Annotated in this window: 41 protein-coding genes and 1 pseudogene; 32 read left to right on the forward strand and 10 right to left on the reverse strand. The window is 61.1% G+C overall.

Going from position 1 to position 44,709, the window contains the following annotated elements:
• The 11 genes from NV64_RS18410 to NV64_RS23480 all read left to right on the forward strand — a co-directional run.
• A partial coding sequence (locus NV64_RS18410; RefSeq protein ID WP_233209035.1) for a hypothetical protein occupies window positions 1-688 on the forward strand: 688 nt, incomplete at its 5' end.
• Complete coding sequence (locus tag NV64_RS24415) at window positions 685-828, forward strand: hypothetical protein (RefSeq protein WP_199177692.1); 144 nt, start codon at window positions 685-687, stop codon at window positions 826-828. The genes NV64_RS18410 and NV64_RS24415, both read left to right, overlap by 4 nt.
• Before the next feature lie 72 nt (window positions 829-900).
• Complete coding sequence (locus NV64_RS18415) at window positions 901-1,332, forward strand: OsmC family protein (RefSeq protein WP_101506504.1); 432 nt, start codon at window positions 901-903, stop codon at window positions 1,330-1,332.
• A gap of 162 nt (window positions 1,333-1,494) precedes the next feature.
• Complete coding sequence (locus tag NV64_RS18420; protein WP_101506517.1) at window positions 1,495-2,025, forward strand: RcnB family protein; 531 nt, start codon at window positions 1,495-1,497, stop codon at window positions 2,023-2,025.
• A 242-nt stretch (window positions 2,026-2,267) separates the two neighbouring features.
• Entirely contained in the window at window positions 2,268-2,699 is a 432-nt protein-coding gene (locus tag NV64_RS18425) for a hypothetical protein (RefSeq protein ID WP_233209036.1), read from the forward strand.
• 210 nt (window positions 2,700-2,909) lie between these two features.
• Entirely contained in the window at window positions 2,910-3,812 is a 903-nt protein-coding gene (locus NV64_RS18430) for a homocysteine S-methyltransferase family protein (protein WP_056240157.1), read from the forward strand.
• 69 nt (window positions 3,813-3,881) lie between these two features.
• Complete coding sequence (locus tag NV64_RS18435; RefSeq protein WP_101506506.1) at window positions 3,882-5,438, forward strand: ABC transporter substrate-binding protein; 1,557 nt, start codon at window positions 3,882-3,884, stop codon at window positions 5,436-5,438.
• A gap of 6 nt (window positions 5,439-5,444) precedes the next feature.
• Complete coding sequence (locus NV64_RS18440; RefSeq protein WP_369814399.1) at window positions 5,445-6,434, forward strand: ABC transporter permease; 990 nt, start codon at window positions 5,445-5,447, stop codon at window positions 6,432-6,434.
• Window positions 6,435-6,498: 64 nt separating this feature from the next.
• Window positions 6,499-7,308 (forward strand): ABC transporter permease, encoded by an 810-nt coding sequence (locus NV64_RS18445; RefSeq protein WP_056240146.1) that lies wholly within the window; start codon window positions 6,499-6,501, stop codon window positions 7,306-7,308.
• Between the two features lie 3 nt (window positions 7,309-7,311).
• Window positions 7,312-8,895 carry an ABC transporter ATP-binding protein gene (locus NV64_RS18450; protein WP_056240143.1) on the forward strand — a complete coding sequence of 528 codons (1,584 nt, stop codon included), beginning with the start codon at window positions 7,312-7,314 and terminating at the stop codon, window positions 8,893-8,895.
• A 37-nt stretch (window positions 8,896-8,932) separates the two neighbouring features.
• Window positions 8,933-9,091, forward strand: coding sequence for a hypothetical protein (locus NV64_RS23480; protein WP_156365623.1), 159 nt, complete (start codon window positions 8,933-8,935; stop codon window positions 9,089-9,091).
• An 8-nt stretch (window positions 9,092-9,099) separates the two neighbouring features.
• Here NV64_RS23480 and NV64_RS24520 read toward each other — a convergent pair whose 3' ends face one another.
• The 3 genes from NV64_RS24520 to NV64_RS18465 are packed head-to-tail and all read right to left on the reverse strand — an operon-like array spanning window position 9,100 to window position 10,871.
• A complete protein-coding gene (locus NV64_RS24520; protein ID WP_082502389.1) occupies window positions 9,100-9,261 on the reverse strand; it encodes an RcnB family protein in 162 nt (53 codons plus the stop codon).
• 49 nt (window positions 9,262-9,310) lie between these two features.
• Window positions 9,311-10,453 carry an iron-containing alcohol dehydrogenase gene (locus NV64_RS18460; protein WP_056240141.1) on the reverse strand — a complete coding sequence of 381 codons (1,143 nt, stop codon included), beginning with the start codon at window positions 10,451-10,453 and terminating at the stop codon, window positions 9,311-9,313.
• 19 nt (window positions 10,454-10,472) lie between these two features.
• Entirely contained in the window at window positions 10,473-10,871 is a 399-nt protein-coding gene (locus tag NV64_RS18465; protein WP_233209037.1) for a hypothetical protein, read from the reverse strand.
• A 474-nt stretch (window positions 10,872-11,345) separates the two neighbouring features.
• On the opposite strand from NV64_RS18465, the gene pqqU reads away from it, so the two are divergent.
• Complete coding sequence (gene pqqU, locus NV64_RS18470) at window positions 11,346-13,496, forward strand: TonB-dependent receptor PqqU (protein WP_369814398.1); 2,151 nt, start codon at window positions 11,346-11,348, stop codon at window positions 13,494-13,496.
• 300 nt (window positions 13,497-13,796) lie between these two features.
• Window positions 13,797-16,181, forward strand: a pseudogene (locus NV64_RS18475) (glucose/quinate/shikimate family membrane-bound PQQ-dependent dehydrogenase).
• A 603-nt stretch (window positions 16,182-16,784) separates the two neighbouring features.
• On the opposite strand, the gene NV64_RS18480 reads toward NV64_RS18475, so the two are convergent.
• Window positions 16,785-17,273 (reverse strand): pyridoxamine 5-phosphate oxidase, encoded by a 489-nt coding sequence (locus NV64_RS18480; protein WP_101506507.1) that lies wholly within the window; start codon window positions 17,271-17,273, stop codon window positions 16,785-16,787.
• Between the two features lie 438 nt (window positions 17,274-17,711).
• Here NV64_RS18480 and arnB point away from each other — a divergent pair, with 438 nt between their 5' ends.
• From arnB to fetB, 9 genes are read left to right on the forward strand one after another with little or no spacing between them, the layout of a single operon-like run.
• Window positions 17,712-18,851, forward strand: a complete 1,140-nt coding sequence (gene arnB / locus NV64_RS18485; protein WP_056240132.1) for a UDP-4-amino-4-deoxy-L-arabinose aminotransferase — start codon at window positions 17,712-17,714, stop codon at window positions 18,849-18,851.
• Between the two features lie 2 nt (window positions 18,852-18,853).
• Entirely contained in the window at window positions 18,854-19,834 is a 981-nt protein-coding gene (arnC, locus tag NV64_RS18490) for an undecaprenyl-phosphate 4-deoxy-4-formamido-L-arabinose transferase (RefSeq protein WP_056240129.1), read from the forward strand.
• Window positions 19,831-21,813 carry a bifunctional UDP-4-amino-4-deoxy-L-arabinose formyltransferase/UDP-glucuronic acid oxidase ArnA gene (gene arnA / locus NV64_RS18495; RefSeq protein ID WP_101506508.1) on the forward strand — a complete coding sequence of 661 codons (1,983 nt, stop codon included), beginning with the start codon at window positions 19,831-19,833 and terminating at the stop codon, window positions 21,811-21,813. The genes arnC and arnA overlap by 4 nt, the downstream gene beginning before the upstream one ends.
• Window positions 21,810-22,721 (forward strand): 4-deoxy-4-formamido-L-arabinose-phosphoundecaprenol deformylase, encoded by a 912-nt coding sequence (gene arnD, locus NV64_RS18500; RefSeq protein WP_101506509.1) that lies wholly within the window; start codon window positions 21,810-21,812, stop codon window positions 22,719-22,721. The genes arnA and arnD overlap by 4 nt, the downstream gene beginning before the upstream one ends.
• The gene (gene arnT / locus NV64_RS18505) at window positions 22,722-24,380 is read left to right on the forward strand and encodes a lipid IV(A) 4-amino-4-deoxy-L-arabinosyltransferase (RefSeq protein ID WP_056240120.1); all 1,659 of its coding nucleotides are present in this window, start codon (window positions 22,722-22,724) and stop codon (window positions 24,378-24,380) included.
• Window positions 24,377-24,709: a 4-amino-4-deoxy-L-arabinose-phosphoundecaprenol flippase subunit ArnE gene (gene arnE, locus NV64_RS18510; RefSeq protein WP_056240116.1), complete on the forward strand. Its 333-nt coding sequence runs from the start codon at window positions 24,377-24,379 to the stop codon at window positions 24,707-24,709. Before arnT ends, arnE begins: the two co-directional genes overlap by 4 nt.
• Window positions 24,709-25,092 carry a 4-amino-4-deoxy-L-arabinose-phosphoundecaprenol flippase subunit ArnF gene (gene arnF / locus NV64_RS18515; RefSeq protein WP_101506510.1) on the forward strand — a complete coding sequence of 128 codons (384 nt, stop codon included), beginning with the start codon at window positions 24,709-24,711 and terminating at the stop codon, window positions 25,090-25,092. Before arnE ends, arnF begins: the two co-directional genes overlap by 1 nt.
• Before the next feature lie 46 nt (window positions 25,093-25,138).
• Window positions 25,139-25,798, forward strand: coding sequence for an ATP-binding cassette domain-containing protein (locus tag NV64_RS18520; protein ID WP_056240111.1), 660 nt, complete (start codon window positions 25,139-25,141; stop codon window positions 25,796-25,798).
• A gap of 50 nt (window positions 25,799-25,848) precedes the next feature.
• Window positions 25,849-26,607, forward strand: coding sequence for an iron export ABC transporter permease subunit FetB (gene fetB, locus NV64_RS18525; protein WP_056240109.1), 759 nt, complete (start codon window positions 25,849-25,851; stop codon window positions 26,605-26,607).
• A 27-nt stretch (window positions 26,608-26,634) separates the two neighbouring features.
• Here the strand turns inward: fetB and NV64_RS18530 are convergent, their stop codons facing one another.
• From NV64_RS18530 to NV64_RS18545, 4 genes are all read right to left on the reverse strand, one after another.
• Window positions 26,635-27,936, reverse strand: a complete 1,302-nt coding sequence (locus NV64_RS18530; RefSeq protein WP_056240539.1) for a carbohydrate porin — start codon at window positions 27,934-27,936, stop codon at window positions 26,635-26,637.
• 349 nt (window positions 27,937-28,285) lie between these two features.
• Complete coding sequence (locus tag NV64_RS18535; protein WP_056240104.1) at window positions 28,286-28,540, reverse strand: hypothetical protein; 255 nt, start codon at window positions 28,538-28,540, stop codon at window positions 28,286-28,288.
• A 232-nt stretch (window positions 28,541-28,772) separates the two neighbouring features.
• Window positions 28,773-29,780: a cytochrome d ubiquinol oxidase subunit II gene (gene cydB, locus NV64_RS18540; protein ID WP_101506511.1), complete on the reverse strand. Its 1,008-nt coding sequence runs from the start codon at window positions 29,778-29,780 to the stop codon at window positions 28,773-28,775.
• A gap of 1 nt (window position 29,781) precedes the next feature.
• Window positions 29,782-31,206, reverse strand: a complete 1,425-nt coding sequence (locus NV64_RS18545; protein ID WP_056240095.1) for a cytochrome ubiquinol oxidase subunit I — start codon at window positions 31,204-31,206, stop codon at window positions 29,782-29,784.
• A 774-nt stretch (window positions 31,207-31,980) separates the two neighbouring features.
• Here NV64_RS18545 and NV64_RS18550 point away from each other — a divergent pair.
• Window positions 31,981-32,607, forward strand: coding sequence for a LysE family translocator (locus NV64_RS18550; protein WP_056240093.1), 627 nt, complete (start codon window positions 31,981-31,983; stop codon window positions 32,605-32,607).
• A 278-nt stretch (window positions 32,608-32,885) separates the two neighbouring features.
• Complete coding sequence (locus NV64_RS18555; protein WP_056240089.1) at window positions 32,886-33,977, forward strand: hypothetical protein; 1,092 nt, start codon at window positions 32,886-32,888, stop codon at window positions 33,975-33,977.
• 214 nt (window positions 33,978-34,191) lie between these two features.
• Here the strand turns inward: NV64_RS18555 and ygbI are convergent, their stop codons facing one another.
• Entirely contained in the window at window positions 34,192-34,953 is a 762-nt protein-coding gene (gene ygbI, locus NV64_RS18560) for a DNA-binding transcriptional repressor YgbI (RefSeq protein ID WP_056240086.1), read from the reverse strand.
• Window positions 34,954-35,218: 265 nt separating this feature from the next.
• Between ygbI and ltnD the strand changes: the two genes are divergently transcribed.
• The 8 genes from ltnD (at window position 35,219) to NV64_RS18600 (ending at window position 44,064) form a co-directional block, all read left to right on the forward strand.
• Window positions 35,219-36,133 carry an L-threonate dehydrogenase gene (gene ltnD, locus NV64_RS18565; protein ID WP_101506512.1) on the forward strand — a complete coding sequence of 305 codons (915 nt, stop codon included), beginning with the start codon at window positions 35,219-35,221 and terminating at the stop codon, window positions 36,131-36,133.
• Entirely contained in the window at window positions 36,133-37,395 is a 1,263-nt protein-coding gene (gene otnK / locus NV64_RS18570) for a 3-oxo-tetronate kinase (RefSeq protein ID WP_101506513.1), read from the forward strand. Before ltnD ends, otnK begins: the two co-directional genes overlap by 1 nt.
• Entirely contained in the window at window positions 37,392-38,015 is a 624-nt protein-coding gene (locus tag NV64_RS18575) for an aldolase (RefSeq protein ID WP_056240074.1), read from the forward strand. Before otnK ends, NV64_RS18575 begins: the two co-directional genes overlap by 4 nt.
• A 7-nt stretch (window positions 38,016-38,022) precedes the next feature.
• Window positions 38,023-38,805 (forward strand): HPr family phosphocarrier protein, encoded by a 783-nt coding sequence (locus NV64_RS18580; protein WP_056240072.1) that lies wholly within the window; start codon window positions 38,023-38,025, stop codon window positions 38,803-38,805.
• A gap of 149 nt (window positions 38,806-38,954) precedes the next feature.
• Window positions 38,955-40,310, forward strand: a complete 1,356-nt coding sequence (locus tag NV64_RS18585) for a GntP family transporter (protein ID WP_101506514.1) — start codon at window positions 38,955-38,957, stop codon at window positions 40,308-40,310.
• Window positions 40,311-40,675: 365 nt separating this feature from the next.
• Window positions 40,676-42,055, forward strand: a complete 1,380-nt coding sequence (locus NV64_RS18590; protein WP_101506515.1) for an aspartate aminotransferase family protein — start codon at window positions 40,676-40,678, stop codon at window positions 42,053-42,055.
• Between the two features lie 60 nt (window positions 42,056-42,115).
• Complete coding sequence (locus tag NV64_RS18595) at window positions 42,116-43,183, forward strand: GNAT family N-acetyltransferase (protein ID WP_233209038.1); 1,068 nt, start codon at window positions 42,116-42,118, stop codon at window positions 43,181-43,183.
• A complete protein-coding gene (locus NV64_RS18600; protein ID WP_101506516.1) occupies window positions 43,180-44,064 on the forward strand; it encodes a hypothetical protein in 885 nt (294 codons plus the stop codon). Before NV64_RS18595 ends, NV64_RS18600 begins: the two co-directional genes overlap by 4 nt.
• Here NV64_RS18600 and NV64_RS23485 read toward each other — a convergent pair.
• Window positions 44,027-44,709, reverse strand: a 683-nt coding sequence (locus tag NV64_RS23485) for a DegT/DnrJ/EryC1/StrS family aminotransferase (RefSeq protein ID WP_199177695.1), incomplete at its 5' end; no start/stop codon positions are given. The two genes, NV64_RS18600 and NV64_RS23485, sit on opposite strands and share 38 nt — an antisense overlap.

Genomic DNA, 44,709 nt, shown 5'->3' on the forward strand with positions numbered 1-44,709 from the left:
CATTCACCGTCTGAGCCAGTTGATGAGTTGGCTGGATGAGAGCAGCGCGTTGGCGACAGCGCTGTTCAGCGGTCTGGCGCAGCTGGATGAGTGGCTGGTGGCACCGGTGCTGTTGCCGCATTCGCCGCTGGGATTAGATCTGTTGCTGCACGTGCCGGGGATCCTTGACGACTATTTTAGCGGGATTGTGGCGAGCATGGTGCCGCTATTGCAGGCGGAGCCGGGCGATTGCCAGCCGTTGCTGGTGGGGTGCCAGCGTACGTTAGCGTTTGGCCGCTGCGTATTGCCAGTTTCAGGAACTGGGGTGGCGGTTGATTTAAGGCGGTCTCTTGCCGCGCAGTTGCTGCCGGGCAGCCGTTACGCCGGCGGGCTGTTTAGCGGGCTGTTAAGCGAGGCCGCAGCGCCACGGCTGTTAGCGGAACTGCGGGACTGGCTGAAACCGGGTGCGCCGTTATTGCTGCTGGAGAACAGCGCAGAGCGACCGCTGCACTGGGTGACGCCTGCCGCGCTCTGCGCACACGCCGCCGGAGAGGATAACTGCCCGTTCAGCGCCGCCGCCGATGAAGCCCGCTGCCGCCAGCAGCTGGAGCAGTCTGGCTATCAACTGCTGGCCGTCTGGCCGCAGCCCGCTACGCCGATGGCGTTCTGCGGCCAGCGGCTGTTGCTGGCCCGGGTCCCGCGCGGATGAGGTCTTGCCCCTGGCGCTATTACGTCATGTTGCAGGAGCAGGAGCAGGTGCAGGTGCAGGTGCAGGTGCAGGTGCAGGTGCAGAAGCAGGGTGGGGCACCCGCTTATGCAGGGGCGGAATGTAGCCGGAATCGTCTGTAAAACGGGCGGTCGCCGGTGAGAATATGCAGAGTGTCTATACTGGTAGCTGATGTTAACTAACGGAGGATAACCATGACCATTCATAAGAAAGGCCAGGCACACTGGGAAGGCGATATCAAACGCGGTAAAGGCACCATCAGTACCGAGAGCGGTGCGCTGAGCGCGCAGCCCTATGGCTTTAACACCCGCTTTGAAGGGAAAGCCGGCACCAACCCGGAAGAGCTGGTTGGGGCGGCCCATGCGGCCTGCTTCTCGATGGCGCTGTCGCTGATGCTGGGTGAGGCCGGCCATACGCCTGAAAGCATTGATACCACCGCTGACGTGTCGCTGGATAAAGTGGATGGCGGTTTCGGCATCACCAGAGTGGCGCTGGAGAGCAAAGTGACGCTGCCGGGTATCGATAAAGCCGAGTTTGACAAGATTATTCAGCAGGCCAAAGCCGGCTGCCCGATCTCGAAGCTGCTCAATACTGAGATCACGCTGGACTATCAGCTGAATAACTAATCTCCACACTGTGCAGGGTGCGTCAGGACTGTGTTAAGCCAGAGCAAAGTTAGTGCTAATCCGGTCGTTTTCGGAGTTGAAGCGATACGGAAGTGTTGACGAATGTCCGATAGTGAGGTGAACGGCAGCGGTCAGGCCGTCGGCCAAACTGAGGACATCAAGATGAAAAAAACAACACTGGCACTGGTTATCAGCATTTTCACAGCAGGCACCCTGTTCTCCTCTCTGTCGCAGGCGGAGGGTCCGGGCAATGGCCCGGATCGCCAGTGGCAGCAGCAGGGCGGTCATGATAATCGCGGTAACGGTGGCGGCCATGATGCCCGCAGCGATCGTGGTGGTCAGGATCGTCATGACGCGCGTAACGATCGCGGCGGCCCGGATCGCCATGATGCCCGTAACAATCGCGGTGGTCCGGATCGTCATGATGCCCGTAATGACCGTGGCCCTTCGCCGCAATTCCACCGCGTGGAACGCGATCACTTTGCCTGGAGCGGCCACGACTTTCGTCGCGGCCACCCGATGCCGCCGCGTTTCCGTGGCGATGATTATCGCGTTAACGACTGGCGCGACCGCGGTCTGTACGAACCGCCACGCGGCGCACACTGGGCCTATGTCGACGGCAACTATGTGCTGATCGCGGCGGCAACCGGGATCATTACCGCTATCCTGCTGAATGGCGCGCTCAGCCAGTAAGATGTTACCTCTCCGGCAGCGCCCGCTGCCGGATTTATTGCTTTGCCTCTCCCCAGCATTCAGACCCGTTCTCCCCTTTGTTAAAGCAACGCGTAATCGATATTTTTCAATAAATTAGCGTTGCATTGCATTACATTGTTGTTTTCCGTAGCGGCTCGCAGAAAACCGGCTCCTGTATGCTTGTTAATCATCTTGTGGTGGATTTATCATCATGCTGTCAGAACATAATTAAGGATGAGAAAATGGAAAACAGAGTCGAGAAACTGGAAGACAAGTTCACCACGTTGCAGGGAGACGTAAATATTCTTAAGCAGGATGTCACCGTGCTTAAGCAGGATGTGACCGTGCTTAAGCAGGATGTCACTGTGCTCAAGCAGGATGTCACTGTGCTTAAGCAGGACGTCACCGTGTTGAAGCAGGATGTATCCGTCTTAAAAGAAGACGTTAAAATACTTAAAGAGGATGTTAACGGCATCAAGATAGATGTTGCGGTGATCAAGTCAAACTATGTGACGAAAGAAGAGTTCCATCAGCTGGATAAAAAGTTTGATACTAAATTCGAGATGTTACGCAGCGAGCTGCATCAGTCTCTGGCGTCACAAACAAAATGGTTTGCTGCATCGCAAATGGCGCTGCTGGTGGTTGGCCTGGGTGCCGCCAAAATAATCTTCTGAACGCACTCCTTAACGATGGTCAGCGGATGCCGGCGTGGCCAGTGGTTCTCCGCGGGGCGGCGGAATCGCTACAATCCTGAGCGTTACGCTTCCCCCTTCGCTCATTTCCTGTAGAAGCTTATCGTGATTTAAGCATATAGACGTCTGGACATGTAGCCATCACTTTCTGTAGCATGCTGCCATTAGAAAAATCTTACCGGGAGCAGGCTGATGGCGCATAAAATTGCAATTCTGGATGGTGGTATGGGGCGAGAGCTGGCGCGGGTTGGTGCACCATTCCGTCAGCCGGAGTGGTCGGCGCTGGCGCTGTATGAAGCGCCGGAGCGGGTGCGCGAGGTTCATGACAGCTTTATCGCCGCCGGTGCCGGTACGCTCACCACCAACAGCTATGCCGTGGTGCCGTTCCATATTGGCGACGCACGCTTTGCCGCCGACGGTCAGCGGCTGGCCGCGCTGGCCGGCCGTCTGGCGCGCGAGGCGGCCGACGCCGCCCCTGAGCCGGTGCGCGTTGCCGGCAGCCTGCCGCCGGCCTTAGGCTCCTATCGCCCCGACCTGTTTGACCTGCCGCAGGCACTGGCTATCCACCGCGTGCTGATCGATGCTCAGGCCCCGTTTGTGGACGTCTGGCTGGGCGAAACCGTCAGTTCGATCGCCGAAGCGGAGGCGATTCACCAGGCGCTGGCCGGTCAGCCGCAGCCGCTGTGGCTCTCCTTTACCCTCAATGATGAAGCGGAACAGTATGATGCCGTCAGCACCCTGCGCTCCGGCGAAAGCGTGACGGCGGCGGTAACCCGCGCCGTGGAGCTGGGGGCAGAGAACGTGCTGTTTAACTGCAGCCATCCGGAAGTGATGCTGTCGGCGGTACGGCAGGCCGCCGCCGTGCTGAAGCAGCTGAATGCGTCGGTGGGCATTGGTGTTTATGCCAACGCCTTTGAGCACGGCAGCAACGGCGGCGGGGCCAATGAAGGTCTGAGCGGCCTGCGTAAAGACAGCGATCCGGCAGGCTATCTGCACTGGGCGCAGGAGTGGGTGGCGGCCGGTGCCACGCTGGTTGGCGGCTGCTGCGGCATTGGCCCGCAGCACATTCAGCGGCTGGCGGAAGCGCTTAAGTAATACGGACACCGGGTCAGTGCCGCTACGGCGGCAATAAAAAAAACAGCAGAAACTACAGGACACCACCACATGAACCGTCGCAACTTTATTAAAACGACCGGGGCACTTTCCGTTGCAGCAGCCTGCACCGGCTGGCCGCTGCAGTCAGCATGGGCCGCGGACGCCGCGCCCGCTGCCGCGGATGCCACACCGAAAAAAGGCGGGCACCTGATTATCGGCATGGATAACGCCTCCAGCACCGATCGGCTCGATCCGGCATTCTGGTTTGAGTCCTGGATGTATTTCTTTGGTTCGCAGCTGTTTAACTGCCTGGCCGACGTGGATGAAAACGGCAGGATCGTGCCGTCGCTGGCCGAGAGCTGGGAAACCGCCGACGGCAGCAAAACCTGGCTGCTGAATATTCGTCAGGGCGTGCAGTTCCACGACGGCCGTGCCCTGACCGCCAGAGACGTGGTCTACTCGCTGAACCACCACCGCGATGAGAAGTCCACTTCGTCGGTGAAAGGTTACCTCGACCCGGTGGTGTCGCTGGAAGCGACCACGCCGCACCAGGTGACCATTAAGCTGAAAGAGCCGAACGTTGAATTTATCGCCCTGCTCAGCGACGTTCACTTTGCCATTACCCCGGAGAATGAAAACTTCGATAAGGGCATCGGCACCGGCGCCTTTATCCTTGAGAGCTTTAAGCCGGGCGTGCGCGGGCTGGTGAAGCGTAACCCGAACCACTGGAACCCCAACCGTGGCCACGTTGATTCGGTGGAAACCCTGGCGATGAACGACTCGACGGCGCGCGTGGCGGCGCTGGCCAGTGGTTCGGCGCACATGATTAACCGCGTGAACCCGCGTATCGTCGATCGCCTGAAGGCGCTGCCGACCATTCAGCTGCTGCGTTCGAAAGACAGCCAGATCTTCACCTTCCCGGGGCTGGCGAACGTCGCGCCGTTTAACACCCTCGACGGCCGCCTGGCGCTGAAATACGCCATCGATCGTGAGCAGATGATCAAAACCGTGCTGGGCGGTTACGGCACCGTCGCTAACGATAACCCGGTTTTCCCGTCCAGCCCGTACTTTGCCAAAGATATTCCGCAGCGCCCTTACGATCCGGAAAAGGCCAGATATCACTGGCAGAAATCCGGCTTCAGCGGCCCGCTGGTGCTGTCGGTGGCGGAGAGCGGTTTCCCGGGCGCGGTGGATGCCGGCCAGCTGTACCAGAACTCGGCGCAGCGCGCCGGCATTCCGCTGCAGGTGGAGCGCGTGGCGGATGACGCCTTCTGGGACAACGTCTGGATGAAGAAACCCTTTGTCTCCTCTAACTGGTCGCTGCGCCCGACCGCCGATGCGCTGCTGTCGCTGGTGTTTACCAGCAACGCGCCGTGGAACGAGTCGCAGTGGAAAGAGCCGGCCTTTGACCAGCTGGTGACCGCCGCCCGTGGCGAGCAGGATGAACAGAAGCGCCGCCAGATTTATCACGATATTCAGGTGATGCTGGTCGAGAAGGGCAGTGAGGTGATCCCGCTCTACGCCGATGCGCTGGATGCGGCCAGCAGCAAAATTAAAGGGTTTGTTGCCATTCCGGGCTTCACCATGAGCGGCAACCGCGCTGCGGAAAAAGTCTGGTTTGCGTAATTGTCGATGAGTGATTCTCCTTCTATCCGCGGGAAAGGCCATTTCCCGCTGCTTAAGATGATCGTCCAGCGTCTGCTGGCCGGGGTGGTGATGCTGCTGGTGGTGTCGGCGCTGATTTTTGTCGGCATCCAGCTGCTGCCGGGCAACGCCGCGACGGCGATCCTCGGCCAGACGGCCACCCCGCAGGCGGTGGCGGCGCTGAATCAGCAGCTCGGCCTCGATCAGCCGGCCCTCAGCCGCTATCTCAGCTGGCTGGGCGGCGTGCTGCAGGGCGACTTCGGCCACAGCTTTACCAGCCGCGAGGCGATCGCGCCGGTGCTGCTGGAGCGGCTGGGTAATACCCTGTCACTGGCGTTCTTCACCGCTATCGTTGCCGTGCCGCTGGCGCTGGCGATCGGCTTTGCTTCCGCCCGCTACCAGGGGCGCTGGCCCGATCGGCTGCTGAACCTGTTTACCCGCGCGGCGGTGTCGCTGCCGGAGTTCTTCTCCGGCTACCTGCTGATTCTGATTTTCTCGATCACCCTGTTCTGGCTGCCGAGCAACAGCAGCATCGCCGACGGCATGCCGCTGGGCGACAGGCTGCTGGCGATTGCGCTGCCGTGCCTGACGCTGATCTTCGCTATTCTTGGTCATATGAGCAATATGACCCGCGCCGCGCTGGTCAGCGCGCAGAATGCGGCCTGGGTGGATACCGCGCTGATGAAGGGGCTGTCGCCGTCGGCGATCCTGTTCCGCCACGTGCTGCCCAACGTCTGGGGGCCGGTGATTAACGTGATCGTGCTCAACCTGGCCTGGCTGATGGTAGGGGTGGTGATCGTCGAGAACGTGTTTGTTTACCCGGGCCTCGGCCAGTACATGGTGGACAGCATCAGCAAACGCGATATCCCGGTGATCCAGGACTGCGCGCTGCTGCTGGCCGGGATCTATATTCTGCTCAATCTGCTGGCCGATGTGGTCACCCTGCTGGCTAACCCGCGCCTGCGCCACGCCCGTTAATCCCTTTTAGAGGCCAGCCTGGCGTACCGCGAAGGCACGCCGGGCTGACAAGGAACTGATGTTGATGTTAAGGCTGAAACTTGCCGTGCTCCCCGGTGCTATCGGGCTGAGCCTGTTTATTCTGGTGGCGCTGCTGGCCCCGCTGCTGTCGCCCTATGCGCCCGATCAGGTGGTGGGCAGTGCCTGGGCGGGGGTCTCACCGCAGAACTGGCTGGGCACCGATAACCTCGGCCGCGACCTGCTGTCGCGGCTGATCTGGGGCACCCGCACATCGATCGGCGTTAGCGTGGTGGCGACCCTGCTGGCGTTTGCCATCGGTATTTTCCTCGGTTTCCTCGCCGGCTTCTGCCGTGGCTGGGTCGATCAGCTGATTTCACGGGTGAACGACGTGCTGATGGCGATCCCTACGCTGATCCTCGCGCTGGTGGTGCTGGCGATGCTGCCGAAAACCATTCCGGTGATCGTACTGGTGCTCGGCCTGCTGGAGTCGACGCGGGTGCTGCGCGTGGCGCGTTCGCTGGCGCTGGATATTGCGGCGCAGGAGTTTATCGAAGTCGCCCGACTGCGCGGGGAGCGCCTCGGCTGGATCCTGTGGCGCGAGATCCTGCCCAACGCCCTGACCACGCTGGTGGCGGAGTTTGCGTTGCGCTTTATCTTTATTCTGCTGTTCCTGTCGGCGCTGTCGTTCCTTGGGCTGGGCATTCAGCCGCCAACCGCCGACTGGGGCGGGCTGGCGCGGGATAACAAAGACGGCATTCTGTTTGGCGTGTGGGCCGCGCTGATCCCGGGGGCGGCGATTGCGCTGCTGGCACTGGCGCTGAACAGCGTCGCCGACTGGCTGATGAGCCAGCACAGCCGCAGCTGGCAGGAGTAATTAATGCAGTCACAACCGTTGTTAAGCGTGCAGCAGCTGCGCGTCACCGCCGGCAGCGCGGTGCTGGTGGACGATATTTCTTTCACCCTGAATAAAGGCGAAGTGCTGGGGCTGATCGGCGAGTCCGGTGCCGGTAAATCCACCATCGGTCAGGCGATCCTCGGCCACTGCCGCCACGGGATGAAAATCAGCGGCGGGCAAATTATCTTCGCCGGACAGCCGCTGAACGGGCTCTCCGAACGGCAGATGCGCAGCGTGCGCGGCGTACAAATCGCCTACGTGGCGCAGTCGGCCAGCGCTTCGTTCAACCCGGCGAAAACCATCGGTGAACAGGTGATTGAGGTGGCGGTGCGCCACCGGGTGCTGGACCGCCGGGCGGCGATCCAGCGCGCGATGGCGCTGTTTGTACAGCTGCAGCTGCCGCAGCCGCAGCAGTTTTTCCACCGTTATCCGCATCAGGTCTCCGGCGGCCAGCTGCAGCGGGCGATGATTGCGATGGCGATCTGCGCCGGGCCGCAGCTGATTATCTTCGACGAACCGACCACCGCGCTGGACGTGACTACCCAGCTGGAAGTGCTGAAGGCGATTCAGCAGGTGATTGCGCAGAGCGGCGTGGCCGCACTCTATATCAGCCACGATCTGGCGGTGGTGGCGCAGCTCAGCCAGCGAATTATGGTGCTGCGGCACGGCCGTCAGGTAGAGACAGGTGCTACCCCGGCGCTACTGGATCAACCGCAGCAGGCTTATACCCGTGAGCTTCTGCACAGCCACGCGCAGCCGCATACGCCGCGCGGTTCCACTCTGCCGCTGCTGGCCGCGCGTGAGGTCAGCGTTGATTATCAGGGGGAGCGGGTGCTGCACAATGTGTCGCTGACCGTCGGCCGCGGCCGTACCCTGGCGCTGATCGGCGAGTCAGGTGCCGGCAAGTCAACCCTCGGCCGGGCGATCTGTGGGCTGGTCTCCCCGGCAGAGGGCGAGGTGCGCTTTAACGGCCAGCTGTTGCCGCCGGCGCTGCGCCGGCGCAGCCGCCAGCAGCTGCAGTGGGTGCAGATGATCCACCAGCACCCGGACACCGCTCTCAACCCGCGCCTGACCATCCGGCTGCAGCTGGAGCGGGCGATGGTCTGCCTGACCGCGCTGACCGCCCAGCAGCGTAAAGCGCGGGTGGAGACGCTGCTGGAGCAGGTCGGGCTGCCGGTACAGCTGGCGGACCGCTATCCGCACGCGCTCTCCGGCGGTCAGAAGCAGCGCGTCTGTATTGCCCGCGCGCTGGCGGTGGAGCCGCTGCTGATCGTCTGTGATGAACCGACGTCGGCGCTCGATCCGCTGGTCGGGCGTGAGGTGCTGGCGCTGCTGAAGAGGTTACAGGAACAGACCGGCGTCTCGCTGCTGTTTATCACCCACGATCTGCACGTGGTGAACGCCGTTGCCGATGAGGTCATGGTGCTGCGCCACGGCAGAACGGTGCGCCAGGGAGCGTTAGATCTGGTGTTTAACGCGCCGCTGGACGACTATACCGCCCAGCTGCTGCGCGCGGTGCCGCAGATGCGTGCCGGTTGGTTAGAGGAAGTCAGTGCGGTAGTCTGAGCAAATTCAAACAACGGAACAGATCCGGAGGGAAACAATGAGCGTGTTCTTTATTCTGGCAGTGGTGTTTGGCGCGGCAGCCTTGCCGATGCTGGTGCTGAGCGTCACCCAGCGGCGGCGCAGCCCGTGGCTGGCGGCGGGGATGGTCAATCTGCTGCTGGCGCTGGTGTTTGCCGCCAGCGCCCTGTTTGCCTGAGGCAGCCGTTACTGATGGGCTACCACCGAGGCAATCACCCCGGTCGCTACGGCAATTAGCACGTAGTTACCGTTGACGTTATGCCAGCGGTGCCCGGCCGGCGGTGCCTTCAGACCGTGTTTTTTCCAGTCATTTACCTGATAGCCCGCCCCGCGATACTGCCCCGGCAGGGCGTGGCCCTTGCGGAAATCCGGCTTTACGGAAAACTGTCACAGTGCATCAATCGTGTACGCTGAACGCCTGCTCCAGCAGCCAGCGCTGCTGCGCCTCGCTGTAGCTGACCCACGAATTTTTGCTGTTGGCGCGGGCGAGGATCCAGGCGACATCCTGCTGGCTGAGCGACGGCGGATCCTGCCAGAACGGCGTGATGGCGTGTTCGCGCAGCCAGTCCGCCAGCTGTAGTGCCGCAGGCTGCCCGCCGTGCGGGAACAGGGTCTGTTGCAACTGCTGCATCAGCGCCCGCTGCTGCGGGTTTTCGCTTTCACTGAGCAGAGTCAGGAACGGCAGCAGCAGGCGACCGCATACTTCACCGTGATGATAGTCACGGATCGCCCCCAGCTCCCCGGCGATGCCGTGGATCACCCCCAGCCCGGCCATACTCAGGCACTGCCCGCCGAGCCAGGAGGCCAGCAGCATCTGTTCCCGCGCCTCATCCCCTGACGCATCATCACGGTTCAGCCCCGGCCAGCCGTTGATAAACGCCTGCAGCCCGCTCAGCGCCGTCTGGCGGCTCAGCGCGCTGCCTTTCGCTGACAGATACGCTTCAAACAGATGGGTAAAGGCATCGATGGCGCAGCAGGCCAGCACCCGATCCGGTGTGCCGCGCAGCAGGTCGGCGTCGAGGATCGCCACCTCAGGAACAAACGCCGGATGGCGCAGTGAGGCCTTCACCCTGATGTGCTGTTTGTCGGTGATCACCGCATTCTGCGTTACCTCACTGCCGGTGCCGGCGGTGGTCGGCACCGCGATCAGCGGCAGGGTGGCGGCGGTCACTGCGCTATCGCCAACCTTCTCCAGGTAGCGCAGGGTGTTGAGCGGGTGCTGGCTCAGCGCCGCCACCGCCTTGGCGGCGTCGATCACGCTACCGCCGCCAATCGCCACCACGCGGCCAATCCGGCCGCGCCAGCGTGCCACCCAGCCGTCGATCTCATCGGGTGAAGCTTCATGGCTGACTATCTCAATACCGCACAGCAGCGGTTCAAGCTGTGGCTGCAGAGCCTGCCAGGCCGGGCCGTTGAGGAAGGAGTTGCCGCAGAACAGCAGCGTCGGCAGCGCGGGCTGCTGCAGCAGTGGGATCAGCTGCGGCAGGGTGCCGCGGCCAAACAGGGTCTTTCGGTTGGCAATTAACTGGGTAGGATTCATCGGTCACTTATCTTAACGGTTACAGGCTGCCCGGGCCTGGGCAGGTGAAGGTGATGGCCCGATCCTGCGGCGAATTAATGATGCTGAAGCGGGTGTCGGAGACGCGCTGTGCCAGCCAGCCGTCACGGGTGACGGCCGAGGGAATATAGAGCTGACGGTCGCCCGACCACAGTGGGCCGCTGTCGAGGGTGCGGTCAGGAAGCGTCACGGAAAAGGCGCTGACCCGGTCAATAATTTTTCCCTCAACCGTGCCCAGCGGCTGGCCGCTCAGGGTGGTCACCTCGCCATTGCAGGTTGTCCCCTGGTATTTTCCGGCGCAACCGGCCAGCAGCAGCAGGGCAGCACACAGCAGCGGCCTGATGGCCAGCGGGGAGGTAGGGATGATAGGGGAGAGTCGTGGACATCCGGAAACGGGCATGGTGCATCCTGTCACTGTCACAACGGTTTAACAATCCGTTGAGTATAGCCTGACGGTGATGGCGCGTGTTAGTGGCGCGTGGATTTTGCGGGGTGCCGCCAGAAAGCCTTAAAAACCCCTTAAAAACGCAGGTTAATTATCTGAAACCGGTTACTGAATCAATTCAGCAAAATTGTTAACAACTCTGATAAGCGGTGCTACAATCCGCGCACATTGTGATTTGTATCACATATTTTCGGTAGGGATTCGTGATCCTGGTCAGCGACAAATGTTAAATATTATGAATTATAAAACATAACGCGGTGGCTGACTGCGTAATCCTGTTACATACCGATATACTTTGACAGGTCTGCCTGGCAGCGCATGTAGCGCACTTTGTCAGGGAAAGGCGGGCGCCTGAAATTTCCGTTCTGCATCATTATTGCCGGGCGAAAACGGGCCTGAAACGTTGCTCACTAATGATGAATCACTCCCGTGAATAATAAAAAAACCTCTGCTTATCTTCTGACGCCGCTGTTTGCCCTCTCTGCGGTTGCTGCCAGCTGCGCACAGGCGGCTACCGCCGCCTCTCAGTCAGACTCCTCCACCCTGATGGTCGTCAGACACGTCAGCGGGCTTTCGGAGCTGGATACGCCCGCCGCCGTCAGCGTGGTGGACGGCGACGATCTGCGTAACAGTACGGCGCAGGTCAATCTGTCGGAAACGCTCGGCAGCGTGCCGGGCCTGCAGCTGCAGAACCGCCAGAACTATGCCCAGGATCTGCAGCTGTCGGTGCGCGGCTTCGGCAGCCGTTCGACCTTTGGCGTGCGCGGCGTGCGCATGTACGTGGACGGTATTCCTGCCACCATGCCGGATGGCCAGGGGCAGACCTCCAATATCGATATTAACTCGGTAGGCAGGGTGGACGTGCTGCGCGGCCCTTACTCGGCGCTGTACGGCAACGCCTCCGGCGGCGTGGTGAATATTGAGACCGAGACCGGCACCCAGCCGCCCACCCTGGAAGCGGGCACCTACTTTGGCAGCTTCGGCAGCTGGCGTAACAGCGTTAAGGCCAGCGGCGCGACCGGTGACGGCACTCAGGCCGGCGACGTGAATTACACGATTTCCGGCTCGCGTTTTACCACCCACGGCTACCGTGACCACAGCGGCACGCAGAAAAGCCTCGGTAACGGTAAGCTGGGCGTGCGTATTGATGACGTCAGCACCCTGACGCTGATGCTGAACAGCGTGTCGGTGGATGCGAATGACCCGGGCGGTCTGACGGCGGCGGAGTATCAGGCTAACCCGCGCCAGTCGCCGCGTGGCGACCAGTACAACACCCGCAAGAGCCTCGATCAGACCCAGTTCGGCCTGCGCTACCAGCGTGAAATGAGTGAGAACGACCAGCTGACGCTGACCACCTGGCACGGCGAACGCCACACGACTCAGTACCAGTCAATTCCGGTCGGCACCCAGGCTAACCCGGCCTATCCGGGCGGGGTGATCGTGCTGGAGCGTAAGTATCAGGGGATCGACACCCGCTGGAAGCATGACGGCAAGCTGGGCTCCATGCCGGTGACGCTGATCGGCGGGCTGGACTACGAAACCATGACCGAACGTCGTCAGGGATTCCTTAACTACAACACGGTGAACGGTGTTAATCAGCTCGGCGAGAAGGGCGACCAGCGCCGTAACGAAAAGAACACCATGTGGAACCTCGATCCTTACCTGCAGAGCAGCTGGCAGCTGAGCGATAAGTGGTCACTGGACGCCGGTCTGCGTTACAGCACCGTCAGCTTTGACTCCACCGACTACTACATCACCACCGGTAACGGCGACGACAGCGGCAGCGCGCGCTACCATAAGCTGCTGCCGATGGGCTCAGTCAACTATGCGGCGACCGATGCATGGAACCTCTACTTCTCCGCCGGTCGTGGTTTTGAAACGCCAACCATTAACGAACTCTCCTACCGCTCGACCGACGGTACGCAAACCGGCATGAACCTCGGCCTGAAGCCGGCCACCAGCGACACCTTTGAGCTGGGCAGCAAAACGCGTATTGGTTATGGCCTGCTGACGGCGGCGATTTTCCAGACCAGTACCGATAACGAGCTGGTGGTTGAAAGCAGCAGCAACGGCCGTGCGGTGTATAAAAACGCCGGTGAAACCCGCCGTCGCGGCCTGGAGCTGGGCTTCGATCAGCAGTTCGCTCAGGACTGGAAAATGAAGCTGGCGTGGACGCTGCTGGACGCCACCTACCGTAATGAAACCTGTAATGCTGCCGCGACGTCCTGTACGCCCGCGGGTAACCGCCTGCCGGGCATCGCCCGCAATATGGGCTACGCTTCGCTGCAGTATGCGCCGGAAAGCGGTTTCCACGCCGGGGCGGATATCCGCTATATGAGCAGTATCAAGGCTAACGACGCCAATGACGCCGAAGCCGGCGCATATGCGGTGACCAGCCTGAACAGCGGCTACCGCTTTAACTGGAGCCAGTGGTCGCTGGATCTGTTTGGCCGCGTCGATAACCTGTTCGATCGCCAGTACGCCGGATCGGTGATCGTCAACGAAGGCAACAAGCGTTACTACGAATCGGCCCCTGGCCGTAACTGGGGCGGCGGTGCCACCCTGGCGTATCAGTTTTAAGCGTTAAGCGGATCGTCTCCCGGCCCTCTGGTGAGGGGGGCAGCCCGGCAGCCTGCCCCTGATCTCATTCCGGGCAGAGCGTCAGGCTGATTCGCCGGGCAGATTGCGCGCACCGCGTGCCAGACTTATGCACCGGGCAAAGCCCGGTCACAGAATCCAGCAGTAACCGGCCAGCGGGAAGGGGAGCTTCCCGCTGGCCGGCACGGAACACCGGATGGATGGTTAAAACAAAACCGGGTGTTTCAAAAGATTAAGCCTACGCTTAATCGGTGACTTTTCATTTTTGGTAAGGTTCAAACTATGCAAAGTAAAGCATCAAGAGTGCTTCTGCTGCTAACGGCGATATTTGCCGCGCTGAGCGGCCTGTATCTGTTAATTGGCGGCATCTGGCTCGCTAAATTAGGTGGTTCGCTGTACTACATCATTGCCGGTGTGGTGCTGCTGATTACTGCTGTGCTGCTGCAGCGTAAGCGCGGTGCCGCGCTGACGCTCTACGCCCTGTTCCTGCTGGCCACCACCGTGTGGGCGCTGTGGGAAGTGGGTTCCGACTTCTGGGCGCTGACCCCGCGTCTTGACGTCACCTTCTTCTTCGGCCTGTGGCTGGTGCTGCCGTTTATCTGGCGCGGCCTGGTGTCGAAGGGCGCGTTCCCACGCGCTGCGCTGAGCGCGGTGCTGGTGTTCGTCGTCGCGGTACTGGCGTACTCGGTGTTTAACGACCCGCAGGAGATCAACGGTACCCTGAGCCCGGATCAGGCGGCAGAAGCCACCCCGGCGGATGACGGTATCCCTGCCGGTGACTGGCCGGCCTAAGGCCGTACCCAGGGCGGCACCCGCTACTCGCCGCTGAAGCAGATCACCGACCAGAACGTCGGCGAGCTGAAGCAGGCATGGTCGTTCCAGACCGGCGACCTGAAACTGCCAAGCGATCCGGGTGAGATCACTAACGAAGCCACGCCGATCAAAATTGGCAACGCGCTCTACCTGTGTACCGCGCACCAGAAGCTGTTCGCGCTGGATGCGGCCACCGGTAAAGAGAAGTGGCACTTCGACCCGAAAATGAAGACCGACCCGACGTTCCAGCACGTGACCTGTCGCGGCGTCTCTTACTATCAGACCCCGGAAGCGGCAACGGCACCTGCCGGTACGCAGCTGGCGCTCTGCTCACGCCGCGTGCTGCTGCCGGTCAATGACGGCAGCCTCTACGCGCTGGACGCGGAAACCGGCGCGCTGTGCCCGGAATTTGGCGACAACGGTAAGCTGAACCTGCAGAGCAATCTGCCGTACAACAAGGTCGGTTCTTACGAGCCAACCTCGCCGCCGATCGTCACCGATAAGGTGATTGTGATGGCCGGTGCGGTGACCGATAACTACTCGACCAAAGAGCCTTCCGGGGTGATCCGCGGCTTCGACGTCAACAGCGGCAAGCTGCTGTGGGCCTTCGATACCGGCGCGAAAGATCCGAACGTGATTGCCGAAGGCGAGCAGAACTACACCGCCAACTCGCCGAACTCATGGGCACCTGCGGCCTATGATGCGAAGCTTGATTTGGTTTACCTGCCGATCGGCGTGTCGACGCCGGATATCTGGGGCGGTCACCGTACCCCGGAGATGGAGCGTTTTGCCACCGGCGTGCTGGCGCTGAACGCCACCACCGGTAAGCTGGGCTGGTTCTATCAGACCGTACACCACGATCTGTGGGATATGGACGTACCGGCACAGCCGACGCTGGCGGATATCAATGATAAAGACGGCAATAAAGTGCCGGTTATCTACGTACCGACCAAAACCGGCGATCTGTTTGTGCTGGACCGTCGCGACGGTAAGCCGGTGGTTCCTGCACCAGAGATGAAGGTGCCGGGCGGTGCGGCGAAAGGCGATCGTGTGTCGCCAACCCAGCCGTACTCTGAGCTGAGCTTCCGTCCGAAGGAGCATCTGGCCGGCAAGGATATGTGGGGCGCCACCATCTATGACCAGCTGATCTGTCGCGTGATGTTCCATCAGCTGCGCTATGAAGGCCCGTTCACCCCGCCATCCGAGCAGGGCACGCTGGTGTTCCCGGGTAACCTGGGAATGTTTGAGTGGGGCGGTATTTCGGTGAACACCGATCGTCAGGTGGCGGTTGCCAACCCGATGGCGCTGCCGTTTGTGTCACGTCTGATCCCACGCGGTCCGGGTAACCCGATCGAGCCGGATGAGAACGATAAGGGCGGTACCGGTACCGAGTCCGGCGTGCAGCCGCAGTACGGCCTGCCGTACGGCGTGACGCTGAACCCGTTCCTGTCGCCGTTAGGTTTCCCGTGCAAGCAGCCTTCATGGGGCTATATTTCGGCGATCGATCTGAAGACCAACGATATCGTGTGGAAGAAACGTATCGGTACCGTGCGCGACAGCTCACCGGTTCCGCTGCCGTTTAAGATGGGGATGCCGATGCTGGGCGGCCCGGTGTCTACCGCCGGTAACGTGTTCTTTATTGCGGCCACCGCGGATAACTACCTGCGCGCGTTTAACCAGTCTAACGGTAAGCAGCTGTGGGAAGCCCGTCTGCCGGCCGGTGGTCAGGCGACGCCGATGACCTATGAGGTTAACGGTAAGCAGTACGTGGTGATCGTGGCCGGTGGTCATGGTTCCTTCGGGACTAAGCTGGGCGATCACGTGATTGCTTATGCATTGCCGGACAGCAAATAAGTTTTAACGCTGTGGCAGAAGGGGGCGACTTTAGGGTCGCCCCCTTTTTTTGTGCCTGCGCTTTGGGGCCGGGGCGCTTTGGGTTTGGGAGCCTGGCTTATCGGTGCGTGGCTTTGGGGCCGGGTCGCTTTGAGGTTGGGTGCCTGGCTTAATCGGGGTTATCCGGATCGCGGACACGCCAATAACGTCCCTGGGCTCTGCCGGGCGCATCCCTGCGCCCGAAGGTCCGCTAACCCGGATAACCCCGATTGCCTGTAATCACTGGTGTTGCTGTCCTGAAATATTCTATATCTGCGCTCAAACGTCAAAACATCAAAACATTAATACGGGTCTTTAATACGGGTCTTTTTGGCTTTTAAGGCAGCAACTCAATTGCTGAAAAGGGAGGCCGTTGGCGAGCAGGTTAGCCGGGCGTATGCCGCACGGATGCGGCATCCGAGCCTCCAGGGATGGATTATTTTTTAAAGCCCGGATTTTTGGGCTTTAAAAAATTAACGGCGTCCCGGCGTTCTGTCGCCAACGGCCGAACCCGTCATCGAAACTAAACGCGATGCCCTTAACAGCAACACAATCGCCGAATCCGCCCCGAAACAAAAAGCCGCGTCAGCCCTGGCGTAAGCCAGCGGTGGCCGCCAGCGCCTGCAGGGCGGCGATCTGCTCGTGCCAGCGGGCGAGGGCGCTGGCTTCGTCGTTGAGGCTGAAGGTCAGGCCGTGGGTGACGGTGGCGTAGGGCGCGCGGTGGGCGATGACCTGGTGAACGGTGGCGCTGAACACGCTCAGGTTGAGATCGGTCAGCGTCTCGTCGCGCTGCACAACCAGCAGCTGAATCTCCCAGATAGCCCCGTTAAGCACCAGCGCCAGCGTGGCCTTGCCGTCACGCTGCAGATTGCGGGTAGTAGTGGAGTGCGGCCAGATGGCGAACAGCAGCTGCCGGGGTGTGAGGGCGAGGATTTCACCGAGGCTGAGCTGAGCGGCGTAGGGCCAGCCGTTATCGCCGACGCTGGACAGGCGAATCGCCTGGTGCAGGTGGCTGGCCGGCAGCGAGCCGTCGAGCAGCGCCAGCAGCGCCGGAGGTAAGAGGGTGTCAGTCATGATCGATTCCTTGATGTCTGGGCGGTCAGTGTAGCCCGCCTGCCCGCAGGCCACCACCTGAGATGTTGCTGACAAAGTAAAGTGACAAAATGATGAAATTTTGCTTATGTTTAAGTGCTGTTGATGTTGTGCGATGAACGGCAGCGTTCTGAACATAAACGGCGATTAAACCTGCGTCAGGTTGCCCTGCACGACATGCTGTTCTTAATCTTTCCCTAATAATTTTCGTTTAACGTGCATATATCCGGGTATTGCTATGCTCTTTTGGGTAATAAGTAGCGCTTTGTCGTTGTTTTTTTAATCTCACGGGCCCTGTGAGGAATAATCTGCTGGTCAGCATCGTTAACGCAGCAGGTTGATTTATTTTTAATCACAACCGTCGTTTTCGATCTTCTTCAGCTAACGTTATTGCTATCAATAGTTTATTGGGATTAATCAATGTCTGAGTTTTTGCCTTTCTCACGCCCGGCAATGGGTGACGCAGAGCTGGCCGCGGTCGACGAGGTCCTGCGCTCCGGCTGGATCACCACCGGACCGAAAAATCAGCAGCTTGAACAGGCATTCTGCCAGCTTACCGGCAATCGCCACGCCATTGCCGTCAGTTCGGCCACGGCCGGGATGCACGTCACGCTGATGGCGCTGGGGATCGGGCCAGGCGATGAGGTGATCACCCCGTCGCTGACCTGGGTCTCCACCCTGAATATGATCGTCCTGCTGGGGGCTACGCCAGTAATGATCGACGTCGATCGCGATACGCTGATGGTCACGCCTGAGCTGATTGAAGCGGCGATTACGCCACGGACCAAAGCGATTATTCCGGTGCACTATGCCGGCGCACCGGCGGATATCGACGCCATCCACGCGCTGGGCGCGCGTCACGGCATCGCGGTCATTGACGATGCCGCCCATGCGGCCGGTACTTACTATCGCGAGCGCCATGTCGGCAGCAGCGGTACCGCCATTTTCTCGTTCCACGCGATTAAAAATATGAGCTGCGCCGAGGGCGGGCTGGTGGTCACCGACGACGCTGCGCTGGCGGGCCGGGTGCGCAGCCTGAAGTTCCACGGGCTGGGCGTTGATGCCTTCGATCGCCAGACCCACGGCCGCGCGCCGCAGGCGGAAGTGATTATGCCTGGCTACAAGTACAACCTGGCCGACATCAACGCGGCGATTGCGCTGGTGCAGCTGGATAAGCTGGCGGCCAACAACGCCCGCCGGGCGGAGATTGCCGGCCGCTATCTCACCGAACTGGCGGATACGCCCTTCCTGCCGCTGCGTCAGCCCGACTGGCCGCATCACCACGCCTGGCATCTGTTTATTCTGCGTATTGACCCGCAGCGTTGCGGCATCGGCCGCGATGAGCTGATGCAGGCGCTGAAAGATCAGGGCATCGGCAGCGGCCTGCACTTCCGTGCCGCCCATACGCAGAAATACTACCGCGAGCGCTTCCCGCAGCTGTCGCTGCCGCACACCGAGTGGAACTCGCAGCGCATCTGCTCCATTCCGCTGTTCCCCGGCATGCACGACGGCGACGTCGATCGGGTGATCGGCGCGCTGCTTACGCTGGCAGGAAAATAACCATGTTTGAACAAGCCATTACTAAAGTATCGGTAGTGATCCCGGTCTGGAACGAGCAGGAGAGCCTGCCGGAGCTGATCCGCCGTACCGACGCCGCCTGCGCCACCCTGGCGCTTGATTATGAGATCCTGCTGGTGGATGACGGCAGCAGCGACCGTTCGGCGGAGATGATGGTCGCCGCGGCTGAAGCGCCAGGCAGCCACGTGGTGGCGGTGCTGCTTAATCGTAACTACGGCCAGCACTCGGCGATTATGGCCGGCTTCAGCCACGTCAGCGGCGACCTGGTGATCACCCTCGACGCCGATCTGCAGAACCCGCCGGAGGAGATCCCCCGGCTGGTTGCCGCCGCGCAGGAGGGATATGACGTGGTCGGCACCGTGCGGCAGAACCGCCAGGACAGCGGGTTCCGCCGGCATGCGTCGAAGCTGATCAACCATCTGATCCAGCGCACCACCGGCAAGGCGATGGGCGACTACGGCTGCATGCTGCGCGCCTACCGTCGCCATATCGTCGACGCCATGCTGCACTGCCACGAACGCAGCACCTTTATTCCGATCCTCGCCAACACCTTTGCCCGCCGGGCGATTGAGATCCCGGTGCTGCACGCCGAACGCGAGTTTGGTGATTCGAAATACAGCCTGATGCGGCTGATTAACCTGATGTATGACCTGATCACCTGCCTGACCACCACGCCGCTGCGCCTGCTGAGCGTGTTCGGCAGCGTGATTGCGCTGTGCGGCTTTGTGCTGTCGCTGGTGCTGATCCTGATGCGGCTGTTTCTCGGGCCCGAGTGGTCGGCGGAAGGGGTATTTATGCTGTTTGCCGTGCTGTTTATCTTTGTCGGCGCGCAGTTTATCGGCATGGGCCTGCTCGGCGAATATATCGGCCGCATCTATAACGACGTGCGTGCGCGTCCCCGCTACTTTATTCAGCGCGTGGTCAGCCGTGACGACGCATCTTCCTCTCAGGATAAATCATTATGAAAGCTGTGGTCTTTGCCTACCATGATATTGGCTGCGCCGGCGTGCGTGCGCTGAACGACGCGGGTTTCACCATCGAGGCGATCTTTACCCACGCCGACCAGCCCGGTGAGAATCACTTTTTTGCCTCGGTGGCGCGCACCGCGTCCCGCATGGGTATTCCGGTCTATGCCCCCGATGACGTTAACCACCCGCTGTGGATTGACCGCATTCAGGGCATGCAGCCGGAGGTGATCTTCTCGTTCCACTACCGCGATATGCTCGGTGAGGCGCTGCTGGCCTGCGCCCCGCAGGGGGCCTTCAACCTGCACGCCTCGCTGCTGCCGAAGTACCGCGGCCGCGCGCCGCTTAACTGGGTGCTGGTCAACGGCGAGCAGGAGACCGGGGTCACGCTGCACCGCATGGTGCAGCGGGCCGATGCCGGGGCGATCGTCGCCCAGCGGCAGGTGGCGATTGCACCGGAAGACGATGCGCTCAACCTGCACCACAAGGTGTGCCAGGCGGCGGAGCAGCTGCTGACCGACGCGCTGCCGGGCATTCTCCGCGGTGATTATCCGCAGCGCGAACAGGACGAGCGCGAGGCAACGGTGGTTGGCCGCCGCACGCTGGAAGACGGTCGCCTTGACTGGCAGTGGCCGGCCACCCGCAACCACAACCTGGTGCGGGCGGTCAGCGATCCCTGGCCTGGGGCGTTCAGCTGGGTGGGCAGCAGCAAATTTATCGTCTGGCAGTCGAAGGTGCGCAGCGACCTGCCGGCGGCGAAGCCGGGCACCGTTCTCTCGGTGAACCCGCTGACTATCGCCTGTGGCGAGGGCGCGCTGGAAGTGGTCACCGGCCAGAGCGAGAGCGGCATCTATATGCAGGGCAGCCAGCTGGCGCAGACCCTCGGCCTGGTGGCCGGCGCGCTGCTGCACAATCAGCCGGTGTCGGTGATTAAACGCCGCACCCGCGTGCTGATCCTCGGCGTAAACGGCTTTATCGGTAACCATCTGACCGAGCGCCTGCTGGCCGACGATAACTTCGAAATCTTCGGCCTGGATATCGGCTCCGACGCTATCAGCCGCTTTGTCGGCCACCCGCGCTTCCACTTTGTTGAGGGTGATATCAGCATTCACTCTGAGTGGATCGAGTATCACATTAAGAAGTGCGACGTGGTGCTGCCGCTGGTGGCGATTGCCACGCCGATCGAGTACACCCGTAACCCGCTGCGGGTGTTTGAGCTCGATTTTGAAGAGAACCTGAAAATCATCCGCGACTGCGTGAAGTACAAAAAGCGCATTATATTCCCGTCCACCTCCGAGGTGTACGGCATGTGTACCGACGACACCTTCGATGAGGATCGCTCCAGTCTGGTGGTCGGGCCGATCAACAAGCAGCGCTGGATCTATTCGGTGTCGAAACAGCTGCTGGACCGGGTGATCTGGGCCTACGGTGAGAAAGAGGGGCTGCGCTTTACGCTGTTCCGGCCGTTTAACTGGATGGGGCCGCGGCTGGATAACCTTAACGCCGCGCGCATCGGCAGCTCACGCGCCATCACCCAGCTGATCCTTAACCTGGTTGAAGGCTCGCCGATCAAGCTGATCGACGGCGGCCGGCAGAAGCGCTGCTTTACCGATATCCGTGACGGCATCGAGGCGCTGTTCCTGATTATCGAGAATAAGCAGGGCAACTGCGACGGCCAGATTATCAATATCGGCAACCCGGAGAACGAAGCCAGTATTGCCGAGCTGGCGGAGCAGCTGCTGGCCAGCTTTGAGCGTCATCCGCTGCGCGGGCAGTTCCCGCCGTTTGCCGGGTTCCGCGAGGTGGAGAGCAGCAGCTATTACGGCAAGGGTTATCAGGACGTGGAACACCGCAAGCCGTCGATCCGTAACGCGAAGCGCCTGCTCGGCTGGCAGCCGACAGTGGAGATGGGGCTGACCATTGACGCCACGCTCGACTTCTTCCTGCGCACCGTCGAGCCGGGAGTGACGGAGGAATGATCGACGTCGGTCTGCGTATTGACGTGGATACCTGGCGCGGCACCCGCGACGGCGTGCCGCGCCTGCTGACGATACTGGCACAGCAGCAGGTGCGGGCGACGTTCTTCTTCAGCGTCGGGCCGGACAATATGGGCCGCCACCTGTGGCGGCTGCTGAAGCCGCGCTTTCTGTGGAAGATGCTGCGATCGAACGCCGCCTCGCTGTACGGCTGGGATATTCTGCTGGCCGGCACCGCCTGGCCTGGCCGGCGCATCGGTGCCGGGCAGGCGCGGGTGATTCGTGCGGCGGCGGAAGCGCATGAGATCGGGCTGCACGCCTGGGATCACTTCGCCTGGCAAACCTGGGCGGGCGTCTGGCCTGCGGCGACGATGACGCAGCAGATCCAGCGCGGGCTGGACGAACTGGTCGCGATCACCGGCCAGCCGGTCAGCTGCTCGGCGGTCGCGGGCTGGCGGGCCGACGGGCGGGTGGTGGTGGCGAAGCAGCCGTTTCACTTTGCCTACAACAGCGACTGCCGGGGAACGCGGCCGTTTCGCCCCAGGCTGCCCGACGGCAGCCTGGGCACGGTGCAGATCCCGGTGACGTTGCCGACCTGGGATGAGGCGATCGGCAGCCGGGTCAGCCGTGAAGGCTACAATGCGTATATTCTCGACCGCATCGTCAGCCAGCATGAAAAGGAAAACCAGGTGCCGGTCTATACCATTCATGCCGAAGCGGAAGGCGGCGTGCTGAGCGAGCTGTTTGCTGAACTGCTGGAGATGGCGCGCCAGCGCGGCATCCGTTTCTGCCCGCTGGGCGAGCTGCTGCCGCAGGATCTGACGCAGCTGCCGCTCGGGGAAATTGTTCGGGGTAGCCTCCCCGGCCGGGAAGGCTGGCTGGGATGCCAACGGTTATCAGGGTCGGAGTGAATGAAAATAACCCGTTATGCGCTGGCGCTGCCGGTACTCTACGCGCTCTATTATCTGATCCCGTTAGAGTTTCGCGCCCTGTGGCAGCCGGATGAGGTGCGTTACGCGGAGATCAGCCGCGAAATGCTGCTCAGTGGCAACTGGATTGTGCCGCACTTCCTCGACTTGCGCTATTTTGAGAAGCCGGTGGCCGGTTACTGGATCAATAACCTGAGCCAGTGGCTGCTGGGCGGCAATAACTTCTCGGTGCGCTTCGGTTCGGTGTTCTCCATTACCCTCAGCGCGCTGCTGGTGTACTGGCTGGCGCTGCGCCTGTGGCGGCAGCGGGCGACCGCGCTGCTGGCCGCGGTGATGTTCCTCACCTGCCTGCTGGTGTACGCCATCGGCACCTATGCGGTGCTCGACCCGATGATCACCCTGTGGCTGGTGGCGGCGATGTGCAGTTTCTGGCTGGCGGCCGAGGCGGACAAGCGCTGGCACAGGGCCGGCGGCTGGCTGCTGCTGGGGCTGGCCTGCGGCATGGGCTTTATGACCAAGGGCTTTCTGGCGCTGGCGGTGCCGGTGGTGGCGATTGTGCCGTGGATGATCGCTCAGCGGCGCTTCAGGGAGCTGCTGCTGTATGGCCCGCTGGCGCTGCTCTCATGCGCGCTGATTTCGGCCCCCTGGGCGCTGAGCATCGCGCGGCAGGAGCCTGATTTCTGGCACTATTTCTTCTGGGTTGAGCATATTCAGCGCTTTGCCGAGCAGGATGCCCAGCACAAAGCGCCGTTCTGGTACTACATCCCGGTGCTGATCGCCGGCACGGTGCCGTGGCTGGGGCTGCTGCCGGGGGCGCTGCGGCGCGGCTGGAACGGGCCGGAGAGCGCGAAGAGCCGCTATCTGCTGAGCTGGGTGGTAATGCCGCTGCTGTTTTTCAGCATCGCCAAAGGCAAGCTGCCGACCTATATTCTGCCCTGTTTTGCGCCGCTGGCGCTGTTGCTGGCGCACCATGCGCGTCACCTTGCGCTGAACGGCGGCCGCGGGCTGAAGGCCAACGCGGTGATAAATATCGCTTTTGGTACCCTGCTGGCGCTGGTTGTGCTGCTGGTGCTGGCCCCCTGGGGCTGGGCGCATCATCCGGTCTACGATCGCGACGAGGGGGGCAAGGTGTTGCTGGCCGCCAGCGCATTTCTGTTCTGGGCGCTGATCGGCGTGGTGACGCTGGTATCCGGCGCCTGCCGCTGGCGGCTGGCGGCGCTGTGCCCGCTCGGGCTGGCGCTGGTGCTCGGCGCGGTGTTGCCGGATAAGGTGATTAACTCCAAGCAGCCGCAGTCGTTCCTGACGGCGATTGGCCCGGACCTGCCGGACAGCCGCTGGCTGCTGGCGAATAATACCGGCATGGCTTCGGCGCTGGCATGGCAGCTTAAACGCAGCGACGTGCGGCTGCTCGGCGAGCCGGGTGAACTGAGCTACGGCGTTAGCTATGCCGACGGTGCCGACCGGCGCGTGACCAACCAGAAATTTGCCGACTGGCTGAGCGTGCACCGCCGCCAGGGCAGCGTGTCGCTGGTGATGAAGCTGACGGATGAGCAGCGCCCGGATGACCCGACGCTGCCGCCGCCCGATCGGGTTTACCAGCAGGGCCGCATGCTCTGGTACCTGTATGAACAGCGCCCATGACGCTGCTGCTGATCGTACTGACCAGCCTGCTCAGCTGCGCCGGACAGCTGTGCCAGAAGCAGGCGATGAGCAAGCCCGCCACGCCAGCGTCCGGCCACCTGCTGCGCTGGCTGGCCGCCAGCGTGCTGCTGTTGGGGCTGGCGATGCTGGTATGGCTGCGGGTATTACAGACCACACCGATCGGCGTGGCTTATCCGATGATGAGCCTGAACTTTATCCTGGTGGCGATTGCCGCCCGCTGGCTGTGGCATGAACCGGTCAGCCTGCGTCACGGGCTGGGGATCGCGCTGATCGTTGCCGGCGTGGCATTGATAGGGAGCTACACCTGATGGGCTGGCTGTTGGCTTTTTCCAGCGTGTTTCTGGTCAGCGCAGCGCAGCTGCTGCTGAAGTGGGCGATGGTGCAGCTGCCCGCCGTCGGCCAGCTGCTGCCGTTTTTAAACGTGCTGCGCCAGTTTTCCCCGCCGGTGCTGGCGCTGCTGGCCGGGCTGCTGGCCTACGCGCTGTCGATGCTGTGCTGGCTGCTGGCGCTGCGACGGCTGCCGCTGGGCCGCGCCTATCCGCTGCTCAGCCTGAGCTATGTGCTGGTGTGGGCCGCCGCGCTGTGGCTGCCGGGGCTTAACGAACGCTTTTACTGGGGCTCGCTGGCGGGGGTGGCGCTGATCGTCGCCGGGCTGTTGCTGATCGGCTGGCCGCAGAAAAAGTCGCGCTGAGGGTGTTATCATCTGTCCCTCGGCCTTTACCCACCGGATATCGCCTTTGAACGCATTCCCCCTGCTGCAGGTTAGCGGCATTACCTTTAGCCGCGGGCCTCAACGCCTGCTGGCACCGATCACCTTCACCCTGCAGCGCGGCGAATTTGTCTGGCTGACCGGGCCGTCCGGTGCCGGCAAAACCACGCTGCTGAAAATCCTCGCCAGCCTGCTGGAACCCACGGCGGGTGAAGTCCGTTATAACGGCCAGCCGCAGACGGCGCTGTCGCCGGAGGTGTGGCGCCAGCGCGTCTCCTACGTGTTCCAGACGCCGCAGCTGTTCGGCACCAGCGTGTATGACAATCTGGCGCTGCCTTATCAGATCCGTCAGCAGCCGGTGCCGCGTGCACGTCTGGCAGAGACGCTGGCGTGGCTGAATCTGCCCGCCGACCTGCTGGATAAAGCGGTGGATACGCTCTCCGGCGGTGAGAAGCAGCGGGTGGCGCTGTTGCGTAATCTGCAGTTTCCGCCAGAGGTGCTGCTGCTGGATGAGGTGACCAGCGCGCTGGATGAGGAGAACAAGCACCGGGTGCGCCAGCTGATTGCGCAGCAGGCGGCGGCGGGCGTGGCGGTGCTGTGGATCAGCCATGACCGGGAAGAGCTGAACGGCGGGCAGCGGGTGCTGACCCTCACGGCGGCGGGGGAGGAACAGCATGAATCAGCATAACATCAGCAGTGGGTCTCTGATGCTGGCGGCGGCGGCGGGGGAGGAACAGCATGAATCAGCATAACATCAGCAATGAGTCTCTGATGCTGGCGCTGGGGCTGGTACTGATCGCACTGATAGTGAGCCGTAAAGAGCGGCTGGGGCTGGAGAAGGATATCGTCTGGAGCGTGGCGCGGGCGATCGTGCAGCTGACGCTGATCGGCTACGTGCTGAAGTTTATCTTCGACCTGAACAACAACGTGCTGACGGTGCTGATGGTGCTGTTTATCTGCGTCAACGCCGCGCTGAATGCGAAAAAGCGCAGCAAAGCGATCGATCGCGGCTTCCTGATTTCGTTTATCGCCATCACCACCGGCACCACGCTGACGCTGACGATTCTGGTCAGCAGCGGTGCCATCGCGTTTTTGCCGATGCAGGTAATCCCAGTCTGCGGCATGATCGCCGGTAACGCGATGGTGGCGGTGGGGTTGTGCTTTACCAGTCTCAATCAGCGCTTTCACGACAACCGGCAGCAGGTGGAGGAGATGCTCAGCCTCGGTGCCAGCGCCAGACTGGCCAGCGGCAGCATCGTGCGCGGGAGCATCCGTGCGGCGATGATCCCCAGTATTGATGCGGCAAAGACCGTCGGGCTGGTCAGCCTGCCGGGGATGATGTCCGGGCTGATCTTCGCCGGTATCGATCCGGTGAAGGCGATCAGGTATCAGATTATGGTCACCTTTATGCTGATCGGTACCGCCAGCCTGGCGACCATTATCGCCGCTTACCTCGCCGCGCGGCGTTTTTACACCGCGCGGGTACAGCTGAAGTAAGCCGGCCGGCAGGGTGCCCGTCGGTGATCAGAAGTTGACGTTGGCGCTGATGCCGCCGATAAACGCGTCTTTTACACCGCTGACCGCGCCAGGTGAGGCGACATACTGCAGGCTGGGGCGCAGATTGAGCCAGCGGGTGGCTGCCACGTTGTAGTAGAGCTCGTAGTTCCACTCTGCGCCGTGCTGGATCGGCAGATAGCGCGGGTCGTCGTAGCGGCTGACGTCGTGAAAATCGTTGGCGGCACGCTGCATGCGGCCGTAGTCGCTGTTGACGTGGATGCGCGCGATGCCGAAACCGATCTCATCCCCAACGCGGCTGGCGAACGGCCCCTTCCATACCAGCTGAAATGCCTGATAGTTGTCGGTTTTTGCGGTTTTATCGTCGTTAAGCACCGTCTGCAGCGCCAGCACCAGCCCGCGAGACGCGTCACCATTGGTGGCCGTCACCTGCTGTTGCAGCAGCAGATAACCCCCGTACGCGTGATCCTGGCGGCCATAGTCTCCCCGGTTATAGCTGGAGTAGCGTGGCCCGTTGACCGAGGAGAAGTAGCCGCCAATGCGGTAATTGCCCGGTAGTTTTTGATCGCCCAGCAGCGGCTTCCAGCCGAATTCCACCGGCAGCAGATTGCCGAGGGTAGGGCTGCCGTCGAGGTAGAAACCGTTGCCGCGATCGTAGTTATTGCGGTTCTGATTGTAAAAACCGACCTGGAAGAAGAGATCCTGCGGCAGGTTAAGTTTAATACGCCCACCCCACTGGGAAACCGGCCAGTTAAACCAGCGGTCGCCGCGCCAGTTACCGGCCTGGCCGCCGCCAAAGGCCAGGTTTTCGAACTTGCTGTCGAGGGTATCGAAGTCCTCGCCGACGGTGACGCGCCCCGCCTTGACCTCAACCTGATGATTAAAAAGCCCTTTGTTCAACCAGAACTGGGTCAGCCGCCAGGTCTGGCCACGGCCCCACACCTCTTCCACCGAGGAGAGCCCGCCGCTGCGCGGATCGTTTATGTACGGCGTCAGGTCCTGCCCGTTACGGCTGGTAAGGGTGAGCTGAAACTGCGCGTCGTCGACGTTCAGCAGTTTTTCCAGATCGAGAGTGGTGCCAAACGCCCACTGGTCGGTGTAGCGCATGCTGGTGGCGCTGTGATAGCCGCCGGCAAGGTTAGCCGCGGACTCCATGGTGTAGTTGAGCTGGAAATCTGCTCCCCGATCTTTCAGCCGGCTGCGATAACCGTCCCAGTCGCCGAACAGGTAGTCGGAGTCCACCGCCAGCGGCGCCATCTCCGCGTGCACCGTCGCCGACAACAGGAACAACGCGCTGCTGCAGAGCAGCATTCCGGAGGTTGACTGCCGTTTGCCGTCTATTTTTCTGTTCATTTCTGATTTCCTTTTAGCGTTATTACCCATCGTCTGACGTTAATATTCAGCGTAATGATGGGCGTAACTTTTTATGTGTGCTGAAGTAGCCTCTGCCTGCTGCTCATAAAAAACAGCGGAGCTATGTCAGCACGGCAGGAAATTAAACCGATTATGGCTTTGTGCCAGATTTGAAGAGAAGAGGTAATAAACGGTATGTAAATAGCGGAAGCTGTTAAGAGTTGTATCAATCTTGTCTGTGCAGGTTAATTATTATCAGGCATAAAAAAACGCCCCGCAGGGCGTTAGTTATCAAAACCGGGTAACGTTAACGGCGACCCAGAATTTTTGCGGCCAGGAAGCCCACGCCAGCAGCAATTGCCAGTGAAACCAGCGGTGAGTCTTTAGTCTTACTTTTCACGCAGTCAAGCGCGTCGTCGATGGCATAAGAGGCGCGTGCGGCCTGCTGGCGCGCTTTGCCCTTGAATTCATGCTCAGGGGAGTCGAAGGCTTTGCCCAGTTCTTCCTGACCTTTGCCGATCGCTTCTTCTGCTTTGTCGTTCGCTTTATCAAACAGACTCATACTTTCTCCTTAGATGGCATGATTTCCTCAATCAGAACCTAAAGCGTAGACCATCTGCGCCGCAACGGGGCGTGACCGCGTCGAAAAAAGGTTTTTACAGATAATTCTGTAACCGGCGGCGGTAATTAACGCCGGGTGGCAGGTTCGCTCAGTAAGCCGATAAAAAAAGGGCGCAGAGTGCGCCCTTTAACAGGTTCAGGAGCTCAGGCCGGTTAGCCTTACCGCCTGAAAATCAGTGATAACCTTCGTCCGGCTTAATTTTTCCGCGGAACACGTAGTAGCTCCAGAAGGTGTAACCGAGGATCACCGGAATAATCAGCAGGCCACCGACCAGCATAAAGCCCTGGCTCTGCGGCGGCGAGGCCGCCTGCCAGATGGTGATCGACGGCGGAATGATATTCGGCCAGATGCTGATGCCCAGACCGGTAAAGCCGAGGAACACCAGCGCCAGCGTCAGCAGGAACGGCGTGTAGTGCGCATGGCGTTTCAGCGCACGCAGCAGGCCCCAGGCCACCACCAGCACCAGCACCGGCACCGGCAGGAACCAGAACAGGTTAGGCAGCGTGAACCAGCGCGCCATAATGTCGGCGTGGGCCAGCGGCGTCCAGATGCTGACGATGGCAATCACCAGCAGCAGCGCCAGCAGCAGCGGTTTGGTCAGCGCGGTCATTTTGCGGTGCAGGTCATTTTCGGTTTTCATGATAAGCCAGGTGCTGCCGAGCAGCGCATAGGCCAGCACCAGACCGACGCCGCAGAACAGCGAGAACGGCGTCAGCCACGCCATATACGGGCCGCTGTAGGTGCGGTTGGTCACTTCAAAACCGTTGATCACCGCGCCCAGCACCACGCCCTGGCTGAAGGTGGCGATTACCGAACCCCAGATAAAGGCTTTATCCCAGAACGGGCGGTGCTCTTCGGTGGCCTTAAAGCGGAACTCAAAGGCCACGCCGCGGAAAATCAGGCCGATCAGCATAATGGTCAGCGGTGCTGCCAGCGCGGTGGTAATCACCGCATAGGCCAGCGGAAACGCGCCGAACAGCGCAGCCCCGCCGAGGATCAGCCAGGTTTCGTTGCCGTCCCACACCGGCGCGACGGTATTCACCATCATATCGCGCTCGGTCGGGTCTTTGATAAACGGGAACAGAATGCCGATCCCCAGGTCAAACCCGTCCATGATGATGTACATCAGGGTCGAGAAGATGATGATGGTAAACCAGATAATAGAGAGATCGATGCCCATCTTATTTTCCCTCATCCGACGGGGTTAATTTTTCCTTCACGGCCGACAGCGGGCGTGCAGGCGTGTGCGTGGTGCCCGGGCCGCCTTCGCCATGGTCGTCGCCTTCGCCGGTCTGCGGGCCTTTCTTAATCAGGTTCGCAAGATAGGTGTAACCGACGCCGAACACCGAGATATAGACCACGAAGAACACTGCCAGGCTGATGGCCATCTGCAGCGTGCTGTGCAGCGAAACCGCGTCGCGGGTGCGCAGCAGGCCGTAGATCACCCACGGCTGACGGCCGATTTCGGTGGTGATCCAGCCGGCGACCAGCGCAATCAGGCCGGAAGGCCCCATCAGCAGCACAAACCACAGGAACGGACGCGAAGTGTAGAGGCGCTTTTTATGACGCATCCACAGGCTGACCACGCCGGTGAGGATCATCAGCATGCCGAGGCCGACCATAATGCGGAACGACCAGAACACCACCGGTGAGTACGGGCGGTCCTCTTTCGGGAAGCTTTTCAGCGCCGGCACCTGTTTGTCGAGGCTGTGGGTGAGGATCAGGCTGCCGAGGTACGGGATCTCCAGCGCGTATTTGGTGCGCTCTTCCTGCATATCCGGCAGGCCGAACAGGATCAGCGGCGTCGCTTCACCCGGCGGGTTCTCCCAGTGCCCTTCGATCGCGGCAATTTTCGCCGGCTGGTGTTCAAGGGTGTTCAGGCCGTGGGCATCGCCGATCATCGCCTGAATCGGCGAGACGATCAGCGCCATCCACAGCGCCATCGACAGCATTTTGCGGATTGCCGGGGTGTCGTTGTGACGCAGCAGGTGCCAGGCGGCCGAGGCGCCGACGAAGAAGGCGGTGACCAGGAACGCGGCAACGGACATGTGCAACAGGCGGTACGGGAACGACGGGTTAAAGATAATCGCCAGCCAGTCCGCCGGCACCACGATGCCGTTTTCCAGCGCATAGCCCTGCGGCGTCTGCATCCAGCTGTTAGAAGCGAGGATCCAGAAGGTGGAGATGATAGTGCCGAGGGCGACCATGCAGGTGGCGAAGAAGTGCATGCCACGACTGACGCGGTTCCAGCCAAACAGCATCACGCCAAGGAAGCCCGCTTCGAGGAAGAATGCGGTCAGCACCTCATAGGTCAACAGCGGGCCGGTGATACTGCCGGCAAACTGCGAGAACCCGGCCCAGTTGGTACCGAACTGATAGGCCATCACCAGGCCGGATACCACGCCCATACCAAAGTTCACGGCGAAGATTTTCGACCAGAAATGGTAGAGATCGCGGTACACGTCATTTTTGGTTTTCAGCCACAGGCCTTCGAGCACGGCCAGGAAGCTGGCCAGACCGATGGTGATGGCCGGGAAGAGAATGTGGAAGGCTACGGTGAAACCAAACTGTATCCTTGCCAGATGGAACGCATCTAATCCGAACATTGCTTACCTCGAGCGAACATAAAAGAGCTGCCTTTTATTTTTTTTACCCACTATTAACAAATAGACCACATTTGCGGCAGTGGCCGATCGGTTAAGCGCAGGCTTTCAGCGAAAATTCGATCCTAAGATCAAACCAGATGAAGAAGAAGCAACAGTAATATTGATCTGGCATATAACAGTAGCGATTAATTTTAGCTTTTGTTTCGTCGGCAGGTTAAATCGACGCTGGGAAATGTTAAAGCAGGCTAGTGAAATGATGCTCGTATGTAAAATTCATGTAACGCCATGTCCGTAAAGAACTTTTTATGCTCCAGTGGTCAGGTCTCTTGCCGGGTTATGCTAATACTGCTGGCCCATTCAGGACGCCAGGTAACCTGTTTTTATATAGCAAAATTAAGCGTGAAGATCTGCTTTAATAAACGTAAAGATATAATAACCTTGCAAAATATGACGTTTTTGTAGGTATTTGTGAAGGTTATGTTATCTGCAGGAAAAAATAGCCCTTAAGCGAGTGCCACATACACTCCAGACCCCTGATACCTGTCACGTGACAGAGGATGATGAGGTGATGCGCCAAAAAAATGTTAAAGATGTAAGCGTCTGTAGCAGACTTTTTGAAATATTTAGTTACACTCTTTGTTCGGATATCATCCTGTTAGCTGTCTGAAATCAAAAGCTGAACCAACGTCGCGTGCTGTAGCGGCCGGAAATCTGCCTGTGCTATAACAGCCCTTTATGAAAAAACGTTACGGGTGATGACCCAAAGGAGAGAGTATGGAAACCCTGTTAGCGCTTGTGCCCGTCTGGGGCGCTTACCTGCTGGGTACCGCCAGCCCGGGGCCGAGCAATATGGCAATTATGGCTACCGCAATGAGCCAGGGGCGCAGGCCGGCGCTGCTGCTGGCAGCCGGCGTGATCAGTGGCTCTCTCTGCTGGGCGCTGCTGGTCGCCACCGGTCTCTCCACGCTGCTGCTGGCCTGGGCAGAAGCGGTCACCCTGATCAAGGTGGTGGGTGGCCTCTATCTGCTGTGGCTGGCCGTGAAGGCCGCGCGCAGCGCAGCCAGGAGCGACTCGCCAGCCCTGCAGCAGGACGCGAGGGTATCTGTTTCAGGAGCGGCGCTCTATCGCCGTGGTTTGATGATGCACCTGAGTAACCCGAAAGCCATTATGGTGTGGATGGCGATTATGTCGCTGGGCCTGCAGCCGGGGGCGGCTACCTCTGTGCTGCCGGCGATCGTCGGCGGCTGTGCCCTGCTGGGTATGGCGGTATTCAGCGGCTATGCGTTGCTGTTTTCTACGCCAGTGATGGTACGGGGCTACCGCAGATGCCGCCGTGGTATTGAAGGGATACTGGCGCTGTGCTTTACCGCTGCCGGGCTGAAGCTGCTGTTCTCGCGTTGAGCAGGCTTAAACCCCGATCCTCCCTGTTCCACCGGCAGCTTGCGGGATAATTAATCGGGCATGTTGCCAGGTCGCCCGAAGCAATCGTATACTATTACCTTGATTCTTATTGATTTTTTGACTAAAGCCAAATTTTTATAAACAGCATCTGCGGTGTTTCAGCCGGGAGGGATGCTTTACCGTTACGCGTTCTGCGGCGGTATTTTCCTTATTTATTAGCAGGTTTCCCCTGCTTATTTTCTATGGTTACGGGCGATATTCTTGGGGTGAGCAGCAGTATGGAAAGTGAACAGAGCGAAGTCAGGACCCTGCCGTTGCTGGATATGTCGGCGATCCCGCAGGAGATTATGCAGCTTGGCAAGCGGCTGGCGGACACCAAATACCAGATTGACCTGCTGGGCAAGGCCGGCTGGGGGGATCTGACCGCCAATCTGCACGGCCTTGAGGCCAGCGGTGAGTGGCACGGCCCGGACGATGCACTGACCTTTTTCAGCAAGATTTTTCCGTTTGCCATCCTGCCTTCCGAAACGGAACCCGTCGGCGTTTTTCAGGTGCCGACTGAGCAGGTCATCGGCCGCAGCTGGCGCTGGTGGCCGGAGCATCTCAACGGCAACAGCGAGAAGAAGCTGCATGAGCACCTGAACGGGCCTTACGCGGCCGACAGCACCTCCTACTATTTCATCTCTGCGCTGGCCGTGTTGCTGGCCGTACAGGGGCAGAGCCGGGTCACCTACTGCCGCCAGCGGCATATTCCGTTGATTGCGGCCAGAGTCACCTATCTGGCCTACCCACCGGCTGACCGTCTGAAGCTCTATCACGTCAGTAAAGGCAAAACGCGGCAGAGCTGGGTGGTGCTGCAGGATCGTTATCTGCAGGCGGTGCAGTGGCCGCGCATTACGCTGCCGGCGCTGGCTACCTACGGCGTACACGGCGGCAGTTGGCCGGCGCATTTCCCGCCGATTGACCAGGTGTTTGAAGAGCTGCACGATCCGCAACCCGCTGAGGACTTTGTTGCCCCCTGCGTCGATCTGCAGACCTTAATGCAGCGGGTGGTTGAGGAACAGCAGCAGCAGCAGCTGGCGGCTAAACCGGTAAAAATGGCGCTGAGCGACATGGATATCGCCAACCTCTGGCCGATCAGTATGACGCTGATGTTCTTCTTCCTGGTATCGCTGGTGGCCGCGGGGGTCAGTGCCGGACAGGGCTGGCTCGGTGCCGTCAGTATGCTGATCTGCGGCATGTCAGGCAGCGTGCTGCTGTTTCTCGCCGCACCCATTTTTCAGGCCAGCCAGCGCCTGCGCAGCCAGCGGCGGCAGGTGAGCGAGCAGCCGGAAGAGGCGGAAGCCGAACCGACGCCGCCGGTTTCCTGAGGGTAAAAAAAAGCCCACGCACGAGTGGGCAAGTGTTAACTATTAGCGACTTTGCGGTCGGTGATTCCGCTAAATGATTGCATAATTTCCGTATAAATAATAAATGGTTATATCGATCGATAGCGTTAAATTGATCGCCTGAACCGATTTTGCCTCGCGCCACGCGGTGTGAGCGCGATCGCCGTTTCGCTGTACCACTGGCCTGGTCTGCCGGCTACACGGCAAGGATCACATCCAGATCGCGCTGCGCCAGTTCCTGACGTGCCGGGCCCGGTAACTGCGGGTCGGTGATGATGCAGTCGAAAGAGGTCACCGGCAGTGCGAGGAAGGAGGCGATCTTATTGTATTTGGAACTGTCCGCCAGCAGCACCCGTTTGCCGCTGACCTCACAGGCGGCTCGTTTAACCGCGATTTTCTCTTCGTCCGGGGTGAAAATACCGCGCTGGCTCCAGCATGATGCCGAGATAAAGGCGATATCCACCGACAGCCCGCGCAGCGTCTGCGCTGCCGCATCACCCGCGCAGGAGCGGTTTTCCCGATACAGGGTGCCGCCGGTGTGGATCATCCGGCACTGGCTGTTGTCGATAATAAAATTAGCGATGACGAAGTCATTGGTCACGATCAGCAGGTCGTCGCGCGGCTCCAGCTCGCGCGCCAGCGCCAGCGTGGTGGTGCCGGCATCAAGGTAGATACAGCTGTTGCGTGGGATGTGCCGTGCGGCCATCGCACCAATCGCGCGTTTTTCTTCGCTGAACAGGCTGGTTTTATCAAAATGCGAGGGCTCGCTGGCCAGCCGCTCGGTGGAACGCACGCCGCCGGAGACCAGCAGCACCGCGCCATTCTCTTCCAGTTTCTGCAAATCACGACGGATGGTCATATGCGACACGCCCAGTCGCTCGGTCAGTTCGGCAATGCTCACCACGCCGCGTTGTTCAACCAGCGTTAAGATTTGTTGATGGCGCTCTACCGGGATCATCTCGGTTTCATCTCCTGAGCCTGATGTTTTTATCAATTTATCACATTATGCCGCGCGCAGGCTGTGAAATTGCGAGCGGGTTTTGATTATCTTATTGTAAGTATTGGTTTTTATATTTTTCTCGTCATCCCTGCATTGTTAATTACTGTGAATTAGACGCCGCTGCATGTTAATTATTGTGAGTTGCATCACCAAATCTGCCGTTCCCGCCGGTTATACTTCACACAACAAAACAAATCATCACCAAAATTAACATGGAGAACCTATGTCTGACGCAACATCATTATCGGTCTGTGTGGTTGGCCTCGGTTCGATGGGCATGGGGGCGGCGCAGTCCTGCCTGCGCGCCGGGCTGAAAACCTGGGGTGTGGATCTCAATCCGCAGGCGTTGCAGACCCTGCGCGACAGCGGTGCTCAGGCGGCGGAGAGCCGTGCTGACGGTTTTGCCGCTGAGCTGGACGCGGTGCTGCTGCTGGTAGTCAACGCCGCGCAGGTGAATCAGATCCTGTTTGCCGGGGGCGGGCTGGCCGCTCAGCTGAAGCCGGGCTGCGCGGTAATGGTGTCGTCGACCATTTCTGCCGGGGATGCGCAGGCGATCGCGCAGCGGCTGGCAGAGCATCAGCTGATCATGCTGGATGCGCCAGTTTCCGGCGGTGCGGTTAAAGCCGCCAGCGGCGAGATGACGGTAATGGCCTCCGGCAGCGATGAAGCCTTTGCTCGCCTGCAGCCGGTGCTGGACGCGGTGGCCGGCAAGGTGTACCGCATCGGCAGCGAGATCGGCCTGGGTTCCACGGTAAAGATTATTCATCAGTTGCTGGCCGGGGTGCACATTGCCGCCGGTGCCGAAGCGATGGCGCTGGCCGCCCGCGCCGGAATTCCACTCGACACCATGTACGATGTGGTGACCAACGCGGCGGGCAACTCATGGATGTTTGAAAACCGCATGCGCCACGTGGTGGACGGTGACTACTCGCCTAAATCCGCCGTGGACATTTTCGTGAAGGATCTCGGCCTGGTGGCCGAGACGGCCAAAGCGCTGCGCTTCCCACTGCCGCTGGCCTCGACCGCCTTTAACATGTTCACCTCCGCCAGCAATGCCGGCTATGGTCGTGAGGATGACAGCGCGGTGATTAAGATCTTCAGCGGCATTACGCTGCCGGAAAAGCAGGAGGGCCAGTGATGCGTCTGGGGGTGATTGCCGATGATTTTACCGGCGCGACCGATATCGCCAGTTTTCTGGTGCAGAACGGCATGGCGACCGTGCAGGTGAATGGCATACCGGAGAGGGGTGTCGGCAGCGCAGCGCAGGCGATTGTGGTCAGCCTGAAGTCGCGCTCCTGCGCGGTGGAGACTGCCGTTGCCGACGCGTTGCAGGCGCTGCGCTGGCTGCAGCAGCAGGGCTGCGAGCGTTTCTATTTTAAATACTGCTCCACCTTCGACAGCACCGCACGGGGCAATATCGGCCCGGTGACCGATGCGCTGCTGGCCGAACTGGGCGAGGCGCTGACGGTGATCTCGCCGGCGCTGCCGGTTAACGGCCGCACGGTGTATCAGGGGCACCTGTTTGTGATGGACCAGCTGCTGTCGGACTCCGGCATGCGTCACCACCCGGTGACCCCGATGACTGACAGCAGCCTGCTGCGGCTGATCGAGGCCCAGGCCAGCGGTAAGGCCGGGCTGGTCGCCGCGCAGACCCTCGATCGCGGCGCGGAGGCGGTGCGCGAGGCGCTGACGGCGCTGGCCGGGCAGGGGGTGCGCTATGTGGTGCTGGACGCCCTTAGCGAGCAGCATCTGCTGACCCAGGGGGAGGCGCTGCGCGAGATGACGCTGGTCACCGGCGGTTCCGGCCTGGCGATTGGCCTTGCCCGTCAGTGGGCCAGCCACGAGCATAACAGCGCGGCGGCGCAGGCCGCCGGCGCGCCGGTGGCGGGAAAAACGGTGGCGATCTCCGGCTCCTGCTCGGCGATGACCAACCGTCAGGTGGCGTGCTACCGCCAGCAGGCCGCCGCGCAGGCGATCGACGTGGCCCGCGCCATTACCGGGGGCGACGCTTACGCCATTGAGCTGTGCGACTGGGTGGCCGCGCATCAGCAGGACCCGCTGGCGCCGCTGCTGTATGCCACCGCCGAGCCGGCGCTGTTACAGCGCATTCAGCAGCAGTATGGCGCTGAAGCCAGCAGCGAGGCGGTGGAGCAGCTGTTTGCCCGCGTGGTGCGTGAGCTGCAGCAGCGTGGCTGGCAGCGCTTTATCGTTGCCGGCGGTGAAACGTCCGGCGTGGTGGCGCAGACGCTGGGGGTGGAGGCGTTCCATATTGGGCCGACCATCTCCCCCGGGGTGCCGTGGGTGCGTGCCACCGAACGCCCGCTGTCGCTGGCGTTGAAATCCGGTAACTTTGGCGATGAGAACTTCTTTGCCCGCGCACAGACGGAGTTTGTCTCATGACCGAACAGCAGGCACGTGAAGAGATGGTGCGCCTGGGGGCGTCGTTTTTCCAGCGCGGCTACGCCACCGGCTCGGCCGGCAACCTGTCGATGCGCCTGGAAGACGGCACCCTGCTGGCGACGCCGACCGGCTCCTGTCTCGGTGAGCTGGTGGCGGATCGGCTGTCACAAGTAACCGCCGACGGCGAGTGGATCGGCGGCGATAAGCCGTCGAAAGAGATTAGCTTCCACCGCGCCATCTATCTGAATAATCCGGCCTGCGGTGCTATTGTACACCTGCACTGCCTGTACCTGACCGCGCTCTCCTGCCTGGAAGGGCTGGATACGCAGAACTGTATTCGCCCCTTTACCCCCTACGTGGTGATGCGGGTGGGTGACGTGCCGGTGGTGCCTTACTACCGTCCGGGAGATCCCCGCCTGGGCGAAGACCTTGCCCGGCTGGCGCCGCACTACAGGGCGTTTTTGCTGGCCAATCATGGCCCGGTGGTGGTCGGTAAAACGCTGCGTGAGGCGGCGGATAACACCGAAGAGCTGGAAGAGACCGCCCGGCTGATCTTTACCCTGGGCGATCGCCCGATTCGCTATCTGTCCGATAGCGAAGTGGCTGAATTACGGAGCTGAACCAACCATGCCAAAGTTTGCCGCCAACCTGTCGACCCTGTTCACCGAACTGCCGTTCCTGGAACGCTTTGACGCCGCCGCCGCCGCCGGATTTCGCGGGGTGGAGTTTCTGTTTCCCTACGACTATCAGCCTGAGCAACTGAAGCAGGCGCTCACCCGCAACCGGCTGGAGCTGGTGCTGTTTAATACCGCGCCTGGCGACAGCGCGGCGGGGGAGTGGGGGCTGGCGGCGATCCCGGGCCGCGAAGCCGATGCCCGACGCGATATCGACCGCGCGCTGGAGTATGCGCTGGCGCTGGAGTGCCGCCAGGTGCATCTGATGGCATCGGTGGTGCCGCATGCTGCCGATCGCGAGCAGTGGTCTGAGACCTTTATCAGCAACGCGCGCTACGCGGCGGAGCGTTTTGCCCCGCACGGTATCCGCGTGCTGCTGGAGGCGCTGAACCCGCTAACCAAACCTGATTACCTTTATGCCAGCCAGTATCAGACGCTGGAGATGGTTAAACGTATCGATCGTCCAGGGGTGTTTACCCAGCTGGATCTGTTCCATGCGCAGCGGGTGGACGGCAACCTCAGCCACCTGATCCGCGAGTATGCCGGCCAGTATCAGCATATTCAGATCGCCTCAGCGCCGGACCGGCACGAGCCGGACGAGGGCGAGCTGAACTATCCGTGGCTGTTCGATCTGCTGGATAGCAGCGGCTATCAGGGCTGGATTGGCTGCGAATACTTCCCGCGCACCACGACCCTGGCCGGGCTCGGCTGGCTGGACCCTTACCGCCCGCTGTAATCTGACCTGATTGCCCGTTTTATTGTTCAGTGGCCTGCTCCGGCAGGCCGCTCAGGAATTCTGTTGCCCGTATCCGGCCACCCGCCGGGGAAAATAAAGAGGGTGCCAACGGCACCGCATAAATAATAAGCCCTCAGAAGGTAAAGAAAATGTCTACCGCCCTGTTGTTAACCATCGCTGTGGCCAGCGTGCTGCTGCTGCTGGTGATGGTGATTAAAGCCAAGGTTCATCCGTTTGTTGCTCTGCTGGTGGTCAGCCTGCTGGTCGCCCTCGCTACCGGCATGCCGGTGGATAATATTATGAAGGTGATCGCCGACGGCATGGGGCACCTGCTGGGGGCGATCACCATTATCATCGTGCTCGGGGCGATGCTCGGCGCGATTATCGAGTCGTCCGGCGGCGCGGAGTCGCTGGCCCAGCGCTTTACCCGCTCGCTGGGAGTGAAGCGCACCGTGGCTGCGTTGACCATTGCTGCCTTTATTCTCGGTATCCCGGTCTTCTTCGAGGTCGGCTTTATTATCGTCATCCCGCTGATCTACGGCTTCACCAAGGTGGCGCGCGTGTCGCCGTTGAAGTATGGCCTGCCGATGGCCGGGGTGATGCTGACGGTGCATGTGGCGCTGCCAACCCATCCGGGGGCCGCCGCCGCTACCGGCCTGCTGCACAGCGATATCGGCTGGGTGATGCTGCTGGGCATTCTGGTGTCGATTCCGGTCGGCGTGGTCGGCTATTTTGTCGCGAAGGCGATGAACCGCCGTCAGTATCACCTGTCGCTGGACGTGCTGGAGCAGATGCAGCTGGCGAAGCCGGAAAGCGCGACGCCGACCGACGGTCAGCGGCCACCGGGGGCCTGGCTGATCTCCGGGCTGATCGTGGTGCCGATCGTATTGATCGTGCTGGGTACCCTGGCGCATACGGTGCTGCCGGCGGGCAGTGCCCTGCGCCAGCTGCTGTCTCTGGTCGGCACGCCGGCAATTGCCCTGCTGATTGCGCTGGCGCTCTCCGCCTGGCTGCTGGGACTGCGTCGCGGCTGGAGCAAAGACCGCCTGAGCGAGCTGCTGGAGCGGGCGATCCCGGGATCGGCCGGGGTGATTCTGGTGGCCGGTGCCGGTGGGGCCTTCGGCAAGGTGCTGGTGGAGTCCGGCGTCGGCAAGGCGCTGGCGCTTTCGCTTGAGACCATCAACCTGCCGTTAATTCCCGCCGCCTTTATTTTGTCACTGGCGCTGCGTGCATCGCAGGGCTCCGCCACCGTGGCGATCCTGACCACCAGCGGGCTGCTGGCGCAGGCGGTCAGCGGGCAGAGCGAGATCCAGCTGGTGCTGGTGACGCTGTCGGCCTGTTTCGGCGGGCTGGGGTTGTCCCACGTTAACGATGCCGGTTTCTGGGTGGTGACCCGCTACCTCGGGCTGTCGGTGGCGGACGGGCTGAAAACCTGGACGGTGCTGACGACCGCGATGGGCGTAACCGGGTTTGTACTGGTCTGGCTGATCTCCCTGCTGGTGTAGGAGGACGCGCGAAATGAGGATCTTCTTCTATACTTAACTCACTGACCCCAATACCGAAGTGATAAAGGTAACGGGTATTTGACTGACTGAGAGGGCATGGAATGAAAATTATTCTCTGGATTATCGCGATTATCTTTATTGTGGGCTTACTGACCCTGACCGGCGTCTTTAAACTGCTGTTCTGACCCGTTCGCGGGCGGCACGTGGCACTCTGCCCGTCCGCCCGCGGCACCCCCCCTCTGCAGCAAAACACGATACGTGCGCTGACGTTAAACCGCCGTTCAACACGGCGCTGGCGGCGGATGTCATCTCCCTGTGGCTGGATATACTCCCGAGACTTCAATGGTGAAGTGTAAGGAGTGACCATGGACTGTCGTAATGAACGTCTGCTACTGGATGAAGCCCGCTACTGTTCGCATGGTGACACGGTTCACTATGTTAACCCGCCGAAGGTGTTTGACCGCTGCGAAGGCAGCTACCTTTACGATGCCGGGGGTACGCCCTATCTCGATTTACAGATGTGGTACTCGGCGGTAAATTTTGGTTATGCCAACCCCCGTCTGAACAGCGCCCTCAAGCGGCAAATCGATCGCCTGCCGCAGCTGGCCAGCCAGTATCTGCACCCGAGTAAAGTCGAACTCTCGAAAGTAATTGCCCAGGATATGCAGCAAAAGTTTGGCCTGCCCGGTCGCGTGCATTTTAACGTTGGCGGCGCGCAGTCAATTGACGACTCGCTGAAGCTGGTGCGCAATTTTTGTCAGGGGAAAAGCCGCATGTTTGCGTTTGAAGGCGGCTACCACGGCCGCACCCTGGGCGCCTCCGCTATCACCTCCAGCTATCGCTATCGCCGTCGTTTTGGCCACTTTGGCGAACGGGCGCAGTTCATCCCTTTTCCCTATCCCTTCCGTCGCCAGAAAGGCATGACCGCAGAAGAGTATGCCGATAAGCTGGTAGCCGATTTTGCCCGTCTGTTTGAAAACGAATATCACGGCGTCTGGGACCCGAAAGCCGGGCAGTCTGAATTTGCCGCGTTTTATATTGAACCGGTGCAGGGGACCGGCGGCTATGTTATACCACCGCGCAATTTTTATCCGGCGCTGAAGAGGGTGCTGGACCGCTATGGCATTTTACTGGTGGTGGATGAGATCCAGATGGGATTCTACCGCACCGGCAAACTGTGGTCGGTTGAGCATTTCGGCATCACCCCTGACGTGCTGGTGTTTGGCAAGGCGCTGACGAACGGGCTTAACCCGCTGGCCGGCATCTGGGCGCGGGAAGAGATGATCAATCCGCAGACCTTCCCGCCGGGCTCCACCCACTCCACCTTTGCCTCTAATCCTCTCGGCACCGCCGTCGGGCTGGAGGTGATGCAGATGCTGGCGGAGAAAGATTACGGGCGGCAGGTGGCAGAAAGCGGTGCTTACTTCCTTGAGGGGCTGCGGTCATTGCAGCTGCAGCACCGGGAGATCGGCGACGTGGACGGACTCGGACTGGCGCTGCGTGCGGAGCTCTGTACCGCTGACGGCATCACCCCTGACCGGGGCCTGCTGGATAAAATGGTCGACATCGGCCTGTCGGGCACGCTGGATGACGCCGGTGAAAAATGCGGCCTGGTGCTGGACGTAGGGGGCTACTACAAAAATGTGATTACCTTTGCGCCATCGCTGGAGATTAGCCGCAGCGACATCGATCGGGCAATCAGGCTGCTTGACCAGCTGCTGGTACGTGCGAAGCGGGAACGCTGAGCCTGTTGATTACCCCGGGTGCCGTCAGGCACCCCGTTAGCGGACACTTCCCCTTTGAACGTGCTGCCCCCCCGTTACCGTAATCAGCTGGAGCCGTCGGTGCTATTGAGCGGCTTTGTTCAACACCCGCCGCCGGGCTTCGACGCGCAGCGTGCTGACAATGGACTGATAGGTTTTACCACCCGCCTCGATCTGTTGACCACGGCGGCCCCCTCGCTGCGCGCACGGCTGCGCCGCTGGCCGGGTTATCGCCGCTGGAAACAGCTGTTATGGCTGGAAACCTGCTTTATCGGCGCCACTACCAGTGAGTATGCGTGCCTGCCGCAGCAGCCTGAACCCGTCGAGCTGCTTGACTGGATCGCGGACCACTGCAGCCAGCAGCCGTTAACCATTATTAAAGATCTGCCCTGCGCCTCGCCGCTGCTCACGCAGGAGGAGAATGACTACAGCGACCGCCTGAGCGCGTTAGCGCAGCAGCGCGGATTTATCAGCGTGGCGGGCCAGGCGCTGGCGTGGGTGGCGATTGATTTTACCAGCATCGATCACTATCTGATGCGGCTGTCGCACAGTCGCCGCCGCCATATCCGCCGTAAGCTGCGTAGCCGCCACCACCTGCGCATTGAACGGCTGCCCTGTGGTGACGCGCGATTCAACGACGCCTGCTGGCAGGCCCAACTCTATCAGTGTTATCTGGCCGTCTGGCAACAGAGTGATATCCACTTTGACCGGCTCAGCCCGGCTTTCTTTAACCATCTGCTGCAGGATGCGCAGAGTGACGGAATGGTGTTTTGCTACTGGCATCAGCAGCAACTGGTGGGATTTAACCTCTGCTACCGCTATCAGGGCCGGCTGGTCGATAAGTACATCGGCTTTGACTACGCGCTGGCGCTGAAATTTAACCTGTACGTGGTGAGCTGGATGGTTAATCTGGAGTATGCGCTGGCGGAGGGGCTGCAGGCCTATATCGCCGGCTGGACCGACCCGCAGGTGAAGGCCAGCCTCGGGGCACAATTCACCTGGACCCGGCACCTCGTCAGGGCGCGTCATCCGCTGCTGCGCGGGGCGCTGCGCTGTTTTCGTCACCACCTGGAGCACGACAGCCGGGTGCAGCAGGGGGGGGGCCTGTGATGAACTCCCGGCCACCGGCAATCCTCGATTTTGATGGTTCGGTCAGCGGCATTGAGCGGGCGACCGTTCTACCCCTGCAGCCGTGGCAGGAGACGATCCGCTTCGGCTGCCGCTGGCGGGACTTTCAGCGGCTGGCGTCGCTGCTGGCGGTTCGGCTTCCCGCGGATCCCGGCTGCGTGTTTACCGGTAGCGGCGATTACCACCACCTCAGCTACCTGCTGCTGCAGCGGGTGACCCAGCCGCTGCAGCTGATCGTCTGCGATAACCACCCGGATACCATGCGCTATCCGCTGGGGATTCACTGCGGCTCCTGGGTGTACTGGGCCAGCCGCCTGCCGCAGGTCAGAGCGATCCACGTGCTGGGGATCTGCTCGCACGACATCAGCTGGCGTCACCGCTGGGAGATCCATGCCGGTCCGCAGCTGCGCCGCAAGCTGACCTACTGGAGCCTCGACGTCAGTACCCGCTGGCTGAACTGGCCGGGACGGCGGCCCGATCCGCACTGTTTTCACGATGCGGATACGCTGATGGCGAGGTTTCTGTCACAGCTGGCACCGTTGCCGGTTTATCTGTCGCTGGATAAAGACGTGCTCAGCCCGCAGGTGGTGACCACCAACTGGGATCAGGGGCGTTTCCTGCCGCAACATCTGCTGCGACTGATCCGCGCCTGCCGCGGACGGCTGCTCGGTGCGGATATCACCGGCGAGGCCTCCGTTTATCGCTTTCAGCGCCGTTTTAAACGCTGGCTCAGCGCGCTGGACGGCCAGCCGCTGGCCGACCCGGCGCAGCTGGAAGCGTGGCAGCATCAGCACCGGCAGATCAACCGGCTGCTGCTGGCCGAGATTACCCCGGCGCTGGCAGCACCTGGCCCAGCGCGCTAAGGATACGGGCAAAGTCGGCGTCGCTGAGCCACGGGCTGTTGCTGAGGGTCAGCGAGCAGGCGGCAAAGCGATCCGCGTTGGGGGTCTGACTGCGCAGGGAGAGCAGCGGCAGGACGTCAGGGTAGTGGCGCAGCGTGCTGATAAACAGCCGGCTCACCCCCAGCCCGGCACACCACAGCCGGTCCAGCGCCGCGTCGCGGCTGGCGCGGTCGGGCATCAACAGCAGCATAAACGGCCAGACGCCGTCATGGCGATCCTGAATCACGGTCACGCCCGGCAGCCGTGCCAGTAGGGCAACCCTGGCCTGCGCCCGCTCACGGCCCTGCAGCAGCCACGCGGGCAGGCGCCGCAGCGCCGCCGCCGCCGCCCGCTGGCGGTAGCGCCCCAGCCGGTACAGCGGGATCGCCGCTGCGGTGAAGTTCTCGCCCACCGCGCTCAGCCAGTCGCCGCGCGCCAGCGCCCGCCGCAGCGGGCGGCCATACACCCACTCAAGACGGTCCGGGTGATAGAACAGCCGGTAGCCCCACAGCGTGGCAATGCGGCCCAGCTCTGCCAGCGGGCGGTGCGGCAGGTCGCTGGCGATCTGCCGGGCCAGCGCGGCGTGCAGCGTCGGCAGGCGGCTGAACAGGATGCCCCCTTCGGCGG

This window comes from Erwinia sp. B116, from assembly GCF_002865965.1.
Taxonomy (GTDB): domain Bacteria; phylum Pseudomonadota; class Gammaproteobacteria; order Enterobacterales; family Enterobacteriaceae; genus Erwinia.

What these genes read in the sequence shown, in the direction of transcription:
- NV64_RS24415 (WP_199177692.1), top strand. Translation starts at nt 685, where the DNA reads ATGAGGTCTTGCCCCTGGCGCTATTACGTCATGTTGCAGGAGCAGGAG.
- NV64_RS18415 (WP_101506504.1), top strand. Translation starts at nt 901, where the DNA reads ATGACCATTCATAAGAAAGGCCAGGCACACTGGGAAGGCGATATCAAA.
- NV64_RS18420 (WP_101506517.1), top strand. Translation starts at nt 1,495, where the DNA reads ATGAAAAAAACAACACTGGCACTGGTTATCAGCATTTTCACAGCAGGC.
- NV64_RS18425 (WP_233209036.1), top strand. Translation starts at nt 2,268, where the DNA reads ATGGAAAACAGAGTCGAGAAACTGGAAGACAAGTTCACCACGTTGCAG.
- NV64_RS18430 (WP_056240157.1), top strand. Translation starts at nt 2,910, where the DNA reads ATGGCGCATAAAATTGCAATTCTGGATGGTGGTATGGGGCGAGAGCTG.
- NV64_RS18435 (WP_101506506.1), top strand. Translation starts at nt 3,882, where the DNA reads ATGAACCGTCGCAACTTTATTAAAACGACCGGGGCACTTTCCGTTGCA.
- NV64_RS18440 (WP_369814399.1), top strand. Translation starts at nt 5,445, where the DNA reads ATGAGTGATTCTCCTTCTATCCGCGGGAAAGGCCATTTCCCGCTGCTT.
- NV64_RS18445 (WP_056240146.1), top strand. Translation starts at nt 6,499, where the DNA reads ATGTTAAGGCTGAAACTTGCCGTGCTCCCCGGTGCTATCGGGCTGAGC.
- NV64_RS18450 (WP_056240143.1), top strand. Translation starts at nt 7,312, where the DNA reads ATGCAGTCACAACCGTTGTTAAGCGTGCAGCAGCTGCGCGTCACCGCC.
- NV64_RS23480 (WP_156365623.1), top strand. Translation starts at nt 8,933, where the DNA reads ATGAGCGTGTTCTTTATTCTGGCAGTGGTGTTTGGCGCGGCAGCCTTG.
- NV64_RS18460 (WP_056240141.1), bottom strand. Translation starts at nt 10,453, where the DNA reads ATGAATCCTACCCAGTTAATTGCCAACCGAAAGACCCTGTTTGGCCGC.
- NV64_RS18465 (WP_233209037.1), bottom strand. Translation starts at nt 10,871, where the DNA reads ATGCCCGTTTCCGGATGTCCACGACTCTCCCCTATCATCCCTACCTCC.
- NV64_RS18480 (WP_101506507.1), bottom strand. Translation starts at nt 17,273, where the DNA reads ATGACTGACACCCTCTTACCTCCGGCGCTGCTGGCGCTGCTCGACGGC.
- arnB (WP_056240132.1), top strand. Translation starts at nt 17,712, where the DNA reads ATGTCTGAGTTTTTGCCTTTCTCACGCCCGGCAATGGGTGACGCAGAG.
- arnC (WP_056240129.1), top strand. Translation starts at nt 18,854, where the DNA reads ATGTTTGAACAAGCCATTACTAAAGTATCGGTAGTGATCCCGGTCTGG.
- arnA (WP_101506508.1), top strand. Translation starts at nt 19,831, where the DNA reads ATGAAAGCTGTGGTCTTTGCCTACCATGATATTGGCTGCGCCGGCGTG.
- arnD (WP_101506509.1), top strand. Translation starts at nt 21,810, where the DNA reads ATGATCGACGTCGGTCTGCGTATTGACGTGGATACCTGGCGCGGCACC.
- arnT (WP_056240120.1), top strand. Translation starts at nt 22,722, where the DNA reads ATGAAAATAACCCGTTATGCGCTGGCGCTGCCGGTACTCTACGCGCTC.
- arnE (WP_056240116.1), top strand. Translation starts at nt 24,377, where the DNA reads ATGACGCTGCTGCTGATCGTACTGACCAGCCTGCTCAGCTGCGCCGGA.
- arnF (WP_101506510.1), top strand. Translation starts at nt 24,709, where the DNA reads ATGGGCTGGCTGTTGGCTTTTTCCAGCGTGTTTCTGGTCAGCGCAGCG.
- fetB (WP_056240109.1), top strand. Translation starts at nt 25,849, where the DNA reads ATGAATCAGCATAACATCAGCAATGAGTCTCTGATGCTGGCGCTGGGG.
- NV64_RS18530 (WP_056240539.1), bottom strand. Translation starts at nt 27,936, where the DNA reads ATGCTGCTCTGCAGCAGCGCGTTGTTCCTGTTGTCGGCGACGGTGCAC.
- NV64_RS18535 (WP_056240104.1), bottom strand. Translation starts at nt 28,540, where the DNA reads ATGAGTCTGTTTGATAAAGCGAACGACAAAGCAGAAGAAGCGATCGGC.
- cydB (WP_101506511.1), bottom strand. Translation starts at nt 29,780, where the DNA reads ATGGGCATCGATCTCTCTATTATCTGGTTTACCATCATCATCTTCTCG.
- NV64_RS18545 (WP_056240095.1), bottom strand. Translation starts at nt 31,206, where the DNA reads ATGTTCGGATTAGATGCGTTCCATCTGGCAAGGATACAGTTTGGTTTC.
- NV64_RS18550 (WP_056240093.1), top strand. Translation starts at nt 31,981, where the DNA reads ATGGAAACCCTGTTAGCGCTTGTGCCCGTCTGGGGCGCTTACCTGCTG.
- NV64_RS18555 (WP_056240089.1), top strand. Translation starts at nt 32,886, where the DNA reads ATGGAAAGTGAACAGAGCGAAGTCAGGACCCTGCCGTTGCTGGATATG.
- ygbI (WP_056240086.1), bottom strand. Translation starts at nt 34,953, where the DNA reads ATGATCCCGGTAGAGCGCCATCAACAAATCTTAACGCTGGTTGAACAA.
- ltnD (WP_101506512.1), top strand. Translation starts at nt 35,219, where the DNA reads ATGTCTGACGCAACATCATTATCGGTCTGTGTGGTTGGCCTCGGTTCG.
- otnK (WP_101506513.1), top strand. Translation starts at nt 36,133, where the DNA reads ATGCGTCTGGGGGTGATTGCCGATGATTTTACCGGCGCGACCGATATC.
- NV64_RS18575 (WP_056240074.1), top strand. Translation starts at nt 37,392, where the DNA reads ATGACCGAACAGCAGGCACGTGAAGAGATGGTGCGCCTGGGGGCGTCG.
- NV64_RS18580 (WP_056240072.1), top strand. Translation starts at nt 38,023, where the DNA reads ATGCCAAAGTTTGCCGCCAACCTGTCGACCCTGTTCACCGAACTGCCG.
- NV64_RS18585 (WP_101506514.1), top strand. Translation starts at nt 38,955, where the DNA reads ATGTCTACCGCCCTGTTGTTAACCATCGCTGTGGCCAGCGTGCTGCTG.
- NV64_RS18590 (WP_101506515.1), top strand. Translation starts at nt 40,676, where the DNA reads ATGGACTGTCGTAATGAACGTCTGCTACTGGATGAAGCCCGCTACTGT.